Source organism: Luteibacter sp. HAY1-4A (assembly GCF_056755355.1).
This window is the reverse complement of record NZ_JBNDHZ010000014.1, coordinates 1-56657: the sequence shown is the minus strand read 5'-3', so window position 1 is coordinate 56657 and position 56657 is coordinate 1. Positions and strand designations below refer to the sequence as shown.

Genomic DNA, 56657 nt, shown 5'->3' with positions numbered 1-56657 from the left:
ATGATCGTCAAATCCGCGAGTGGAAATCCGGGCGACTCGGTCCCGGCCGAGCGTAAGGCGCTGGGTTCCTGCCTTCGCAGGAACCACGTGCAGGTGGAGTGACGATAAGGCGCTGGGTTCCTGCGAAGGCAGGAACCCAGCGACCCGCGCTCTCACAACCGGCACGCAGGATGCCGGTCCGGAACCACCGGCTCCGCACGCAGTGCCGGCCGGTCGTACGGGACATAGCTGGCCCAATACCAGGGGAAGCAGGTCTTCCCCAGGATGTCGTCGAGCAGGTACGCGAAGATCGACTCGCCGTTCGAGCTGTTGCTCATCATCAGGACGCAGGTCTTCGAACGCTCCAGGCACACGAAGAGGTTGTTGGTGCCGTCGTCGTGGCCCTCCTTGAAGAACGCTGGGCCACGCGGTGATTCGAACGTCCCCACGCCCATGGCGTAACCCAGCGAAATCGAATCGTTGTCCTTGGAATCCGCGAGCCCGATGGTGGGGAACTGCCGCACGGAGCGGATGCGCACCACCGGTTTCAGCCACGTGGCGTACGTGGCCGCCTTGAGGCCGTCGCCGCGGGACATCGCCGCCAGCAGGCGTGCGTAGTCGGAAATCGTGGTGTCCATGGACCCGGCGGCACGCACGGATTCGCGGCGCTTATGGCCCAGTGGCTTGCCGGCTTCGTCGTAGCCGATGGCGACGTTGTCCGCGAAATCGTCGCGCCACGTCATGCCGCTTCGCTTCATGCCGTAGCGATCGAACAGGCGTTCCTTCATCAACTCGCCCACATCGATGCCCTTGCCGTTCTCGAGCACGAACTGCAGCAGGTTGATGCCTTCACCCGAGTAGCCGAAGCGCGTGCCGGGATCGAAGTAGAACATCAGCTTGCCGTCCGGATCGTAGTCCTTGCCGGGATGCCAGAAGCGGAAGTTGGGGAAGCCCGTGCGATGGCTGAGCAGGATGGCCGGGGTGAGCTTGCGCCAGCGTTCGTCGCCTGCCAGGTCGGCGTACTTCGGGTACTCGGGCAGCGGCTTCGGCAGGTCCTTCGCGATGCTTGCGTCCAGGTCGAGCTTTCCCTGTTCGACCAGCGACATCGTGGCGTAGGCGAAAGCTGCCTTGGTGAGGGACGCGGCATACATCACCGTGTCGGTGGTGAGTGGCAATCCTTTTTCCACGTCGCGCTGGCCATAGGCCTTCACCGATACGACCTTGCCGTCTTCGACGATGGCCACCGCGAAGCCCGGCACCTTCGCTTCCTTCATGAGGAACGCGATCCGTGCGTCCAGCGCTTTGCCGCGGAGCGGCACGGCCTCGGCGGCCAGGGCAGATACGACGGGAACGGAAACAGCCAGGAGCGAACCCAACAGCAGCGAACGTAGCATCGCGCATCCTCCCTCAAGGAGACGGCCCCCGAAGGAGCCGTCCGTTGTTGTCGAAGATCAGGTGTCGTCGCGCCAGCGGCGGAACCAGATGGCGCCGGCGATCATCGCCACCCCGGCCGCCGCGCCGATCCAGAGCGAGGGGCTGGCCAGGGCGCTGTAGTGGTACGACAGGCCCATGCTGTTGATCAGCGCCGCCGGATCGTCGTGGCCCACGCCGCTCAGCGAGGAGGCGTTGGACACCCAGCCACCCGGCATCAGGCTACCCAGCAGGCGTCCCACCACGTTCTTCCAGAACCACTCGGTCGACAGGCCGGCGGCGCCCATGAGGCCGAACCAGGACACGATCACACCGGCGCCGACGGGCAGGGCGATGGCCCAGAGGAACGGCTTGCTGCGGGCCCAGGAGGAGCAGAGCAGCAGCCAGCCGATGGTCGGCAGCGCCCAGATGGCGTACAGCGGGATCAGCAGGATCATGTTCAGCACGACGCGCAGCGGATGGGCGGCGACCAGCAAACCCCAGAGTCCGACGCCGTGCATGGAAGCGACCAGGGCGAACAGGATGCTCATCGCCAGGCCCACGATCACGCCGATCACCACGGCGATGGCCGGGGCCAGCACGATGGCGCTGGCAACCTTCGAGAGCACCGTCGAGGTGTCCGACAGCGGCAGCGACTTCCAGAACAGCACGCTGCGGTCGCGGCGGTCGTCGTAAAGGGCGCCGAGGCAGTAGAAGAAGACGACGATGGCCGTGACGCAGAGCACGATGCCGGCGATGGCGTAGAGCGAGATGTCCATCACCGCGCCGGCGTTGTTCATGTCGGTGGCGCTCATGTTGCCGTGCATGTCCATGGCGCCGTACCGGAACATGCCCCAGTTGTTGCGCCGTCCGAAGACTTCGCCGAGGACGATGCCCATGATGTTCAGCGCGAGGAAGACGATGCCGGTAACCACGGGCGCCCAGAAGAAGCCGCCCTTGTGTTCCCAGAATTCGCGCTTGACCAGCCAGTAGAAGGTTTTCATGCGTAGGTGCCCTTCATGGTGGCGACGAAGAGGTCGCTGATCGACGGCCGCCTTACTTCGCCGAGGCGTTCGAGTTGCGGCCGGCTCACGTTGTCGAACAGGAAGATGCTCTTGCCGAAGACCTGGCGCTCGTCCAGGGGCTTCAGTTCACGCGCGGCCGCGGTCATGTCCGAACCGACCAGTACTTCGGCGAAGCGCTCGCCCAGGCTGTCCATGTCGGTGTCCAGCACGATCTTCCCGTCGCGGATGAACATCAGGTCGGTGAGGATGTGTTCGATCTCCTCGACCTGGTGGGTGGTGACGAGGATGGTTTTTTCCTCGTCGAAGTAGTCCTCCAGCAGGCTCTGGTAGAACTGCTTGCGGTACAGAATGTCCAGGCCGAGGGTCGGCTCGTCCAGGATCAGCAGCCTGGCGTCGATGGACATCACCAGCGCCAGGTGCAGCTGCACGATCATGCCCTTGGACAGCTGCTTCACCTTCTGGCCGCGCTGGAGCTTGGTGCGAGCCAGGAAGGCGTCGCACTTGGCGCGGTCGAAACGGGGATGGGTGTTGGCCACAAAATCGACCGCGTCGCCCACTTTCAGCCAGCGCGGCAGCACGGCCACGTCGGCGATGAAGCACACCTGTTCCATCAGCTTGTCGCGCTGCTTGCGCGGGTCCAGTCCGAGGACGTTGAGCTGGCCGTCGAACGTGGTGAGGCCCAGGATGGCCTTCAGTGCCGTGGTCTTGCCGGCGCCGTTGGGGCCGATGAGGCCGACTATGCGGCCGGATTCGATCTGGAACGAGGCCGAATCCAGCGCAAGCGACGTCTTGTAGCGCTTGCTCAGGCCGGTGGCGGTAACGACCGCTGTCATGACGGGTCCTCCGTGGAGCCATTGGCTTCACGCATCAGGGTTTTGAGATCGAGGCCCATGCGCTGCAGGCGGGCAAACAGCGCCGGCCATTCCTCGCGCAGGAAGCGCTCCCTTTCACTCTTCAGCAGCGCTTCGCGCGCACCATCGATTACGAACATGCCAAGACCCCTCCGTTTCTCAACCAGTTGTTCGTCGACCAGCTCCTGATACGCCTTCGAAACGGTCAGCGGATTGATCTGGAAATCCCCCGCGACCTGGCGTACCGACGGCAGCGGATCGCCTTCATTCAAGGCGCCGTCCAGGATCATGGCCACCACGCGTTCGCGGAGCTGGCGGTAGATCGGGACGCTGTCGTTCCAGGTGATGGACATGTATGTCATTCCTTCGCCGTCTGGCGCAGTGCGTTACCGAACGAATAGTAGGGCATGGCCAGCTGCGCACGGATCAGCGCAGCGGCCCGTTCTTCCGCGTTGCGCTTGAGCGCATCCGCGGCCGAATCGAAAGTGGCCTCGCCCAGGAGGGCCGCCTCGCGCACGTCGGCGGCGGTGGGGCGGACATTGAGCGAGGGAAGGTCGACGACACGGGTGCCGTTGACGAAGTGGGGTGCGGCCAGCATTGCCGCGGCGCGGTCATCGAAGGAGCGCAGGGCGAACACGGCGGTGCCGGCGATCAGGACGGATGCGGTCAGGGCGATCAGATTCGGCGCTTTCATGGGACGACTCCGATGACGTGCTGCGTAATGCCAGGGTTAGAGGGAGGCGACGTTCGGGCCGGCGTCGGCGTAGACGACGATCGGGGCCAGGTTGGTCACTTTCGTGCCGTTGATCTCGGCGAGCGGGGCGGCGGTGGTCGAGGTGCTGCTGAACACGCCGAGCGTGAAGGCGGCAATGGCGACGGAGGCGGCGAGGGCGATGTAGTTCGGGCTTTTCATGGTGTCTACTCCTGTGGTGCTGTGGGTGACCGGTGTTGTAGTGAACTATAACACCAGATTTTCAGTCGTCAACCGGAATTTCGTGAAATTCCATATGACTTATGGCCTATGCCGTGCCGGGGGTGTGGTGGTGAGGTGCGTCGGCGGGGCACCTGTTCTGATGCGGGTTTGCCGGGAAAGGTTTAGGCGAGCACCCGCAAACGAAAACGGCCGGCCCCCAAAGGAGCCGGCCGTCGGGCCGATTGCCGTTGCGACTGGTTTTACAGTTCCGTGCGGAACTCCACGCCGATGATGCGCGGGTCGTTCACGAATGCCGTGCGGTTGTTGAAGTCGATACCGCCCGTGATGACCTTCTTGTTCGTGATGTTCCGGCCGTACAGCGCAACCTCACGCTTGCCGAAGTCCCAGTTGTAGCCGATGCGGATGCCGCCCTCGAGGAACGGCTTGCTGCGGAACTCTTCCGAGTCGTACAGGAAGAAGTTCACCTCGCTGCGATAGTTCCAGTCGGTGTAGACGAAGAACTCGCCGCTTTCGCCGTAGGGGATGCCGTAGCGCGCGGTCCAGGTGCCGATCCACTTCGGCGCATTGGGCAGTACGTTGCCGTCGATGAGCGCGTTGCCGCTGGCATTGAGCGGGTCGATCACCGTGCAACCGCCGCCGCACGGAGCGACGGCCAGGTTGCGGTCCTTAAGCTCGGTATGGTTGTAGCTGCCGCCGGCCGTCATGTAGAAGTTCGGCGTGAGGTAAGCCTCGAGATCGAACTCGGCGCCGTAACCTTCCGTCTTCTTCGCGTTGATCAGCTGCGTGACATTGGTCGCGCCGCCCACGGCGGTGAGCTGCTGGTTGTGCATGTTGTATTTGTACACGTCGGCGTTGAAGCGCAGCTTGTTGTCGTCCGACGTGGACTTGTAGCCGATCTCGTACGAGGTGATCGTCTCGGGCTTCGCCGTGGAAATGCTGTTGGCGAAGTTGATGCGACCCTGCACGCTGGGCGCGCGGAAGCCGTTGGCGATGCGTGCGTACACGTTGGAGTTCTTCGACAGCTGCCACGTGCCGGTCAGGTCGCCGCTCCAGCGGGCATCGGTCGGATCCGAGGTGAGCGGGCCGACGGGTCCCGTGAAGCCGAGGAAACGCTCGGCCTTGAAGTCGCGCTTGTCGTGCGACCAGCGGGCGCCGGCGCGTACGTCGAAGTCGTCGGTGAAGTTGTAGTCGGCCGAACCGAACACCGCCCATGCCTTCGTGCGCTGGCTCTGGTCTACCCAGCCGTTGAGGACGTGGTTGTTGAGCGTGTCGTACGAGAAGTTGGTGATCGCGATGTCTTCGTCGAAGTAATACGTACCCACCTGCCACTTCAGGCGCTCGGCACTGTCGTTGGACAGGCGGAATTCCTGCGTGATCTGGCGATCCTTCGGCAGCGCGTCCGCGGTTTCGGAATAGAACGGCGTCACGCGGTTGGTGTAGCTGGGCTTGGCCGGCGTGCCCGAGGCATCGTAACCGCCGTCCACGTCGCCGAGGCTGTACGTGGTGGCGCGCTCCAGGCCGGTGATGCTGGCGAAGTTGAGGTCGCCGAAGTGCCAGTTCAGGTGCAGGTTGCTGCCCCAGGTGAACAGGTGCTGCTTGTTGCGGCCGTCCTGCGAGACCGAATCGCGGTCGAAGCCCGGCACGAACTGGTCACCGCCGAGAGTGATGGAGTTCGCGCGGTTGACCATGGCGCTGCCGTCGAGCCAGCGGCCGTGCACGTTGATCAGCGCGTCGAAGTCGTCAGACGCCTTGTACAGCGCCTGGAGGCGCACGGCGCGATCGTTGTAGCCGCCGAGGTCGTCCTTCTTTCCGGTGTAGTCGTTGTCGATCCAGCCGTCGCGGTGCTGGGCGAGGGCGGACACGCGACCCGACCAGCTGGAGCTCAGCTTGCCGCCGAGGGCGGCTTCGGCGTTGGCGGTGCCGTACGAGCCGTAGGACACGCGGGCGTAGCCTTCCGTCTCCTGCGTGGGCTTGCGCGATTCGAACTTGATCACGCCGGCCGGCGAGTTGCGGCCGAACAGCGTGCCCTGCGGGCCGCGCAGCACTTCCACCTGCTCCAGGTCGAAGAGCGGGAAGCCCTTGAGGATCGGGTTCTCCTGGACGATGTCGTCGTAGACCATCGACACCGGCTGCGACGCGTTGAGGTCGAAGTCGCTGTTGCCGAGGCCGCGGATGTAGAAGCGCGGGAACTCGCGGCCGTAGGACGTTTCGGCATAGACGCTCGGCGCGCGCGATGCGAGCTGCAGCACGCCGTCGCCAGCCTGTCCGAAGGACTCCAGCTTCTCCGCCGTGACCACGGTCATCGAGATGGGCACCTTCTGCAGGTCTTCGGTGCGCTTTTCGGCGGTCACGTTGATCGTCTGCAGGGTAGCCGTCCGGGGCGCTGCGTTGGACGGCTGCGCATCTTGTGGGGCGTCCTGGGCGATAGCCGTTCCTGCGGCGAGCGCGGAGGCGATGGACAAGGCAATGACGAGACGTCGCGGCGTGCGGCGCGGGCTTGCGAAGGACATGGGTTGTTTCCGCCTGGGATGCGTGGGTGGGAGAGGTGCCTCGCCAACTGCGGTGGAGCCAGTCCCCTGGCGAGGCGCGTCTGCTGCGAATTATCCACTGTGACGCGGTGATGACGAAAGGGTTGCTCCGGAACTGCCGCCGCATGGCCACCCGAAGCGGGCTGTCATGGAAGTGCAATGCCGCCGGGCTAGTTTCCTTTCCGCTCGGAGCGATGCGGCGACTTGACGTCCAATGACGACGTGATCGCCGACGTTTGAGCATTTTCTCAAAATATCGGGGCAAGCAACCCATGAAGAAAATCCCGTTGGCCGCAGCCTTCTGGGCCATGTGCGGTACCGCGGCAGCCGAAGGCGCACCGCAGGTCGCGGTGGAACTGTACGTCGACACGGCAACCCGCCAGATCTTTGCCGAGCCCGGCCCCGGCCGGCAGCGGCTAGGAAAGTTCGTGCCGGCGAGCGATGACGCCGCGCTCCAGGCGGCACCCGTGCCCGGGGCGGTCAGGCGCGATACCGCCGTGACCGTGGCTCCCACCGGGACGCCCGTCGTGGCGACGGCTGCGCCCACCTCTTCGAGCAAGGCGTGGTACGAGAAGATCGGCATCCGGGGTTATGTGCAGATGCGCTACAACCAGGAGCTGGGCGACGATGCCAAGGACCTGAAGTCGCCCGGCGACCGCTTCATCGGGCGCGAGCAGGGCTTCGGTATTCGCCGCGCCCGCGTGGTGATCAGCGGCGATGTGAGCGACACGATGTCGATCTACATCCAGCCGGACCTCGCCAGCACGCCGTCCGGTTCCAGCACGACGCACTTCGCGCAACTGCGCGATGCCTACGCGGACCTGTGGCTCAACAAGGAGAAAACCTGGCGCATCCGCGCGGGCCAGTCGAAGATTCCCTACGGCTGGGAAGACCTGCAGTCGAGCCAGAACCGTCTGGCGCCCGATCGTGCCGACGCGCTCAACTCGGGCGTGCGCGACGAACGCGACCTCGGCGTGATCGCCTACTGGTCGCCCACGGTGGCCAAGGAGCGTTTTGCCTACTTGCAGAAGTCGGGCCTGAAGGGCTCGGGCGACTATGGCGTGGTGGGCTTCGGTGTCTACAACGGGCAGGGGGCGAATCGGCCCGACCGCAACGACCAGCTGCACTCGGTGATCCACTTCTCGTATCCGTTCAAGTTCGCGAATGGTCAGTTCCTGGAAGTGGGTGCGGATGCCTATGCCGGCCGCTACAAGGTGTCTACCGCCTCCGCGACGATTGGCGGCGCCACCTTCACGCCCATGGTCGACGCGCCCGAAGCGGGCTCAACCGATCGCCGCGTCGCGGCCCATGTCGTCTACTATCCGCAGCCTTTCGGTTTCCAGGCCGAGTGGACGGTGGGCAAGGGCCCCGAACTCGACATCGCGCGCCGCACGATCCGCACGAAGTCGCTGCGGGGCGGCTACGCGCAGGTGATGTACAAGTTCGACGGCAGTTTCGGCTCGCTCATGCCTTACGCCAAGTGGCAGACCTATCGCGGCGCGGCCAAGTTCGACACCAACGCACCGCGCATGGACGTGGACGAGGTGGAAGCCGGCGTGGAATGGCAGCCGTCCAATGCCATCGAGCTTGCCGTGGCATGGGCGAACATGCGCCGCACGGATGTCAGTGCGGCGCCTTATCGTCGTATCGATGGGCAGTTGCTGCGCGTGCAGTTGCAGGTGAATTACTAGCGACCGGGCAATGTGGGAGCCGCTTCAGCGGCGATGGTCCTCGCGGCAAGCTTCCCCGTGCCGCGGGATCGCCGCTGAAGCGGCTCTCACACAAAGCAGTGGCTATTTCCCTTTCTTCGCTCCGTCGGCCAGCGATTTCTCCCGCACCGCTTTGAACTCGCTGCCGTCTTTCCATGCCGGCCACACGTCGCTGTTGGCGAGTTTGTCGCCCAGGCCGTAGAACGCCTTCACGTTCTGCATCACGCCGTCGAAGTTCCAGCGCATGTCGTAGACGTCGGTCGGCTGGTGGTAGCGGTTCTTGCCGTAGTCTTCTTCCGCCGCCATGCCGGCCGCCTTGCCGCCGTTCACCATGTCGATGCCGCCACCCGCGGCGAGCGCCGGCACGCCGGCCTTGGCGAAGTTGAAATGGTCGGAACGGAAGTAGTAGCCCTTCTCCGGTGCCGCATCGCCGCTGACGACGCGTCCATCCGCCTTCAGCACATCGGCCAGCATGTCCTCCAGGTCGTTCTGGCCATGGCCTTCCACGGCCATGTCGCGCGTCGCGCCACCGATGGGCAGGGCGTCCATGTTGATGTCGGCCACGGTCTTCGCGAGCGGGAAGGGCGGGTGCGCCACGTAGTACTTCGAACCGAGCAGGCCCGATTCTTCCATCGTCACGGCGGCGAAAACCACGGAGCGCTTCGGCTTCTCCTGGGCGAATTTGGCGGCGATCTCCAGGAGCGCCGCTATACCGGTACCGTTGTCGATGGCGCCGTTATAGATCTGATGGCCTTTCAGCGCGGGATCGTGCCCCAGGTGGTCCCAATGGGCGGTGTACACCACGGCCTCGTCGGGCTTCTCGCTGCCCTTGACCATACCGATCACGTTGTTGCTGAGCGAGTGGGTGATCGTGCTCTGCAGGTGGATGCTCGCCTTGGCATCGAGTGGAACGGGCTTGAATCCACGCACGTCGGCTTGCTTCGCCAGTTCGTCGAAGTTCTTGCCGGCCTTCGCGAAAAGCCGCACGGCCGCATCGCGGGTGAGCCAGCCGGCCACCGGCAAGCGCGGTGCGGGGTCTTCGCTTTCGGGAAGGTCGAGGCGGGGCGTGGTCCAGCCGCTGCGAACCACGTTCCAGCCATACCCGGCCGGTTCGGTCTGATGGACGATGAACGCGGCGGCGGCGCCTTTTCGCGCGGCCTCTTCGTACTTGTACGTCCAGCGGCCGTAGTAGGTCATCTCGCGGCCCTTGAACAGGTTCGCGTCGCTGCCGTTCCAGCCCGGGTCGTTCACGAGAATGACTAGCGTCTTGCCCTTGACATCGAGCCCTTCGAAGTCGTTCCACTGGGATTCCGGCGCATCCACGCCGTAACCGACGAACACGACGTCGGAATCGGTGAGGTCTACATCCGCCTTCGCCTGGAGCGTGCCGGCGACCATGTCGGTGCCGAATGCGAAGCGTTCGGTGCCGCCGCCTTCCGCCACGTCGAGGGTAAGGGAGTCCTGGCCGGTAAGGGCCGTGGACACCGAGGGGACCGTCTGGATCCACTCGCCCTTGTTGCCGGGTTCCAGCCCCGCGCGCTTGAACTGCTCGATGATGTAGTTGGTGGTCAGGCGTTCGCCGAGCGTGCCCGGCTTGCGGCCGTCGTATTCATCCGACGAGATGACGCGGAGATGTGCCGCGAAGTCCCCCGCCGTGATGTCAGGCGTGAAGTCATGGTGCTCGTTGACAACCGCCGGCATGGGCGGCGGTGGCGCCGTGGAGGGGCGAGCCGGCTGGGGCGTGGGAGTGGTGGCCGCGGTCTTGTCCTCGTCATGGGACTGACAGGCGGCGAGGGTCAGGACGGTGAGACAGGCGAGGGCGAGGCGTCGCATCGGCATAATTCCCTTCAACGGCTGGTAACGCGACGAGTGTATCGCCAGCCATCCGGAATGGGCCGGCCTCGGAAGCACGAAGTTCGCCAACGGGCGTGCCGGCCCCAGGTGCGCAGTGCGCTAAATCGGCAAATTCACAAAATGCTGGCATTTGATCCCATACACCGTTAGTTATAAGCCTCGCCGGGGAAGGTTCAGCGTGAAATGCCGGCGTAGGGGGAGGCATTCGAACGTCCTGCCAGGAAACCGCTCAGGGGTCATGGGCGGCGGCGGCACGTTCGGGGGGAGTGAGCACTGGGAGGTAATCGCATGAGCCGCCTTGCCGATACACAGGGAATGGAAGACTACGATCTCGTGAAGCTGGGCGCGGTGCTCGGCGTGTGCGAGGTCGACCTGCTGACGCTCAGTCCCGCGCGACCGCGTGCGGCGATCGCCACCCGGGTCCACGATGGAATCACTTATCTGTCCGCGCACATCGATTTCGATGTACGCGGCGCGCTCACGGTTCCCGAAGACGCCTGCATGCTCGTATACCTGCACGAGACCGGCGAACGCAGCTGGTGCCAGGGTATCGGCGTGGAGTCGGACATGGCCGTGACGCTGCTGCGCGGCACGCCCAGCGACTTCATGTTCGAGCGCGGCACCCGCTTCACGCTCGTGATAGCGCCTTACGCGCGTTTCCGCTCTCGCTTCCTGGCATCGGATCATGCCGATGTCGACATGGCCGCGCAGCGTCTGCGCCTGTTCGCCGTGCGTTCCGAACACCTGAAGCGCGCCTATCGTCAGATTGCCGCAAACACGCTCGAAGACGGCGACCACAGCATGGGTCCCATCGAAGACCTGCTGGACGAACACATTCGCGTCGCGCTGGCCTCGTCTTCCGAAGAGCGCCCGGTGGCGTCGCGCGGGCGGCGGGCACATTACCAGGTGGTGCGGCGCGCCGAACGCTTCATGCGGGCGAACCTGCGTCGGGACATCTATTCGCAGGAGCTTTGCCAGGCGGCCGGTGCCAGCGAGCGCGGGCTGCGCTACGCGTTCGACGATCTTCTCGGCATTCCGCCGAATCGCTACCTCGCCATGCTCCGCCTGTGCACGGCGCATCGCAGCCTCGTCACGGCGGAGGCTGGCAGGCGCTCGGTGAAGTCGGTGGCGCTCAGCTGCGGCATGTGGGACCTGTCGCGCTTTGCCGAGAAATATCGCAGCGTGTTCGGGGAACAGCCCCGGGAGACGTTGACCAGGCATGCACCGTCGGAGGACCTGGCGCCGGCCGACGAGTACTACGACTGGTGATGCACCCCATTTACGGTTGCCTTGGCTCGTCGGGAGAGGTATTGGTAGGGATTGCTGCGCCTTGTCCGACATGCCGAAACGACTCGACATAACGCTCATCGCCCCTTCCGGATACGCGGGGGATCGCACCGCATGCCGCAGGGGTATCGAGCGGCTCCAGGCGGCCGGGCACCGTGTGCAGGGCGCGGAGGTCGTCGAACGCGTATTCCTCCGCTTCGCCGGTGACGAGGCAGAGCGGGCCGCCGACCTCAATCGCCTGGCGGACACCGCGGCGCCCTTGCCGGACATGGTCATGGCCATCTGCGGGGGCTACGGCGCCATCGCATTGCTCGACCTGCTCGATTACGACGGCTTGGCCGCGCGCTTCCACGAGCAGCCCTGCGTGTTCGTGGGACACGGGGACTTCACGGCGATCCAGTGCGCCCTGTACGCACGAAGCGCCATCGGTTCACTGCACGGCCCGATGCTCCTGCAGGACTTCGGCGCCACCTACCTGCGCGAGAACACGTGGCGTCACTTCTGGCAGACGGCCACGTCGCCTCGCACCGAGGTGAGCTGGCTGTGCGCCGAAGACCAGCCCGACCTGCAAGCGGAAGGCACGCTGTGGGGCGGCAATCTTTCCACCCTGTGCAGTCTCGTTGGGACGCCTTACCTGCCTGTGGTCGACGGCGGCATGCTCTACGTGGAGGAAACGGGCGAGCAGGCGTGGCGCATCGAGCGCATGCTTTTCGAACTGAAGCTTGCGGGCGTGCTGGATCGGCAACGCGCAATTCTGGTGGGCGGCCTGTCCGGCCAACGCGTAAGCGAATACGACAACGGCTACGACACCGAGCATGCGTTGCAGCGCTTCGGCGATGCGTGCGGCTTACCCGTTCTGCGCGGGTTGGCCTTCGGGCACGGTCCGGATAAATGGACCTTGCCCTTCGGTGCCCGCGCAACGATCGACGTGCTGGACGGGACAGCCCACCTCGCGGCCTTGGGGTACCGACATGCGGGAGATACATCCGCCGTCGGCTGACGGGCCGTTCATCTGCCAGCCAGCTACCGCACCCAGATCCCGGTAGCCTTGCGCCGCATTCTCCTTCTGCGGTCCCCGCCATGATCGATCCCTTGCACACACCGCACGACCGTGCGGCGATTCCGCTTGCGCCTTCGCTCGACCAGGCGCTGGCCGACGCCCATATCGAGACCCGGCTTCCGCTGCTCGGCAAGCGGGTGCTGCGCATCGGCGTGCTTGCGATCGCACTGGGCCTCGTCGTTGGCTTCGTGGCGCGCCTGCTCACGATGCTGATCGGTCTGGTAACCAACCTGACCTTCCACCAGGTCTGGAGCACGGAGCTGACCTCGCCGGCGGGCCACCGCCTCGGTGCGTGGGTCATCGTCGTGCCGGCCATCGGCGGCATCGTGGTCGGAATGATGGCGCGCTGGGGCTCGCGGGCCATTCGTGGGCACGGCATTCCCGAGGCGATGGAGCAGGTCCTCACGAACGAGAGTCGCATCCCCGCGCGCATGACCTGGTTGAAGCCGCTGTCCTCCGCGATAGCGATCGGCACGGGCGGGCCCTTCGGTGCCGAGGGGCCGATCATCGCGACGGGCGGCGCACTCGGATCGTTCCTGGGCCAGCGCTTGCCGGTGAGCGAGCACGAGCGCAAGACCTTGCTGGCCGCGGGCGCCGCGGCCGGCATGGCGGCGATCTTCAGCGCGCCGGTGTCGGCGGTACTGCTCAGCATCGAATTGCTGCTTTTCGAACGCCGCGCCCGCTCGCTCCTTCCGGTCGCGCTCGCGGCGGTCACGGGAACGGGCGTGCGCTTCGCCCTGGAAGGCCCGGGGCCGGTCTTCCCCATGCCGGCCCTCGCCGCGGTGGCACCGCAGGCTCTCGTCGTCTATGCCGTGCTGGGCCTCCTGATGGGTGTGGCGGGTGTGCTCATCACGCGCCTCACCTATGGCATCGAGGATGCGTTCGAGAAGCTGCCCATCCACTGGATGTGGTGGCCGGCACTGGGCGGCCTGGTGGTGGGCGCGGTGGGCTATGTGATGCCGGCCACGCTCGGCGTGGGCTACGACAACATCACCAACGTCATTTCCGGCCGGCTCGGCCTCACCGCGATGGCCCTGCTGGCGCTGGCGAAGCTCGTCTCATGGTCGGTTGCCCTCGGCAGCGGCACGTCCGGCGGCACGCTCGCGCCTTTGTTCACCGTAGGCGGCGCATTCGGTGGTGTCTGCGGCGTGTTGCTTGCCATGTGGCCGCCCCTGCATGTCGACCCGCACATGGCCGCGCTGATCGGCATGGCGGCGTTGTTCGCCGGCGCGTCGCGCGCGCTCATGACGTCAGCGGTGTTCGTGTTCGAGACGACGATGCAGCCGCACGCGCTGTTGCCGCTGCTGGCAGCCTGCACCACCGCCTATATCGTGTCGGGGCTGATGATGCGCCACACGATCATGACCGAGAAGATCGCCCGTCGCGGCGTGCACGTGCCCACGGACTTCGTGGCCGAGCACGAACCGCATCGCCCCGGCTTGCCCGGGGCGTGAAGGGAGAACCGCCTCAGGTGAGGGCGGTGACCTGGGTGGCGCCGATGACGCCGATGAAGACGATCGAAAGCATCCAGAAGCGGGCCGGGTCGCGCCATACGCAGACGCCGAGGCAGACGATGCCCAGCACGCAGGACACGATGCCGGCAGCGGTGAGACCGAGGGCGATGAGCGACGGATCGCTGCCGCCGGAGGCGATCAGCATGGGACGGAAGATCGCGTACCAGGCCAGGACCAGGCAGGCTCCGCCGACGATGCCGAGCAGCCAGTTGGCGGGATGGTGCTTCGGCAACATGTTGATGCCGAGGAAGATCGAAAGTACGACGACAGCAAAAACGACGAGCAGCAACGCCATGCATTAACCCCTTTGTCGTGGCCTGCGGTCCCCACCGCGAAAGCCGTCTCCCGAGAATGGCTTATCGTGGCGCCCAGGTCATGCTGCGGCGCGCAAGCCGGGTTTCGTCGGCTTATATCCCGTTTCGTCGGAATCGCCGTCAGACGCGGCGATGCGCAGCGTATGCTCCACGGCGTTTCCAGGGTGGAGTACGCGAGATGGCAAGCCTCATGTTCCTAGGTCGTATCGTGGTGGCGTGGGTCGCGGCATGGTGCACGCTGCTCGTCGTATGGGCCGCCATCGGTTTCAACCGCGGCGAGTTGCCGTGGATCTTCACGCTGGCGTGGTTCATCGGACTACTCGTGGCACTGGGTCGCGGTGTCACCCATCTCTATCGCGTGCGTGTCATCGCCGGCCGAATCGATGGCGAGACCGTCTCAAACCGCCAGCGCCGGCGCGTGGAAGTGCCATACCCGGCCGAAGAGGCCTTCGCGATCGCGGAGGAAGTGGTCCGCGAACTCCCGAACATACAGGACGTGGCCAGCGCGCGTGGCGGCCTGCAGTTGCGCGGGATGATCCGGGTTCCCGCGAGCGACCAACTACGCCGCCGTGGCCGTTTCCAGCGACCGAACACGTTCGACCGACCGACCAAAGTCTCCGCGACCGTGACGCCGGGTGACGGCTCGAGCAGCGTCATGTTCGTGTGCGAGCCGGACAGCGGCGCATGGACCGACTGGTTCAATCCCGACGGTGGCAATTCGCTGGAATACGTCGAGACATTGGTACGCGCCACGACCCAGCGTTTGACCGAGCGGCGCAATCGTGAACGCGCCGACGCACGCCAGACGAAGATGGAGAAGGAGCTCACGGCGGCGCAGCTCGGCCTGTTGCAGGCGCAGGTGGAACCGCATTTCCTCTACAACACGCTGGCGAGCGCGCAGGAACTGGTGCGGACGGACCCTGTCCGCGCCGATCGCATGCTCGGTCACCTGATCGATTACCTGCGCCGCTCGCTGCCGCGTACGGACGGTTCGCTGTCGACGCTCGGCGAAGAGCTGGAGCGCTCCACGGCGTGGCTCGAGATCATGAAGCTGCGCATGGGCGACCGCCTCGCCGTGCACACCGACGTTCCGGAGACCGCGCTGAAGGTACCCATGCCGTCGATGATGCTGCAGACCCTCGTGGAAAACGCCATCAAGCACGGCCTCGAACCGAAGCCGGGTGGTGGTGGCATATGGATTCGCGCCGGCGTCGACGCGTCCGGCCTTTCGCTCACGGTGGCCGACGACGGGCTGGGCTTCCGCAGCGACGGCGCGGGTACCGGCATCGGCCTGAAGAACCTGCGCGAGCGCCTGCGCCTCATGTACGGCAGCACCGCCACGTTCTCCATCGGTAACAACTTTCCCCATGGTGTCGCCGCGACGATTACGTTACCGGCGGCGGGAGCGGTCGACCATGCATAACACGCCTTGCTGCATCGTGGCCGAAGACGAGAAACTTCTCGCCGCGGCCTTGCAACGCGAGCTCGCCACCGCCTGGCCGGAACTGGACGTGGTGGAAGTCGCCGAGGACGGCGGCAGCGCGCTCGATGCCATTGCCACGCACCGGCCGGACGTGGCCTTCCTCGACATCCGCATGCCCGGTCTCACCGGTCTGGAAGTGGCCGCCGCGGCGGCCGATGCCAGCCCGCGCACGCTGGTGGTCTTCATCACGGCGTACGACCAATACGCCATCGATGCGTTCGAGCGCGGCGCGGTCGACTACCTGCTCAAACCGGTGACGCCGGACCGCCTGGCGCAGACGGTGACGCGGCTGCGTAGCCGCCTTGCGGATGCGGAACGCCATGCGAATCGCACGGCGCAGGTTGCGCGGGACCTCGGCGATCGCATGGACGGCTCGCCCGACGAACCGCTGACCTGGATCACCGCGAGCACGGGCAGGGCGACCCGATTGATCCTCGTCGAAGACGTGATCTATTTCCGCGCGGACAACAAATACACGCTGGTGGCGACGGCCGAGGGCGACGCGTTGCTCACGCGGCCAATTCGCGAACTGCTGCGCCAGCTGGATCCGAAGTCGTTCCGGCAGATCCACCGCTCGACGATCGTCAACCTGCGCCAGGTGGCGTCGGTGGAGCGCGACGACAGCGGGAAGGGCTGCCTTCGCCTGCGCGGCCGTCCGGAGACCCTGGCCGTGAGCCAGCCATTCATGACCCTTTTCCGGGCCATGTGAGGGAGCCCAACTATGCGCATCTTCCTGGCCATCATCTACTGCTTCATGAACCTCGCCGGCTGCACGGACAGCCAGAACCGGACGCTCGTCACCACGACGAAGGAGAACGGCGTGACCACGCTCGACAGCCATGTCGAAGTACGCATGGGCCGCGCCCGTTTCGCCTGCGCGGCAAGCACGGGAGGGCAATGCCACTACACGGTGTTCGATGGCGAGAAAACGGTACGTGCATTCTCGCTAGCGGTATCGGAGGAACGCCTGGTCGATGGATTGCCGCCGGGGTTCACGCTGTGCGTCTCCGCGAGCGATGCAAGGATGGCGGCGAACAACTGCAAACCGACCTGACGCCGCACCTGTCGCACCCGGCACACAGATTACGGCGTTGCACTCGTGTGGTGGGTGCGCTTCATAGGGCCTTACAAGGTCGACGGGACCCTGTGGGAAGTGTGGGAAGCGCGCTAGCGCGCTTCCCACAGAAGAGCAGGGTCTTGGGGCGCGTCGCGAGGTTGTCTCGCCGCTATAGCGGCTCCTACAGATGTGCGGATCCAACAGGCGCGCCGACGCAAGTCTTCGCGGCCAGGGGACGGGTGCTGGCTTCCAAGCCACGTACAAGCGCCGCGGGCGAGGCCGCAAGGCGAGCCCATCCTACGAAGCGAACAGGTAACACACGTACGGCGGCGGAGCCGCATAGGGCATGAACCTGCCTCAGCGGGTTATCCGATTCGTTAGCGGCGACAGGACTTCGTACGCCCTCACGTTGCCCTGCTTTCGCAGGGGCAACGTGAGGGGGCGGGGTCGCACAGCCGAGAAGTTACCTCGGTACCACCGTGAACGTGATCTTCGACGGGTGCTCGGCGTCGTGGTGCACCGCGTTGTGCGCGATGACGCCCTTGCTCTCGTCGTAGTTGTTGCCACCCGTGTTGAGGTTGCGGTCGAAGCGCGGGAAGTTGCTGCTCGAGATGGCTACGCGCAGCTTGTGCCCCGGGAAGAAGAAATTGCTGGTGTCGATCGGCTGGAAGGTCACCTTGTACACCTCGCCGTCCTTCATCCACACCGGCGGCTTGTCGTAGCCCTCGCGATAGCGCATGCGTTGGATGTTCTCGGTGAGGTTCCAGGCAGTGCCGTCCGGACGCACATCCATCACCTTGAACGTGAAGTCGGTGTCCTTCGCGTCGGACGACACATAGAGTGTGACCGTGATCGGGCCGCTCACCTCGGTGCCTTCCTTGAAGGGTTCGGAGTCGTACACCAGGATGTCGTTGCGCGCGAGCTGCGTGTTCTGGTCGAACGAGCCGAACTTCACCGCGGTGCCCTGGCAGCAGCCACCGCCGCCGAGGGTGGTGACCGGGTTGCTCGGGTCGTAAATGAAGCTGTCGGGACGATCGGTACCGCCGGCGGCTTCTACGAGCTTGCCGTCGCCGTAGAGAGTATTGGCCTTGCCGCCGCTGGTGAAATAGAGGTCGCGGGTGGTGGCGCCTGCCGGCGGCCACGTCGGCGAATCGCGCCACTTGTTTTCGCCCATTACGTAGTACATGACCTTGGGCTGCTTATCCACGGCGGGGCTGTCGACGCCCTTGAGGAACTTGTCGAACCAGCCATACACCAGTCCTTCGTAGTCGAATCGTGCATCGCCCACGTCGAGGTCGCCGATCATGGTGTGCTCCGTGGCGCGGGTGTAAGCGCAATGGAGGACCGGCGCGATCACGGCGTACTGCTGGTCGGCGATCTTCTTCGGAGCCGTGGCCCGCACGTGGTTATAGGCCGCGAGGTTGGGCGACACCGAAACGTCGAACCAGCTCATGAACCACAGGCCGGGACGGTTGATCTTCATGTTGTCGTGCCACAGGCCGCCCTTGTACCAGGCCGCACTGTTCGGCGTGCGCGCGATCATGTTGCCGCCGGTAGGTACGTCCATGGCGTCGGCGAAGATCCCCTTGGGGCCGCCGACGGCTTTCATGATGTCTTTCTCCGGCAAGGTCCAGAAGGCCTTGTCCCAATCGGGCTCGGGCGGCTGGGAATCCAGGTCGAACATCTTCGACGCCTGGATGAGGTCCGCCTGCGACAGGTTCGACGGGAACATCGGACGCAGCTGGTTCTGTTCCTTGTAGAGCCAGTCGATGAAGAGCATCTGCACGGCGCCGCCGCGATACCAGTTGCCCTGCTCGTAGTAGGGCCCAACGCGGCCGACGCCGGCACCGAATCCCTGCACGTTGAAGGTGGCCAGGCCGGGTTCGTCCTGGGCCACGACCGCCATCTGCCATTCGGCGGTTGAGGAACACCCGGTGGTGCCGACCTTGCCGCTCGACCACGGTTGGGACGTGATCCAGCGCACCGCATCCACGCCGTCCGAGAGCGGTGCGCCGAGGATGTCGTAATTGCCTTCCGAGAAGTAATGGCCGCGTTCGTTCATCTCGACGAAGGCGTAACCGCGTTTCACCGCCTCCAGTTCGTGCGACATGTCGCGCGGCGCGCCGAGCTTCACGTCCCAGAAGTTGAAGTTGTAGGGCGTGCGCACGAAGATGGCCGGCACCTTGCCGCTGGTGTTCTTGGGTCGGTAGATGTCTGCCGCCATGCGCTTGCCGTCGCGCATCTTCACCATCACCTTGCGGTCGACCACCGCGACGTCTTCGAGTTGCTTCTCGATGTCCTTGCGCTTGGCGATCGTCGCCAGCTGCTCGCGCGTGAGGCTGGTCTGCTGTGCCGCGACCGGTGCGCCGGCGAGGGCCAGGCAGAAGGAGACGGCGCCGACCGACAGCGCGGTCCTGACGGGGTGGAGGGCAGGGCGCTTGGGCGACATCGGTCACACCTGTTTTCAGGGACGGTTCATCGAGTCTGGCAAAATGTCCCCGTCAGGTAAATGCATGACTTCCGGCACGGTGGCCGTGGTTCCTTCCAATAGACGTCCGTTGCCGCGCGGCTAAGATGCGGCCTATCGACTTTGGGGGAACGCATGGCTTCGACCGAGACTTTCAAGTTCATCCTCGTACTGCTCGTGGCGATCGTTGCGCTCGAACTGATCGCACACCGCCTGCGCTTGCCCTCCGCTGCGGCGCTGCTTGCCGGCGGCATCGGTATCGCCTTCCTGCCCGGCGTACCGGAAGTCTCCTTCGATCCCGAACTGGTGCTCACCGTCTTCCTGCCTCCGCTGCTGATGGATGGTGCCTTCTATACGGTGTGGTCCGATTTCCGCCGGTACCTTGGAGGAATCCTCTGGCTCGCGGTGGGTGCCGTGGTGTTCACGACATTCGCGGTAGGCGTCACCGTGCACTGGGTGCTGCCATCGCTGCCATGGGCTGCCTGCTTCGCACTGGGCGCGGTGGTGTCGCCGCCCGACGCGGTGGCGGCCAAGGCGGTGCTCGAAAAGGTACGGCTGCCGCGGCGATTGATGGTGCTGCTGGAAGGGGAGAGCCTGCTCAACGATGCCACCGGCCTCGTGCTGTTCCGGTTCGCCGTGGCCGCCGCGCTTACCGGTGCCTTCAGCATGCAGGGCGCCCTGCTCAGCTTCGTGGGGCTCAGTGCCGGCGGAATCGCCGTCGGTCTGGTTGTCGGCGGCCTGCTGGTGCTAGCGCTCCGCCGCATCGACCACGTGTTCCTTACCATCACCGCGGCCTGTCTCTCGCCCTGGGCGGCCTACATCGGTGGCGAAGCGGTGCACGTCTCGGGAGTCATCGCCGTGGTCACGTGCGGCATCATCTTCGGCTGGTACCAGCACGACGTGTTCACCGCCAACGTGCGCGTGCGCAGCACGGCTTTCTGGCAGGTGCTCATCTTCCTGCTCGAGGCGCTGGTGTTCATCCTCATCGGCTTCTCGCTGCGTGGCGTGATCGAGAGGCTGGGCGGCGTGGGGCAGGCGCTGCAGACCCTGGGTGTGCCGATCCTTGCGGTCCTGGGCGCCGTGATCCTTTCCCGCTTCGTCTGGATCTACGCCACGGACTACCTCCGTGTGCCCCTCGCGCGCATGGTGGGCCGCAAGCCGATGCCACCGGCGCCGAAGGCCTCGTTCCTGCTGAGCTGGGCGGGCATGCGCGGCGTGGTGACGCTGGCCATCGCGCTATCCCTGCCCGAGGCGATGCCCGGACGCGATCTGACATTGGCAGCCGCGTTCGCGGTCATCCTGGTGACCGTCGTGATCCAGGGCAGCACGGTGGGTGTCGTCATTCGCTGGCTGGGGCTGGAAGGCGAACGTCACGCGGATACGACTTACCTCAACGAGGGCCAGGCCTCGCTGCTTATCGACAACGCCCAACTGGCAGCGGTGAAGGCGCGTGCATACGACGAGCAGGGCAAGCTGATCCACCCCCGCCTGCTCGAGCAGTACACCCACCGGGTGTCCATCTCGGAACGCTACAGCAAGGCGCCGGAGGCGTTCTCCAGCGGGCGCGAGGCGCACTACGACGTGGTGCTCGCGGCGATCGCCGCGGGCCGTGCGGAATTGTTGCGCCTGCACCGCTCGGGACGCATCCACGACGAACTGCTGCACTACATCGAACGCGACCTCGACCTGCAGCAGATCGAGGCGGAGAACGATCGGAACAACCCGGGTATTTGATCGGCGAGCACAAAAAAGCGCCACCGTTCGGCACGGCGGCGAGGGGATATTGCAATGAGGATCCGTCCCTGGATCGATTTTTGTTTTATGGGATGAGACGGAAGCCGAAACCGGAGACGTAGCGGACGTTGCCGTCCGCTACATCTTTCCCTACGAGTGGATCAGAAGTCGTAGGTTGCGGTCAGACGGGCGTAACGCGGCGTCTGGTAGTACAGGCCCGCACCGTAGGTGTTGCTGACCGTGAAGCGGTCGTCCTCGTACGTGTAGTCGTTGAGGAGCGCCTTACGCTCGTTGGTGACGTTGAACACCTGGATGCCGAACGCCAGCTTGTGGTCGGCGAACGCCGGGCGATATTCCACCGCCACGTCGAGCTGCTTGAACCACGGCATGCGCTGTTCGCCCGGAGCGTACAGCTTGCCGGCGCACGAGTGGTACGAGGAGCCGTAGCCGATCGGATCGTCGTCGTTCGGCCCGAAGTAGCCCAGGCAGGACTGCGGAGCGCCCGAGGTCAGGCGCAGCGAGCCGGAGAACATCCATTCCGGGGTCAGCTGGTACGAACCGTAAGCCTTGAACTGGTGCTTGCGGTCGTTGGCCAGCAGGCCGTTGCTGTGGACCATGAGGGCCGCGGCATCCCAATCCTGCGTCTTCGAGATATCGTTCTGGCCGATGTCCGACTTAACCTGGCCTTCCGTGTTGCCGTAGCTCTTCGAGAAGGTGTAGTCGACGCGACCGAACCACTTGCCGTCGAACGGATGCTCCAGGTACAGGTCGAGGGCGTAGTACTTGCGCTTCGCACCCGAGGTGAAGCCCCAGTCGGCCTTGGTCATGGTGACCGAGGTACGGCCGTTGCCGTCGGCGTTGGCGAGGCTGAAGTCGTTCGAACGGCCGGGGTTGAAGATCACGCAACCCGGAATCGTGACGGTGTCGGGATCGACGCCGGAGGCAGCCAGCTTGTCGGCCATGCGTCCCGTGTCGCAGACGTCGTCGATCGCCGCCTGCAGCTTGCGCACGGTGATCTTGGCACCCGTGACCCAGTCGGGGCCCAGGGTCTTGTCGAAGCCGAGGATGGCTTCGTCCTGGTACTGCGACTTGAGGTCGGTGGCCGTGATCGACTTCGGATCGTTCGGCTGGCCATACTCGCCGTTCGACGACACCGGGCCTGGGCCGAGCGGGCTAAGGCCGGTGGGCTCGCCGTTCGGATCGATGCCCGTATAGGTGAAGTATTCGTCCGTGAACGTGGAGGCGGAAGCACCGCGGATCGCCACGCTGTTGGGCAGGGCGAGGTAGTAGCGGCCGAGGTTGCCGTAGATCTTCAGCGACGAATCGCCGAACACGTCCCACGAGGCGCCGATGCGCGGTGCCCACTGGTCGCCGCTGTCGACATAGCTGCGGCCCTGGTCGTTGTAGTTCGTGAACTTGTCGTTGCGGATACCGACGGTGAGCAGGACCTTGTCGGTCACCTGCCACTTGTCTTCGAGGTAGTACGCCTTCTGATCCACGGACATGCTGGTCGTGGTCATGAAGATCCTTCGACGTGCGTAGTAGCCTTCTCCGCCGGCGGGACCGACGCCGAGCCTGGGCGAGATATCTACCGTCGGATCGTTCTGTTTAGCGTAGGCCCAGTAGTAGCCGGGGCCGGTAGTCGTGACACCTTCGTCATGGCCGGTGAAGCGCATGTTGTCGATACCGCCGGTCAGGCGGTGGTCGCCCACCTGCCACTCGAGGTCTGCGCGCAGGCCACGCGTCTTGCTGTTCGCACCCGGGGCGATCTTCTGCGTGGTGGCCGTGGAGTTCGCCAGCGAACCGGCGCCAGGGATCGCCGGATCCTGGAGGTCGGGACGGCTGATGAAGGGCAGGCCGAGGTCGCCCGGATTGCGCTGCACGTCGGTGGTCTTGCTCTTGCCGTACGTGGCCGAGAACGTCAGGTCGTCGGTGATGTAGCTGGTGTACTTCAGGATGCCGTAGGTCGAAGACGTCTTCGTGCTATCCGGGTACTGTCCGTCGAAGCCGGTGTGCTTGCGAGTGTCGTAATCGAACGAGTTGTACTTGCCGCTGCGCTCATCGGAGGAATTGATGCCGGTGAGTTCGAGGATGTTGCTGTCGTTGATGTTCCAGTCCAGCTTGGCGTAGTACTTCGGCAGATCCCACTTGTAGTGGTTCGTGGCGTTCGGTGCCGTGGTGAAGTAGTTGGTGCTGGTGCCTTCCGTCTTCTCGGTTTCCGCGGCGACGAACAGGAACAGCTTGTCCTTGATCAGCGGGCCGCCGGCGTAGGCGCTGACGGTGCGCGTCCACTGATTGTCGCCATCACGGTTGCGATACAGCGCTCCGGCCAGCTCGGGCGATGTGTACCCATAACCCGCGGGCAGTGTCTGGCTGGGGAAATACTGGTTACCCAGCTCCGAACGCGCGAACTTCGGCTCCCACAGCACCTGTGCGCCGAAATGCCATTCGTTCGTACCGCGCTTGCCGACCTGGCTGATCACGCCGCCGTCGGAGCGGCCGTACATGGCGCTGTAGCCGCCCGTGTAGATTTCCTGCTGGTCGATAGCGCCATAGGGCAGGCCGACACCGCCAAGGTTGCGCAGCGGATCGGACGTGTTATAACCGTTGATGTAGTACGCGTTTTCCGAAACGCCGGAACCGCCGAACGACACCGTGCGGCCGAAGTAGCCGGCGCCGGGGTTGACGCCCGGGGCAAGCAGTGCGATCGCTTCCGCGTTACGGCCGAGCGGCAGGCGTGCGAGCTGCTGCGCCGTGACCACCGTGCGCGAATCGACCGACGAGACGTCGATCGGAGGAAGGGAGTTCGCGGTGACCGTCACCGACTCCAGCGACTGCGCGCTGGTTGCGGGGGCACCCGTGAACGAGACTTCGGAACCCTGGTTGACGGTCAGGCCGACGTTCTCGCGCTTGTCGACGATCTGGCCGTTCTGCATGACATTGACGGTGTAGCTGCCCAGCGGCAGGTTGCCGATGCGGTAGCGGCCGTCTTCACCGACGGGCACCTGACGGGTGATACCGGTGGAACCGGTGACCTGGATGGTGCTGCCCGGTGCGGCCTGGCCGAAGATCGAACCTGTGGTGGCCTGCGCCAGCACGGCGCCCGTGCCGCCCAGACCAGCCGCAAGGGCGAACGCCAGCGCGGAGCGACGCAGGATATGCGTCTGACGGTTATTGCGTGAATTCATTTACGGCTCCCCAGAGTTGGCCCTTTCGGGCCAGGAAACGTCGGTAAAAGGACCGACGATCTCACGCGGAAAAGCATCGTCATCGCATTGGGTCGAACTCTCCCCCGAGAGTGCGACGACGACGATGACCCACGTGCAACCGCACATCATTTTGTTGCGGTGAGGGCACCATAGAGCCAAGGTTTTGGACGCGTCAAGTGTTACGTAATCATTTAATCCACATTCGCAACAAGTTACATGGTGAAAGTCGGTATTAGCCGGTTATGTGACTCATATTCCTAGGATTCCTAGGACTAATTCCTAGGCTTTTTTGGCCCGGTCACCTGCGTATTTTTTCTCGACCTCGCGCTTGCGGACGAGGCGGGGGTGCCGTCGCGGATTCTTGCGATCCCTGTGCTTTGGAGCGCCATTGGAACCAATCGCGCCGCTCCGTGGCGGCGCCCTTGGCAACTCCTGGACGCCTTGTTCACTGGCCCGGCATGCACGCTTCCGGCTGGTTCGGAAGGAGGTTCGACATGAGTGACGACAAGACCAACCGGGGTCCGGCCGACCGCGCCCGCATCAACGTCAACGAAGACTATGAGGTCCGCTACTGGACCAAGGAGTTGGGAGTGTCCGAAGACGCCCTGCGCGAAGCGGTCAAGCGCGTCGGTGTCATGAGCGACGATGTGCGGAGGGAGCTCGGGCGGAGGAAGAGATGACAGGGCGCGTGTTTGGACGTCTAAACGATGTCTGAATGTGGCCTCTTGAAATCCTTTCGGCACTACCTAGATTACTGCTTGCCGGTCGCTTCGGGGCCGGCCCACCGCCCGCTTTTCGGGGCGGCCTGGAGAACTCATCCCGTATTGCTTCCAAAGAGGATATGGCCATGCGAACTCTTCTCGACTATACCCCCCTCCATCGTTCCAGCATCGGCTTCGACCGCGTGTTCGACCTGCTGGAAACCGCCGCGCGCAACCAGGCGTCCGATAACTACCCGCCTTTCGACTCGATCAAGCTGGACGAGGATCGTTACCGGGTGACCATGGCGGTCGCGGGCTTCCGCGAAAGCGACCTGACCATCACGACGCAGGGCAACCTGCTGCTGGTAAGCGGTGAGCGCAAGGGCGAAGCGGAAGGCGAGTACCTGCACCGCGGCATCGCCACGCGGCCCTTCCAACGCCGCTTCGAACTCGCGGAACACGTGCACGTCACCGGCGCCCGGCTAGCTGACGGGCTGCTGTCGATCGACATGAAGCGCGAAGTACCGGAAGCCATGAAGCCACGCCAGATCCGCATCGACGCGGGCGAGGGCACGGACACGTCGGTCCGCCAGTTGATGGACCAGGCCGCCGCGTAACAGGGACAGGCCCGGACGCCTTCGCGGCGTCCGGGTCATGCGGTCAATCCGTTTTCCTGGGCGTCATGCCGATCGTGGCCAGCCATGATGCAGCGAGGTCCGGCCAGTGCGTGATGGGCTCGACGGTCGGCCTGAGTCCGAAGGCGTGGCCCCCATGCGCGTAGAGGTGCATCTCCGCGGGGACGCCCGCCTTCGTCAGGGCGGTGAAATACACCAGCGCCTGGTTGACGCCGTCGACGTGGTCGTCTTCGGCTTGCAGCACGAAAGTCGGTGGCGTGTCCTTCGACACGGGGAGGTTCGGATTCAGCGTATGAAAGTCGGTCGTGAGGTGGCCGGGATAGATCGCCAGGGCGAAGTCCGGACGGGCGCTTTCCTTGTCCACCGCGTCGATCGGCGCGTAGATGCGCTTGCGGAAATTCGTGCTCGCTTCGGCGACCAGGAACCCGCCCGCGGAGAAGCCCAGCACGCCCACCTTATGCGGATCGATCTTCCACTCGGCCGCATGGGCGCGAACGAGGCGCAGCGCGCGCTGCGTATCCGCGAGCGAGGGAAGCGACAGCGCGAGGTTATGGGGCCTGCAATCGCATCGCCAGTCGAATGGCGGGCTGGGCACCCGGTACTTCAGCAGGACGCAGGCGACGCCGCGCGGGGCGAGCCAGTCGCAGACCTCCGTGCCCTCCAGGTCCATCGCCAGGCCTTCGAAGCCGCCTCCGGGAATGACGATGACCGCCGCTCGGGTCGGGTGTGTGGTGGGCGCATAGAGCGTGATCGTCGGCTCGGCCACGTTGTCGACCCACAGCACCGTCTTTCCGCCGATGAGGCCCGTGCCCGTCTTCATTTCTTCGGGTCCGGGCACGGTGTTGGCGTGGGGTGGCGTCCCCGGCCACAGGGACACCTGCGTCCGCCCTCCATCGGGTTGCCACCTGGCCGGGGATTCAGCGGACGCGGTGCTCCATGCGAGCGCGAGACTGACGGCAAAGACGATCGGCTTCACGGTGTTCCCCTGGTGCGAATGGACGCGCCATTCTTTTCCTTGGAGCGGGGCATCGAAGTGCGCGGATCATGCCGTTCTGCGGGCGAGTCGTGGCCTCAGGCGGCGAAACCGCCATCGATCATGAGGCTCGCGCCCGTGATGTAAGCCGCTTCCGGGCCGGCGAGGTAGGCCACGAAGCTCGCGACTTCTTCCGGATGGCCATACCGACCGGTCGCCAGCATCGGAATCAACCCCGCCGCCATCGGGCCACTCGCGGGATTCATGTCGGTGTCGACCGGGCCGGGCTGCACCACGTTGACCGTGATGCCCTTGGGGCCGAGATCGCGCGCGAGGCCCTGGGTCAGCCCCTGCAACGCCGACTTGCTCATCGCATACACCGCGCCGCCGGCGAACGGCATGCGCTCGGCATTGGTGCTGCCGATGTGGATGATGCGGCCGCCTTGGCCCATGACCCGTGCCGCGGCCCGGCTCGCTATCACGGCGGCGCGAACGTTCACGGCGATCGTGCGGTCGATATCCTCCGTGGTGAAGTCCTCGATGGGCGCGACGGCGAGCACACCGGCATTGTTCACGAGGATGTCGAAACCGCCGAAACGATCCCGGGTCTGCGCGACCGCGGCTTCGATGGCCGCGTCGTTCGCGCTGTCCGCCTGGATGGCGATGGCACGGCCGCCGGCTTTTTCGATCTCGTCGACCACGGCCTGGGCTGCCGCGGCACCCTGGACGTAGGTAAGCGCGACGGATGCGCCGCCAGCCGCCAGCCGTCGCGCCACGGCCGCGCCGATCCCGCGGGAGCCGCCAAGGACGAGGGCACTCTTGCCCTGTATGGAATTCAGGTTGTTCATCGTGGGTCTCCGGTCAGTGGGAAGTTCAGTGCACTACCAATCTAGACGCCGACAGCCACAACCGGTAGTCGCGGAACGGTAGTTTCATTCCATCCATAAGGTTTAGAATCGCGGCGTGGACACCCTCAATGGCATCGCCTGTTTCATCCGCAGTGCGGAGTTGGGCAGCTTCGCTTCGGCCGCACGGGTGCTTGGCCTTACGCCCGCCGCCGTGGGCAAGAACGTGGCGCGGTTGGAGGCGGAGCTGGGGGTTCGGCTGTTGCAGCGGACGACGCGGCGCCTTGCCCTCACCGAAGCGGGCGAGGCATTCCGCCAGGAAGTGCAAGGCAGCCTGAGCCAGCTCAACCATGCGATGGCCAACGCCCGCGCCCGCACCACAGGTCCTGCCGGTGAATTGCGAGCGGCGCTGCCGAATGCCTTCGGCCGCGAATACATCGTGCCGATGCTCGAAACATTCTTGAAGTCGTTCCCAGCCATCTGTGCGGACTGGCGTTTCGACAACCGACCGGTCGACCTCATCGCCGATGGCTTCGACGTGGCGATCGGTGGCGGCTTCGACCTCCGGCCCGGCGTCGTCGCCCGTGCCCTGGCACCTGCCCATCGCATCCTCGTCGCTTCGCATGGGTACCTCGACCATGGGCCCGCCATCGCCACGCCCGGCGACCTGGCTGGCAGGAACGGCATCCTCATTCGCTCGCCGCAAACGGGCCGCGTGAGGGATTGGGTCCTGACCAACCGCTATGGTGCGGAGGCGGCCATCGAGGTGGATAGGCGAATCCTGTTCGACGACCCCGACGCCGCGTGCCATGCCGCGGCCTTGGGCATGGGTATCGCCCTGGTGGCGGTGCAGTCGGCGTTGCCCTGGTTCGAACGCGCACGGCTGAGGCGCGTGTTGCCCGACTGGTGGGTGGAAGGCGGCAATCTGTCGCTGTATTACCCGGCGCAAGCCCTGCTGCCGCAGAAGACCCGGGTGTTCATCGATCACATCGTGGACAGCTTCCGTGCGCAGGATCTTGCGCGGCGCTTCAACGCCCTGCATCCCGCCGTGCTCTGACCTGGGGAGCATCTACAGGGCAGCGACCACCGTCGCCCGCAGCGCGGGCGTACACGTCATCGCGAAGGCTCCCCATGGCGACGCGAGACAGTGGACGCGACGCTGCAGCGATGCGACACGACGGCGGCTACTCCCTTATCGAATCCCTCACCGCGCTCGCGGTCTTCGCGGTGGGCGCCGCGTGCCATGCCACGTGGACCATGCAATCGATGGCGACCCATGCGCGCGCATCGCGCCTCGTCGCCGCCACCACGATCGCGGTCAGCCTGGAAGCCCGCATGCGCGTGAACGTGCAGGGGGTACTCGCCGGACACTACGAAAGCGATGCGCTGCGCCTGTCTTGCAAAGCCGGATGCGACGCCCGTGAGATTGCGGCGGCCGACCTGTGGCTGTTCCATAAGGCGATCGGGCGCCACCTCGGCGGTGCCGCGTCGTCGCGCGTGTCTTGCCGGAACGGAAGCGCATGCACGATTTCGATCTTCTGGCTCGATCGGCCGATCCTCGACTGGTCGTTTCATCCGTGAGGGCGCGCGGATTTACCCTGGTCGAACTGGTGGTCGGTGGTGCCGTCGCGAGCATCGTGGGTGCGATCGCCCTGGCGGTGCTTTGCCGCGTCGGGTTGGGAGCGGCCCGATGGCGCATCGAGGTGCGCCGCGAAGACACGGCGTGGCTAGCCCTCGCCGTCATCGCGCGCGATCTTCGCGCGGCTCGGGAATGGCGTGGCTGCCGTGATTCCTGGACATGCCCGAGGGCCGCGCGTCGAGCCTCGAGCGCCCTCGTCGCGGGTGACGTGGCCTGGTTCGCGGACGGGGCGCTCCGGCGTTGCGAGCGAAAGGGCCCGAAACGCGAAAACACCTGGAACTGTGCCAGGTTTCTCGACGGCATCTCCACCGCGGCGTTCACGGTTGAGCTGCGCCAGGGAGGCGGCCGCGAAACGCGACGTGAGTTCACGGAAAGAGACGGCAACACAGCCGATGCGATCGACGTCACATTATGGACCCACGACAGCAAATCCTATTCACGCACGACGGAACGCCTCCCACGTGCGGACTGAGCGCGGCGCCATCCTCGTCGTGGTACTCGCCGTCCTGACGATGATGACGATCCTTGGCGCGGCCATGTCGCGATCCGCCACGGCGCGCATGCTGGCGGCACGCGATTTCCTGCGAGTGGAGACCGAAGCGCGCGAGCGGCGCGACGCACAAGCAGCGCGACGTACGGGTGGCGACGCAGGCGGCGGCCATGCGACCATCGGAAGTGGCGCGACAGACGCGTCGTTGCATTGAAAGGGGTGCCATGGATCGCAGACGATTCCTACAGGGCGCGACGATCGCCTCGGGTGTGGCGATGACCGCGACCGGCTTGGCCAAGAGCGTCGCGAAGACGCCCGCCGGCGGTTCGGGCGGCACCATCCCGCGCGTATGTTCCACCTGGGACTTCGGCGTTGCCGCGAACCAGGCGGCGTGGAAGGTGCTGTCGTCCGGCGGTCGTGCGCTGGACGCCGTCGAGCAGGGCGCGCGTGTGCCCGAGGCCGACCTGCGCAACCACAGCGTGGGCCGCGCGGGCTATCCCGATCGCGACGGCAGGGTCACGCTCGACGCCAGCATCATGGACGAGTACGGCAATTGCGGCGCGGTGGCGGCGATCGAGCACATCGCTCATCCCATCTCCGTGGCGCGTCGTGTCATGGAGCGCACGCCGCACGTGCTGCTGGTGGGCGACGGCGCACTCCAGTTCGCGCTTGAGCAAGGTTTCCCCCGCGAGGAACTGCTTACGCCCGAATCGGAAAAGGCGTGGCACGAATGGCTGAAGACGGCGAAATACAAGCCGGTGGCCAACAGCGAAGTGAAAAGCTACAACGCGGGCCCGGGCGGCACGCCGGGCGACGCCAGCAACCACGACACCATCGGCATGCTCGCCATCGACGCCAAGGGCAACCTTTCCGGTGCGTGCACCACCAGCGGCATGGCGTGGAAGCTGCACGGGCGCGTGGGCGACAGCCCGATCATCGGCGCGGGCCTCTATGTGGACAACGAAGTAGGCGGCGCCACGTCGACGGGTGTCGGCGAGGAAGTCATCCGCAACGTCGGCAGCTTCCTGGTGGTGGAACTGATGCGGCAGGGACGTTCGCCGGAGGATGCGTGCCGCGAGGCTGTCGAACGCATCCTTAGCCGCAAGCCGAACGCGAAGGATCTCCAGGTGGGCTTCCTCGCGATGGACAAGAGGGGCAACGTGGGGGCCTGGGCCATCCAGAAGGGTTTCTCGTACGCCGTGTGCGATGCGAAGAAACAGGACACCTTGATTCCCGGCAAGAGCACCTACTGACCATGGCGTTGCTCGAAATCGCGGCCAATTCGGTGGCATCCGCGTTCGCGGCGCAAGAGGGCGGCGCGGGCCGCGTGGAACTCTGCGCCTGCCTGGAAGAGGGCGGGGTCACGCCCTCGCACGGCACGATCGCACTGGCTCGCGAGGGCCTTTCGATCCCGCTGTACGTGTTGATCCGCCCGCGCGCGGGCGACTTCCTCTATGAGAACGCCGAAATCGAGGCGATGCTCGACGACATCGCGCATTGCCGCGAGCTTGGCTGCGACGGCGTGGTAGTCGGGGCGCTCACGGCGGAAGGCGAGGTGGACCGGGAAGCCTGCGGGCTGTTCCTGCGTGCGGCGGAGGGCATGGGTGTTACCTTCCATCGCGCCTTCGACCTGGTGCCGGACCGGCACGAGGCGCTCGAGGTCCTGATCGAACTCGGCTTCGAGCGTGTGCTCACTTCCGGTGGGATGCCCAGCGCCGTGTCAGGTGCGTCGGGTATCGCGCGGCTCGTTTCCCAGGCAGGCGGTCGCATCGTGGTGATGCCCGGGGCCGGCATCGAGCCCGGCAACGTCGTGGCCCTGCGCGAGGCGACGCGGGCCCGCGAGTTCCACGCGTCCGCGAAGCGCAGGCTGCCGTCGGCCATGCGCCGCGTTCCAGGCGACGCGCTCGGCATGGGCGCGGGCGAAACACGTACCGACCTCGAAACCGTCCGCGCACTGGCAACGGCCCTGGCCTGACCGGCAGGGAAAACCTGCCCTGTAGTTCTGTCATGGGCGGCCGCGTTGTCCTACGGGCAGCAACCCCGCGGGCGTGGCGGCCACGATGCGCCGGCCGGCTTCCGGCAGGACCTCATGCAATCCGGTGAGCGTGCCGAAGGCCGGCAACATGCCCACGTCGCGATCGAAGACGAAAGCAGGCAGGCGGTGCCGGCGCCAACCGTCGCGCACGGTCACGCCCGGATGCACGTGGCCGGCAAGGGTGTAGCCGCCTGCATGTGCCGTCGGATGGTGCGACAGGACGAAGGGCGGCGCGGCGACATGACCGGGACGTACATCGATGCCGAGCGAGGCCACGTCGAAATGCCTGTCGTGGTTGCCTGCGACGAGTTCCATCGCGACGCCCGCGTGCGACTCGCGCCACGTGCGAACCCTTTCCACCCAGGCGCTGCGTTCCGTCGCGGCACCGTGCACAAGGTCGCCCAGGACGACCAGACGCACAGGCGCGAACTCCGCGATGAGCGTGTCGAGGCGGACGAGATCGTCTTCGGTGTCGCCGCTCGGAACGGCGATACCCGCGCGCCGGAACACCGCGCCCTTGCCGAAATGCACGTCGGATACCAGCAGCGTGCGGCGCGCCGCCCAGTGGATCGCTCGCTGCGCATGCAACGTGAGGCGCTCGCCCGCCACTTCGATGTCGCGCGTCATCATGCGTCCGCTCCGGCTTCCAGTGTCGCCAACATGCGCTCGACGCGCGTCCTCCAGTCGTCGCCCGCGATGCCTCCCCGGAGCCGCTCCACCCAGAGGGGAAAGGCCAGGGGACTGAGCCGCTTCGTCTCGCGCCAGAGCAGCCGCGAACGCGACACCCGCAGCAGGCATGCGCGCAGCCGCGAATAGTCCAGTTGCTGGTCGAGTACTTCGCGCTCCGCCTGCCAGAGCAGCGGGTGCGCGGGGTCGTGCCGGCGCAGCACGTCGAAGAGCAGCCCGCTGGAGGCCTGCAACTGCCGGAGCGTCTTTCCGTGCGCCGGATACCCGTTGAATACCAGCCCGGCCACGCGGGCGATTTCGCGAAACTGCCTCCGCGCCAGTTCGGAAAGGTTGATGCTTGCGCGTATGTCCGCACGCAGGCCCCAGGGATGCAGCAACCGGCGCATCGTGGGCTCGTCGAGCGGCGGCATGCGCGCGGCGGTGAGCGTGAGCCCATAATCGTTCACGGCGTAGCCATAGTCGCCCGGCTGGATGCGTGCCATGCGATACGCCAGCACCGCGGCCAGTCCCTCGTGCGCAAGGCGTCCCGCGAAAGGGAACACGAACAGGTAATCGCCTTCGCGGGTGCGCGTGCGCTCGCAAAGCGTCTCGTCGATCCCAGGAATGGACGATTGTCGGCGTTGTACGTCGAGCAGCGGGCTGAGGGCGCGCATTTCCGCGGAAGCGGGGATGCTTCCCGCCAGCGCCTCGCGCAGTTCGTCCGACAGTTCCCCGGAGAGCGGCAGCCGTCCACCCATCCAGCGGGGTACACCGCCACGCCGGTTCGGTGCCGCGCGCACGTAGGCGGTCATGTCGCGCACCCGCACCAGTTCGAGGTTGCGCCCGGCGAAGAGGAAGCGGTCGCCCGGCCGCAGCCGCGAGACGAAGCTCTCTTCCACGGTGCCGAGCCTGGGGCCTTTCATGTACCGCACCTGCAGGCTTCCGTCGGACGTGATCGTGCCGATCGAGAGGCGGTGCATGCGCGCGATACGCCCGCTTTCAACGTGGTAGTGCCCGTCGGTCTCCACCAGCTTCTGGTACTCCGGATAACTGGCGAGTGCGGATCCCCCGGTGCGCAGATAAGCAAGCACGGCGTCGAAGCGCTCGCGCGGCAGGTTCGCGTAGGCGAGCGACGAGGTGATTTCGGCATAGGCATCGTCTGCGCTGAAGCCTCCCCCGAGGGCCATGGTGAGCAGGTGCTGCGCGAGCACGTCGAGGCATCCGCGCATGGGCCGGCGCGGTTCGAGGTGCCCCGCCTCGAGCGCGTGCCGGGCCGCGGCAATCTCCGCGAGTTCGAGCAAGTGCGTCGGCACGCAAAGGATGCGCGACGGCACGCCCGGCCTGTGTCCGCTGCGGCCGGCGCGTTGGAGAAGGCGCGCGATGCTCTTGGGACTGCCGACCTGGATCACGCGTTCCACGCTGGCGAAGTCCACGCCGAGGTCGAGGCTGGAGGTGGCGACCACGCAGCGCAGTGCGCCGACGCGCAAGCCTTCCTCGGCGGCGAAGCGCAGCTTCGGATCGATCGAGCCGTGATGCAATGCCAGCGTGGCCGGCGACTCCGGCCAGACCGACGACAACGCCTCGTGCCAGAGTTCGGCCTGCGAGCGCGTGTTGGCGAAGACCAGGCTGCTGCGGGCCTTCAGTACCGCATCCAGCACGCGCGGCAGCTGCGACAGGCCCAAGTGCCCGGCCCAGGGGAAGCGCTCGCCGCTCTCGGGCAACGCGCTCTCGACGATCGTCTTCTTTTTCGTGCGGGCGCCGATCAGCACGCCGTCGTTCGCGAGCGCGCGCAACGCTTCGTCGAGATTGCCGAGGGTGGCCGACAGGCCCCAGGTGCGGAGATCTGGCAGCCAGTGGCGCAGGCGCGTCAGCCCGAGTTGCAGCAACGTTCCCCGCTTGTTGCCGACGAGTTCGTGCCATTCGTCGACGACGATGCCGCGCAGGCCCGTGAAACGCTCCTTCGCGTCCGGATAGCTCAAGAGCAGGGCGAGGCTTTCCGGCGTGGTTACCAACAATTCGCACGCGCCACGCCGGAGACGGGCACGCTCGGCGCTGCCGCTGTCGCCGGTACGGCGTAGTACGCGCCAGGGAAGTTCCATCGCTTCCACCGCGGTGGCGAGGTGCTGCGCCGTATCCGTCGCCAACGAGCGAAGCGGCGTGATCCACAGGAGTTGCAGGCCCATGCGTGGCCGCAGCACGGCATCGATCAGCGGACCGCCCGCGGCGGCCAGCGTCTTTCCCGCTCCGGTAGGCGCATGGATAAGTCCGTTCCGGCCCTCATGCCACGCGCGCCACGCGGCACGCTGGAACGGTGCGGCCCGGCGTTCCTGCGCGGCGAACCACGCAAGGAGGCGCGCCTCAGCCCGACGCCAGGCGGCGGAGGTCGTCGAGCTTGTCGGCATCGTGAATGCCCAGGTCGTTGCGCCAGCGCAGGATGCGCGGAAAGCGCACCGCCACGCCGGCCTTGTGACGGCCCGAAGCCTGGATGGCCTCGAAGGCGAGTTCGAAGACGTGCGTGGGTTCCACCGAACGCACCGGCCCGAAGCGCTCGATGGTGTGCGCACGGATCCAGCGGTCGAGGCGCCCGATCTCCGCGTCGTCGAGCCCCGAATACGCCTTGGCCACGGGTACCAGCGCGTCGCCTTCCCAGACACCGAACGTGTAGTCGGTGAAGAGTCCGGAACGGCGCCCGTGGCCCGGCTGCGCATAGAGCAGCACGGCATCGATCGTGTACGGATCGACTTTCCACTTCCACCAGTCGCCGCGTTTGCGGCCCACCCGATAGGGCGATTCCAGCCGCTTCAGCATCAGGCCTTCGGTGCGCCGCTCGCGCGATTCGCCACGCACGGCGGCCAGCGCGTCCCACGCCGGCGCATCGACCGCGGGGGACAGCATCAAGGTGGGGGCATGTCCTTCCGCGAGGGCGCCCAGCATGGCACGGCGTTCGGCAAGCGGACGCTCGCGCAGGTCCTGGCCATCCAGCTCGAGGAGGTCGTACGTCATCAGGCGCACGGGTGTGTCCGCCAGCAGTTTCGGTCCGGGCTTGAGCTTGCCGATGCGCTTCTGCAAGGCAGCGAACGGCAGGGGGTGTTCTTCGTCGAGTGTCCAGGCGAGGATTTCGCCATCGAGGACACAGCCGTCCGGCAAATCGCGCGCGGCCAGTTCGATTTCCGGAAAGCGGCCGTCCAGCCGCTCCTCGCCGCGCGACCATAACAGCGCGCCGCCCGCGCGCCGCATCAGCTGCGCGCGTATCCCGTCCCACTTCCATTCGGCCAGCCAGTCGCCGACATTCCCCAGCGAGGCGACGTCCTGCTCGAGCGGCGAGGCGAGAAAGAACGGGTAAGGTCTTTCGCCCGCGTGCTCGTCCGCGCGCTCGGGACCCGCCAGGGCAAGGAACGTGTCGGCAGTGGGCTTCCAGGTGCCGCTCAGGCGATGTGCGATAAGGTCCGTCGGAAGGTTCGACCATTGCGCGAGGGCCTGCACGACCAGGCGATGCGAGACGCCCACGCGCAACGAGCCGGTGAGGAGTTTGTTGACGAGGAACACCTGCTCGCGGGGCAGCGGACGCCACCACTCGCGCAGCAGTTCGATGCGCTCCGCCGGTTCCAGCCTGCCGAGCGACGGTAACCGCGCCTCCATCCATACGTGCAGCGGCACGTCGTCGCCGTCGTCCTCCGTGCCTGGGAGCATCAGTGCGATGGTCTCGGCCAGATCACCGACGTGCTGGTAGCTGTCGTCGATCAGCCAGTCCGCATATCCGGTTTCCGCGGCGAGGGCCAGGCGCAGTTCCGTGGAGGTCGCGGTGCGCTTCAGCTTCCCGCCGCCCAGCACGTAGACCGCCCACGCCGCGTCCTCCGCCGGTGCGTCGGCGAAATACTTCGCCATCGCATCGCGCTTGGCGGATGTGGACGATGTGCGATCCAATGCTTCGAACAGGGCGGCGAAGCGGCGCATCAGTCACCTTCCTCGCTGCTGCGCGGGTCCGGCATGGCACCGCCGAGCGTGCGCAACGGGAAAGCCTCGTGGCCGGTGTCGCGCAGGTGCCGCACAAGCGCTTCGCCGTCGCCGTGCGTGACGTAGATGCGCTTCGCGCCGCAGTCGTCGACGCTGCGCAGCAGGCCTGGCCAGTCGGCGTGGTCGGACACGACGAAACCCCGGTCGTAGCCCCGGCGCCGCCGCGCGCCACGCACCTGCATCCATCCGGAGGCGAAACCGGTGGATGCCTTGCCGAAGCGGCGCATCCACGGGGAGCCTGCGGCAGAGGGAGGGGCCATGATCAGTTCACCGGCGAAATCCTTGCCGCGTGCCGACTCGTTGACCGCCACCGTCGGCAGCATGCGCACGCCCGCGTCGCGATAGACCTCGACGAGCCGCAGCATGGCGCCGTGCAGGTGCACCGTGCGGTCGGTACGCGCAGCCAGCTCCGCGAGCAGCCGCTGGGCCTTGCCCAATGCGTAACAGAACAGCACGGCCGGCACGGCGCGTTCGCGGCATTCGTCGACCCAAGCGAGGATCTCGTCCACCACCTTGCGCATCGGCGGCCAGCGATAGATGGGAAGGCCGAACGTGGATTCGGTGACGAACACGTCGCAGGGCACGGGTTCGAAAGGCGCGCAGGTCGGATCGGGATCGCGCTTGTAGTCGCCGGAGACCACCACGACCTTCCCGCGGCCTTCGATGCGTACCTGCGCCGCACCGAGGATGTGACCCGAAGGGTGGAACGACACGCTGGTTTCGCCTAACGCGAAGCGCTCGCTCCAGTCGTGCTCGTGGATGACGGAACCGGCGCCAAGGCGCTCGCGCATAAGGAGCCGACCAGCTGCGGCCACATGGTAGAGGCCGCTACCCGATCGCGCGTGATCGCCGTGCGCATGCGTGACCACGGCACGCGCCACGGGCTGCATGGGATCGATGAAGAAGTCGCCCGCGGGGCAGTACAAGCCCTCGGGGCGCGGTAGCAGCAGGTCGCCATCCATGCCGCGACGTTAGGTGGCGCCTAGTCAACGCGGCGAAAAGGCCCCGGGTCAGGCCACGAATTGCAGGCGGGCCAGTTCCGCGTAGAGGCCGCCCTCGGCCAGCAGGCTGTCATGCGTGCCCTGGGCCACGATGCGGCCGCCTTCCATCACCACGATGCGGTCGGCACGTTGCACGGTGGCGAGGCGATGGGCGATGACGAGGGTGGTGCGGCCTTTTTCCAGCCGTTCCAGGGCGTGCTGGATGGCGGCCTCCGACTGCGCGTCCAGCGCCGAGGTGGCCTCGTCTAGAAGAAGCAGCGGCGCATCGCGCAGGATGGCCCGGGCGATGGCCACGCGCTGCTTCTGTCCGCCGGACAGGCGCACGCCGCGCTCGCCGAGCGCGGCCTCGTAGCCGTCCGGCAGGGCCGAGATGAACCCGTCCGCCTCGGCGAGCCGGGCGGCCTCGCGTACTTCCTCGTCGCTGGCGTCGGCGCGGCCGAAGCGGATGTTGTCCGCCGCCGTGCCGCCAAAGATCACGGTTTCCTGCGGCACGAGTGCGATGGCCCCGCGCAGTTCGGGAAGCGCGAGGGCGCGCAGGTCGACACCGTCGAGGCGGATGGCGCCGGAAACGGGATCGTGGAAGCGCAGCAGCAGGCTGAAGACAGTGCTCTTGCCCGCGCCGGACGGACCGACCAGGGCGACGGTTTCACCCGGTGCGATCTCGAGATCGAAGGCGGACAGGGCGGCAACGTCGGGGCGCGAGGGATAGCGGAACTCGACCTGCTCGAAGCGCAGCGCACCGGTCATGGGGCGCGGAAGCGGCTCGGGCGCATCGGGCGTGCGGATCGTGGCCCGCTCGGCGAACAGTTCCCCAATGCGCTCCATGGCGCCGGCCGCACGCAGGACGTCGCCCCACATCTCCGAGAGCCCCGCCACGGAACCCGCCGCGAAAATCGCGTAGAGCACGAACTGGCTGAGCACGCCCGGCGCAAGGTCGCCGGCGATGACGTCGCGGGCGCCGGCCCAGAGCACCAGCGTGATGGCGCCGAAGATCAGCACGATGACGGCAGCGGTGAGCAGGGACCGCATGCCGATGCGGCGGCGTGCCGTGGCCAGCGCGAGGGCGATGGCCGAAGCATAGCGGCGGCTTTCGATGGGCTCACGCGCGTACGCCTTCACCGCCTGTGCGGCGTTCAGCGTTTCGTTCGCGACCGCGGCGGCGTCGGCGATGCGATCCTGGCTATGGCGCGACAGCTTCTGCACGCGCCGGCCGAACACGAGGATGGGCAACATCACGGCGGGGATCACCAGCGCGGTGAGGCCGGCGAGGCGCGGGCTGGTCCAGGCCATGGCGGCCGCGGCGCCGATCAGCATCACGGCGCTGCGCAGCGCGACGGAGATGCCCGAGCCGACCAGTGTCTGTACCACCTCGGTGTCGGTGCCCAGGCGTGACGTGAGTTCGCCGACACGGGTGCTTTCATAGAAGCCGACGTCGAGCTGGATCACGTGGTCGTAGAGCGCGGTGCGCAGGGAGGCGAGCGAGCGCTCGCCGAGCAGCGCGATGCAGTAATAGCGGGCGGCGGTGGCGATCGCCAGCACCAGGGCCACGCCGAACAGGGCCAGGAAGGTGCCATTGATGGCCGCAAGGCTGGACGCGAGGAAGCCGTGGTCGATGATGTGCCTGACGGCGACGGGCAGCACCAGCGATGCGCTCGACGAGATACCTAGGAACACGAGCCACCCGATGGCGAGGCCCTTGTGCGGCTTAAGGAATGGCCAGAGATTGCGCAGCGCGCCGATCTTGCGCGATTTTTCCCTGCGTTGCTCGCTCATGCTCACTCGGTGTTTTCCAGGCAATTCGGGAACGAATGGGGCCGGGCAGTACGGTATTCAACGGTTCAGTCGATGCGGCGGGGATGCGCGCGTCCGCGGGTGAGGTCGACGACCCGGGCTACGATGGCGTCCAGGCGGTCCAGCGGTGCGGACACGATCAGCTCGGCGCCGTCGGCCGTGAACTCCTCGCGATCCACTATCGCCTCCATCTCCCGCAAGCGCGCCGTCACGAGGGCCAGCTCGCCGAACTCGCAGCGAAGCAGCAGGTGGCCGATGGGAACGATGGGAGTCCTCGGTGCGAGACGCAGGCATTCGGCGGCGCTGCCGCCGTACGCACGGGCGAGACCGCCGGCACCCAGCTTGATGCCGCCGTACCAGCGCGTGACCAGCACCGCCACACGGTCGCAGCCCTGACCGTCGATCGCCGCGAGGATGGGACGGCCTGCCGTGCCGCCGGGCTCGCCGTCGTCGTTGAAGCGGTAGGCATCGCCGATGCGGTAGGCCCAGCAGTTGTGCGTCGCCGCCGGATCGCCGCTGGCCTCCAGCCACGCAAGCGCCGCGGCCGGCGTATCCACCGGTGCGGCCTGTGCGAGGAATCGGCTTTTCCTGATGTCCTGCTCATGCCGCCACGGGGCGGCCAGCGTGTCCAGCGGCGTGCTCAAGGTTCCAGGTCGCGCAGGTCTTGGGGAATGTCGTAGCGCGGATAGCGGGCGCGCAGTTCGTGCAGGCGCCGCAGCGCTTCCGCGTGCTCGCCGCGGCCCAGCAGACGGCGGATCTCGCCGACGCGATCGTCGGGGGACAGATCGGGTGTGGGAGCCGAACGCAAGGCCTGCGGCGCAGCGGCGGTTCGCAGTTTCTTGCTGGCGCGCTCGATGGGCTTTGCCGGTGCGTATGCCTCCGTGCGTGCCACGTCGGCATCCGCGACGCCGGGCGCGAGCAACGGCGCTTGCACTGGCGCGGGCGCGGGCACGGCGGGGGGTGCCGAGGGTGCGGCCGCCGGCTCTGGTGACGGTGCAGGCATCCTCTCCTGGATAGCTACCGGCACGTCTTTGGACTCCGGCCTGCTGTCGCGCAACTCCCAGCCCACGCCGACCGCCAGCACCAGCACGGCGGCGGAGGCGAGCGCGACCGGCCAGCGCGGGCGGCGACGCGGCGGGATGGCCCGCATGGCCTGCGCGAGCACGGCGGCGTCCAGCGTCGCACCGGGCTCGTCCTTGGGCAGGCGCGCGTAAAGTGCCGCGAGCTCGCGCTCCTCGGGCAGATCGTCGTGGCCTGGCGGTGGCGTGCTGGGATTCATGTCATTCGGCCACGAGTTCTCGGATGCGCGCCATGGCGTAACGCAGGCGCGATTTTGCGGTTTCCTTGCCTACGCCGGTCACGGCGGCGATGTCCTCAAGGGAAAGTTCGTTCTCCATGCGCAGCACGAAAGCGGTGCGCTGCTCGTCGGGAAGCGACTCGATGGCGCGCTGCATGCGGCGGCGCACCTCGAAGTCCGACAACGCATGTTCCGGTTGTTCCCGTTCGGGCGCGGCCTGTGCCGCGAACACGGCCTCGGTTTCCGCGGCACCGGCCTGCGGCCGCTGCCGGCGGAACGAGTCGATGGCCAGGTTGTGCGCGATCTGCAGCAACCATGTGCCGAACTTCGCATCCGCGCGATAGCGCTCCCTTGCGGCGATCACGCGGCTCCAGGTTTCCTGGAACAACTCGTCCGCCGTCGTACGGTCCTTCACCATCTTCATCAGGAAACGGTAAAGCGGCCCCTTGTGCCGGGCATACAGCTCGGCGAAGGCGGCCGCGTTCCCGCCTGCCCAGGCGAGCATCAAACCGCCATCGTCGGCCAGGGGAGCGTCCATGGCCGGGGAGGTTACGGCATCGGAGGCTTCGGCGTCTGCATGGCATCGGCCATGTCCGCCAGCTTGACCAGGCCGGCGCGATAGCCGCCTTCGTCCTTGCCTAGCGCACCGCGCGCGAGCGCAGCCACTTTGTCGTAACCGAATCCGTCCGCGTACTTGCCGCCGCGCAGGTTCTCGGCGAAGGCGGCAACGGCTGCCGCGAAGCGCAGGCGCTCGCTGGCTTCCGGTGTCGCCTCGGCATTGATGGTCCGCTCGATCAACCGGCTCGCGCCGCCTTCCGGCGCTTTGTAGCGCAGCCGCAGGAAGGCAAGCTCACGCGTGCCGTTCGTCTCGGGCGTGTTGCCGTAACGCAGCGGATCGATGCGTGCGCCGCCGGCGCCTTTCAGCGTGATCTCGTACAGCGCCGTGACGTTCGCGCCCGCGCCGACGTCACCCGCGTCCACCGAGTCGTTGTTGAAATCCTCGCGGGCCAGCACGCGTTTTTCGTAACCGATCAGGCGATATTCGGCGACCACGGCGGGATTGAACTCCACCTGCACTTTCACGTCCTTCGCGATCGTCATGAGGGTGGCGGACATTTCGTCCACAAGCACGCGGCGGCCTTCGTCGAGGCTGTCGATGTAGTGGTGGCTGCCGTTGCCCGCGTCGGCCAGCTCCACCGCCATCGCGTCGTTGTAATTGCCTTCGCCGAAGCCGAGCGTGGTGAGGGCGACGCCGCTCCTGCGCTTTTCGGCGATGAAATCCTTCAGCGCGTCGATGCCTATGGTGCCGACGTTGAAGTCGCCATCGGTCGCGAGGATCACCCGGTTCACACCTCCTTTGATGAACCCTTTGGCCGCCTGTGCGTAAGCGAGGTCGATGCCGGCGGCGCCGTTCGTCGATCCACCCGCGCCGAGCGCATCGATGGCCGCGACGATTTTCGCGTGCTGGTCGCCAGGCGTGGACGGCAGCGCCACGCACGTGGAACCGGCATAGGTGACCAGGGAAATGCGATCCTGCGCCCGGAGTTTCGGCACGATCTGCCTGAGCGACGCCTTCAGCAGCGGCAGCTTGTCCGTCTCGTTCATCGATCCCGAGACATCGACGAGGAAGACAAGATTGGCGGCGGGGATGTCATGGGCAGGCACGTCGTATCCCTGCACACCCACGAGCAGCAGGCGGCGTTGCGCATTCCAGGGCGCGGGCGCCAGTTCCGTGGTGACGCTGAAGGGCGGCTCCCTGGTTGCCGGTGGTGCGTACCCGTAGTCGAAGTAGTTGATGAATTCTTCCGTTCGCACGGCATCCGCGGGAGGCAGGCGGCCTTCCTGAAGCATCCTGCGTACGTTCGTGTACGAACCGGTGTCGACGTCCAGTCCGAAGGTGGATACCGGCTCGCTGGCAGCCAGCCGGACCGGATTGGCGTCGCGGTGCGCGTAGTTTTCGCGGTCGACGGGAGGGGCCATCGCGGCATCCGCGATCCCCACGAAGGTTTTGGCCTGCGGAACGGGAGCGCCGCCGGGTGCGAGCAAGGGTGTCGCGACGGCTTCGATTATCCGCGCGGGCGCGGCTGTCGGCATCGGCGCCGGCATCGCGCGGCCGGTCATCGGACGGACCCCGATCTGCCCGGGCGGGCAGTCGGCGGTATCCACGGGAACAGGCATGGGCATGGGCTCGCGGGCATCGGCACCAGCGGCAGCGAGCGCTCCCGCGGTGGTGGCCACGACGGCGAAGAAGAGGGTTAGGGCGGAACGGAGCGCATTCATCGTGCACGACCTCGTGGGGGACATGACGGTGAAACGCAGGAAAAGGCGAAAAGGGGTTAACCGGTATAGCGCGAACCATCCATGCGTATGGCGTTCGCACGGACGTCGTCCTGGCTGGCCACCCGGTTGCGGCCTGCCTGCTTCGCACGGTAGAGCGCGCGATCGGCCGCGTTGAGCAGATCGAGCGGGCCGCTTTCCGAACTCGCGTTGGCGGCCGCCACGCCGATGCTGACGGTCACGACGCCGAACGAGCTGAGCGGATGCACGATGGACAGCGACTGGACCTCCTTGCGCAGGCCTTCTGCGAGCGCGAGTGCGTCAGGCAGGGTGGTGCCGGGCGCCACGACGGCGAATTCCTCGCCGCCGAAACGGGCGATGAAGTCGCCGGCACGCAGTCCCCGCCGCAGCAGTGCCGAGGCAAGCGTGCGCAGGCATTCGTCGCCCGCGAGATGGCCGTAGCGGTCGTTGAATTCCTTGAAGTGGTCGACGTCGAGCATGAGCAGGGCAATCGGTTCCTGCTGCCCTGGCCGGTGCCATTCGCGCAGCAGGCGCTCGTCGAGCGCGCGCCGGTTGGCCAGGCCGGTGAGGCTGTCGACGAAGACGAGCCCTTGCAGTTCGTCGCGGCTGCGAACGAGGCGGAATTCCTCCTCGACCAGGTCCACCTGGGCCAGTGTGCCGCGCAGCCCGATGCCGATGACCGCCGCGATGGCGCCGCAGATACCGAGGAGCGGGTACCCGGGAATCACCATCAGCCCGAAGCCAAGCACACTCATGGCGAGGAACGTGGGACTGGCGCTCTGGACAAAGCGCACCAGGTACACCGGGGCATGCCAGTAGCGCTGCGGCATGCGCGTGGCGGCGGCGAGGAAGAGCGCGAGGAAGGGGAGGTCGAGCAGCACGTCCCACGGCGACGTGCCGAATTCGGGATGGCCGGCCAGTGCGACATGGTGGTTGTAGAAGTAACCGGAGATCGCGTAAGTGACGAAGAAGGCGGAGACGCCGCGGAAGTAGAAGTGGTCGTCCGGCCGGTCGGTGGCCACGTAGCGCAGGAGGGCAGCCACGGCGAGACACGAGTTCTCGAAGTCGAGCATGTATGCGACGTCCACCGCCGCCTGCGTGCCGACCGCACCCTCCAGGGACACGATGGAGAACGTGCGGATGTAGAAAAGCACGCCGAGCAGCGTCGCCAGGACCAGGTCGATGGCCATCGCCGTTTTCTTCCGCGCCGCCACGGGCGCGGACGAGACGGATACGAGGACCGGCAGCACGTACAGGATGTAGAAGAACATGCTGTCGCCGGGGGCCGGGTTCGAGTTTTCCAGCACGTAGTTCTGTCGGGCGGAAAGCGACATGCCCACCGTCCACAGGGCCAGGCTGGCTAACAGTAGCCACCACCGGCGGTCCCTGGGCGGGCCTTCCCGATGCCAGGCGACCAGCACGCTGGCCATGGCCAGGGCGGCCACGGAGAAGAAGAACGTATAGGAGATGGCCATGCCTGCGGCAGGCAAGAGCACGAGCGCCGCCGCGTGGGCCGCGATGATGGTTGCCGCGATGATCGGATATTTCATGGCGAGCCTCCCGCCACCTGCAACACAATAGTCATATCGGCCGGGCGGACGGGAAATTTAGAGCCATGGAGCGATGTTACGGGCGGATCTGCCGCCCAGGTGTTAAGTCGTTCCCAGGAAACCATGGTGCAGCGTGTCAAAGCGATTGAGTGATCCAAGAACGTATCTTTGCGAATGGGTAACGTCACCTGTTCCCGTTTGTCGGCTTGGATTCACCGGCGCCGGATCGCAGGATGTGCGATCCAGCCGCGTGGGCTTCGAGCTCGCCCGGGACTGACCGTTCCAGCCAGGGAGCTCCTCATGCAAGCCCTCGTCGACACATCCATGGCGCCCGGCGCCGCCTGTGCCAATGCCAGCCTCCTCTCGCTCGCCGAACGGTACGACGCCGTGCGGGCACGTACCGAGGCACTCGTGGCATCGCTCGGACCGGAAGACATGGTCGTGCAGTCGATGCCCGATGCCAGTCCGGCCAAGTGGCATCTGGCCCACACCACGTGGTTCTTCGAGACCTTCCTGCTGGGGCCGAACCTCCCCGGCTACGAAGTTTTCGACGCCGACTTCGGCTACCTGTTCAACTCCTACTACGAAGCGGTCGGACCGCGCCATCCGCGGCCGCTGCGCGGCCTGCTCACGCGTCCGGCCATCCCGCACGTGCTGGCCTACCGCCATCATGTGGACCGGCATATGCGCACGTTCTTCGGGAGCGAGCTTTCGCCGGAACTGGAAGCGCTCATGCGCCTCGGATTCGCGCACGAGGAACAGCACCAGGAACTGCTGGTGATGGACGTGCAGCACTTGTTCGCGCAATCGCCGTTGAAACCGGCCTTCGATCCGGCGTGGAAGGCGCCCGAGGCTGGCCCCTCCGGACGCTTCCGTTCCGTAACGGGTGGCCCTGTCCGCGTCGGGGCGCGGGACGAAGCGTTCGCCTTCGACAATGAGGGCCCCGCGCACACGGTCTGGCTGGAACCGTTCGAAATCGCCGACCGGCTGGTCACCAACGGGCAGTGGCTCGCCTTCATGGCGCTGGGCGGATATCGCCGGGCAGACCTGTGGCTGTCGGACGGCTGGGCACAGTGCCAGGCCGAAGGCTGGGAGGCGCCGCTCTACTGGCAGCACGACGGCCAGGCCTGGTCGCACATGACGCCGGGTGGCTGGCGGCCCGTGGACCCCGACGCGCCGGTGACCCATGTCAGCTACTACGAGGCCGAGGCATTCGCGCGCTGGGCGGGGGCGCGCCTGCCCACGGAGGCCGAATGGGAGCACGCCGTGCGCACCCGCGCGGACCTGGACCAGGTCGACGATGTGGCCTGGCAATGGACCTCCAGCGCCTATGCGCCGTATCCGGGATTTCGTGCGGCGGACGACGCCGTGGGCGAATACAACGGTAAGTTCATGAGCGGGCAGATGGTGCTGCGTGGTGGCGCCAGCGTTACGCCGCCGGGCCATTCGCGCGTCTCGTACCGCAACTTCTACCGGCATGGGCAGCGCTGGATGTTCAGCGGCGTCCGTCTCGCCCGCGATCCCGGAAGCTCACCCGATCGGGAGCGCCTGACCTTCCTGCGCGACACGCTGGCCGGGCTCTCGTCGTCGCCCAAGGCGTTCTCCCCGAAGTATTTCTACGACGGCAAGGGCTCGGAGTTGTTCGAAGCCATCTGCGTGACGCCCGAGTACTATCCGACCCGCACGGAGACGGCACTTCTTCGCGACATCGCACCGGTGCTCGCCGAGTCGATACCGAAAGACGCAGTGCTGCTGGAACTGGGCAGTGGTGCGAGCGACAAGACCCGCGTGCTGCTCGACGCGGCACCCTGGATCTCCGCCTATGTGCCGGTGGACATCAGCGCCGACGCGCTCGACGGTGCCGTGGCAAGATTGCGCGAGGCGTACCCGGCGCTGGCCGTACAGCCGGTGGTGGGCGATTTCACGCAGGGCATCGAGGTACCGCACGCCGTCGCCGGCCGCCCGCTGGTCGCATTCTTCCCTGGTTCCACCATCGGCAATTTCACGCCGGACGAAGCGGTGGCGTTGTTGCGTTCGGTGCGCCAACGGCTCGGTGCCGATGCACACTTCATCGTCGGCGCCGACCAGGTGAAAGACCTCGACGTGCTGCTGGCCGCCTATGACGATGCGGCAGGCGTGACCGCGGCGTTCAACCGCAATGTGCTGGTCCGCATCAACCGGGAACTCGGTGGCGACTTCGATCCGGAATCGTTCGAGCATCGCGCGCTTTGGAACCCGGCTTTCGAACGCATCGAGATGCATCTCGTGAGTCGCGAGGCACAAAGCGTCACGGTGGCCGGGCAGGCGTTCGCGTTCGCGGCCGGCGAATCCATCCACACCGAGAACTCGCACAAGTTCACGCCGGCCTCCCTTGCGCGCCTGGCGGCGGCTGGCGGATGGGGGGTCGAGCGCTCTTGGATCTCGCCGGACCCGGCTTTCGGTGTGTTCGTGCTGAAGGCGGTGTGAGCAGTCAGGTCGCATCGTCGACGGTCATGAAGCCGTCCGCCGAAACGCTCACGACGGCACGACGGTGCGCCTGAACCCTCATGGCATCCTCCGTGGATGCCCCGATGGCCGCAGCGGTCTGCGCGACACCGACCGGCTTGTTTCCGCGGCGTTTCTGCTTGCCGGCGAAACGCGCGTGGTTGTATTTGGACCAGGCGGAGAACACCGCGGCACAGACGATGGCCACGATCAGGATGGCATTGATATCGCCGCCGTTGTCGACGAGGTCGAACACGCGCAATTGCACCCACGCGCTGCGTATCCCGAAAGCCCACGCCGCCAGCGTCAGCAGCGGCAGCCAGAGGAAGGCCCAGAAGAGCCATGCGAAAACGGTGAGGGTGGCGAACGCGGCCCGCTGTGCGTGCGACTGGCGCTCGGGCCGCTGGATGATGATGGCTTCGGCTTTCATCGCAGTCCCCGGTCCGGGCTGACCCAGATGGCGCGCGTGCCGCGACGCTTCATGAGCGCCTTGGGAAACGCCACCACGGACGTCGCCGTGTTGAGGATCCAGTACACCAGCGGGTACCAGATCATCCAGTAGTAGTTGCGGCCGATGCGTGTTTCATACCGGCGGTCGATCAGCAGGCTGATGAGGAACTGCGACAGGCAGATGGCCCCGAGGACCACCCCGTGCCATTGCGGCAGAAGTGTCTCGACGTACAGCGCGGGTGGCAGGGGCATGAACCGCCCGAGCACCCAGAGCAGGATGATCGCCGCCATCGTGTAGGACCACATCAGGCTCGTGATGTACTCGATCGCCACCGGCCACATGCGCCGCTGGCGCCACTTGAGCAGGCGCCGGGTGTATCGCAGCAATACTTCGGAGCCACCCTGGGCCCAACGCAGGCGCTGTTTCCAGAGGCCGCGGAAGGTTTCGGGCATGAGGATCCAGCAAAGCGCGTTGGGTTCGTAGCGGATTTCCCAATGGCGCATCTGCAGCCGCCAGCTGACGTCGATGTCCTCGGTCACCATGTCGGTGTTCCAGTAGCCGACGTCGTGGAGCGCACTCTTGCGGAAACAGGCGATCACGCCGGAAACGGTGAAGATCCGTCCATAAATGCGCTGGGCACGCTTGATCAGGCCGATGATCGACGAGAACTCGCCGACCTGCACTTTCCCCAGGAGGGTCGAGCGATTGCGAATACGCGGGTTGCCCGTGACCGCCGCGACGCGCGGACTGTCGAGCATGTGCATCATCATCCAGTGCGTGGCGTAGTCGTCGAGTAGCGCGTCGCCGTCCACGCACACGAGGAAGTCGGCGCGCGAAGCGAGCGCGGCCGCGCGAAGGCCCATGGCCTTGCCCTGGTTGCTCGACATGTGGATGACGCGCAGTGCCGGGTACTGGGCCATCAGCTGGTCGAGCTGCGCGCCTGTATCGTCGGTGGAGCCGTCGTTGATCGCGATGATCTCGAAGTTCGGATACTGCTGCGATGCGAGATGGGCGATGGTTTCGCGGACCTGTTCCCCCTCGTTGTGGCAAGGCACCACGAGGCTGACCATCGGGTACTCCGGCAGCGGCTTGGGCCGCACGCGCGGTGGTTCCCTGCGCTCCCAGCGCAGGAAGTAGATGACGCCGCCACTCATCCAGAAAAGCGACATCACCAGCGGGTAATAGAAAGCGAATTCGAGCAATGCCCGGAGGATGCCGCCATTCATCGCGTCGGCTCCGCATAGGGGTAGTCGGAGGAGGAAATGGCCGGACGGATGACTTCGAGCGACGGCCGGTCGTTGAGGAAGTCGTCGGGGTAGTAGCCGATATGACGCGCACCCAAGGCCTGCACGGCGCGCATCCGGGCAGCGATGTCGCGCGCGCGGATCGGTCGGTGCGAACGCCAGTCCTGCGTGGCGAACTCGAACAGGGTCTTGTCCATCGCGCCGGGCGTTGTCTTCACGGCGGTCACGAGCCTGCGATACCAGTCCAGCCGGTCGGATTGTCCATCGAGCTGCGGCATGGCCATCACCGCGGTCATGTCATAGGCGCGATTGAAGGCGGGGAGGCTCTGTGCGAACCACGCTTCGGCACCGGGCTCGGTGATCGGCCGGGTGTAGATGTTGCGCGCGGTGCGCAGCTGCGGACGCCACAGCTTCATGCGGGCCGTCAGTTCCTGCGTGAAGTCGATGAGCGCCTGGGTATTCTGGGCCGGCGTGTTCCTGGCCCATGGACCGAGGTTGTCCGTATCGCGCAGGTAGGCGTCGTCGGAAAACAGCACGCCGGCCTCCGCGGCATGCATCGCGAGATCTTCGTAGACGTCGCCGATGAGTGCGCGCACCTTCGGGTCGTACGGCGCGAGGCGATAGTGGTCTCCGCCGGGCTTCGGCTCGCCGGCGAGCGTGGGCAGCGACTGGCCGGGGAAGCGGAACGCCAGTACCGGCATCCATGCAAAGACGCGAACGCCGCCACGTGTGCGCAACTGCCACGAGACCCGCGAGAACAGGTCGGCACGCACGGGCAGGTGGCGGTTGGGGAAATACACCGCATCGGCGACGCCGTCGCCGTCCGGATCGGAGTATGCCTGCAGCCAGACGTCGGTCGGATTCATGCGCTTGATCCGATCCAGCAGCTTGGAAAGGTTGCGGTCCTGCTGTGCCGGATCGGGGTCGTAAACGTAATCGAGGTCGACCTGGACCACGCGCGCGGGGTCGATCCGGGCTTGGTGACGAATAAGCCAGCCGAGGCGATTGGCGGTGACGTTGTCGCTTACCAGCAAGCGCGGCACGGTCCGCCCCGGTTCCAGGCCGGGATTGTCGTCGCCGAGACTGAACGTGACGGTCATGCCCACGTCCGCGGCCACGTCGCGGCCGATCCGGGTGTACTCGCCGTAGGGCCAGGCGAGCGCGCGGGGACGCACGCCGATGTGCTGCTCGATTTCCCGGGCACTATGGTCGAGGTCGTTGCGGAGGCGCGCGCGGTATTCGTCGACGGTTTCGTACCGATGCCCGGCTTCGTCGTAGCTCAGGGATGCTGCCGTCGGCAACAGGTTGCCCTGGGGATTCGCATCATGTCCCTCGTGCATGGCCCACGAATGCGAGGCGAATTCCACCAGCCCGGAGGTGTGCATTTCCGCCACCTGGTCCCAGGTGAGGAAGCAGGAGCGATCGCATTCGCTGCCGTTGTACGGCATGTGCTTGCCGTCGGGCATGTCCATCCACGAACCGACCAGCGCCTGCACGGCGGGATAGCCGTAGGCGCGCAACAACGGATAAACCCGCGTGTAGAAGCTCTTGAGCCCGTCGTCGAAGGTGAGCAGCACGGCATCCTGCGGCAGGGGCGGGCCGCCGTGGGTTGCCTGCACGACCTGTTCGAGGCTCACGACGTGGTAGCCGTTCGCCTTGAGCCAATCGAAGTGGGAAATCAGGTGGTCTGTGCTTATGGCGTCCGGATCGCGGTCGGCGTTCAGGCCGACGTCGTCGCGCACGTCGTGGTAGGCGAGCACGATCAGGGCCGGCCGCACGGCGGCGACCGGCTGCGCGAACGCGGGAAGCGCGAGCCCGAACAGGGCAAGCAGGATCAACAGCGGGCGCATGGCTCTCATTCTCCCCAGTGCAGCGTCAGGTCGAGAACGACGCGATGCTCGCGCCGTCCGTCGTAAGGCTGGTTGTGCCAGCCGATGCCCCAGCCGACGTTGAAGCCGGGGCCCGTCTGGATCACTTGTCCGTAGCGGACGCTGGCCATCCAATCGGTGGCGTAGCCGCGTTCCGCGTACTGGCCCAGCGCGACGTCGATGCGCTGGGTGACGCTGCGGTCGTAGAACTGACCCAGCAGGTTTTGCAGGCGCCCGGTGAGGGCGTAGCTGCGATCGCGGCGGGGATTGAAATAGGGGCGGTCGGATTGCGTGTTCGTCGAGCCGCCGATTTCCACGCCACCGTCGAGCGAAAGGTTCGGCGCGGTGTGGAGGCGCTGGACGATCGCCGCCAGCCACCCGGTGCGCCGGTTGCCGTCGCTGAAGAGGTCGCGCGAAAGGCCGACGCGTGCCTGGGTCAGTTCGCTTGCGCGCCAGGTCACCGCGGTATCGAACGTCTTCGCGGAGATGCCGTAGTACTGCGCGCGCAGCGGCGTATCGTCGCCCGCCGTGCTGTAGTCGACAGCCCAGGACCAGTGATCGGACAGGGACCAGTTGAAGCCACCTTCGATCGCCGTCTTGCCGACATACCGATCCGTCGAGGGCAGGGCCTGCACATAGGCTTCGAAACCGTAGGCATAGCCACGGACGCCGACGCCGGCCCGGCTGCGGCGCACGTCGCCTTCCGGCAGGTCGGCGGTGGAATAGCGTCCGAGCGCGACGATGCGCCAGTGGTTGTCGATCAGCGGGCTGGCGATCGTGGCCTGGGTCGTGGCGTCGCGGTCGCCGAAGTCGGGGCTGGAGCCTTTGCCATGCTCGCTGTCGATGTCGAACTGCCAGCCGCGTTCGCGCTGCCACGATTCCCGCGCGCGATCGACCCGCTGGTTACGGCCGGCAAGCGCATGGGCCGTGTCCAGGTCGACGTCGACGGCGGCGTAATCGTTGAGCACCCGTGCCGTGTTGGTCTTGCCGATATATGCGCCTGCTTCGCGCGGGTCGAGGGTGAGGGCGATGTCGAAATCGTCCCGTGCGCGCCGCGGCCACCCGCGGGCCAATTCCACCATGCCGAGTTCGCTGCGCAACTGCGCATTCGCGGGCGCTTCGCGATTCATCGGCTCCAGCCGCGCATAGGCATCGGCGTGCATCTCGACGTAGTCGCGCACGGCGGCGGCATTCAGGTCGGCATCGAGTTTGCGCTGGTTCTGGATGGCCACGGCGCTGCCGCGCGCGCGCAGCCACTGCGGTTCCTTCGCGGCAAGCTCGTCGATGGTCTGGAACGCCTTTCGCGTCTGCCCGGATTCGAGGTAGGCGTACATGAGGCCGATGCGCGGTTCGCTTTCCGTGCGGTCGTAGGGGCCGGGGTCCTTCGCGATGCTGTCTTCGTAGAGCGTCACCGCCTCGGCGGGACGGCGTTTCACCAGCAACGCGTCCGCGGCGGTCCGCTCGACGTACGGGGGCAGCGTCAACCCTTGCGCGCGGAACGCGTCGTAGCGGGCAACGGCATCGTCCACGTGGCCGGCACGCGCCAGGGCGACAAGCAGGTCGAAGCCGGCGCGCTGGCGCAGATCGGCGGGCAGTGACGGATCGTCGGCAACGCGGCGGGCGTCCTCCACGGACTTGTCGGCTTCCACGTAGGGGTGGAACGGGTCCGCCGGCTCACCATCGGCCCAGCGGATTTCCTTGGCGACACGATCCGCCCGCAGGCGATACATTTCGGCCACCGACGGGGAGGGCTGCAGCGAGGCCGCCAATTCCCCGGCGCGCGTGCTGGCGCCCAATTCCGTCAACAAAGTGACGTTCAGCGCCTGCGCCTCCCGGTCGTCAGGCCACCGGGCAAGTACGGCCTGGCAATGTGCGAGCGCGTCCACGCGCTGGCCCTCGTCGCGTTCGTGACGCGCCTTGGCCATCAGGGCATCGCGCTCCGCGGCAGGCGCGGCCCCCACCGCGATGGGGCCGTGAAGCACCAGCGCCAGGGCGAGGCACAGGCGTGCCCCAGGCACCCGCGCAGCGCGCGGATGTGTCGTCGAATTCAGTCTCATCCTGCCAACCAGCGTCCTGTCGGCCGTCCGGGGAAGCTCCGGCGGCGGTGAAGAAAAGGTGCCGCGACATCCCGATGTTGGCGACCCAGCCCACCATTGTCGCCGCAAACAACGTGCCAATGGCACCCATTCCGGCAGCGGATGACGCTTCCATCGGGCCTATGCCGAAAGTTATACGCCGTCGTTCCGGCAGAGAATGCTCAGTGGTTCACCGAAGCCTGCAGGGCCGCCGCCAGTCCGGCATCGCCGCTGAGGACGTCCTTCCACGCCAGCGAAACGCCGTTGCGCTTGCCCTTGGCGACGAGTTTCAGGCCTTCAGGATCGATGGTGAGCGTGTACGCCTGGCCGTCCACGTTCAGTTCGCGCTTGATCGGTTTGTCGAGAGGGGTCATGGGGAGGGTTCCAGGATGGAGGCAGGGGCAAGCATGCCCGGGAGGGTGTGGCTGCGTGGTGTAGTGGTCTGGTCCAAAAAGGGAATTAAGGGTAATATGGCCCTTAAGCCCTCTACAGGATCGTCCCATGGCCCTGACCCTCAAGCTCGACGCTCTTGAGAACCTTCCGCAGACTTCGGCTTCCGACGTAAAGAAGCTGGGCTGGCGCGGCGTGATGCGTACCATCGGCCGGAAGGGGAAGGTAGTGGTGACCAACCACAGCGAGCCGGAAGCGGTGATTCTTTCGGCCGAAGAGTACGGCCTTATCCTGCGTGCCCTGAGCGATGCGGACGCGCAACAGGAATCGGCCCTGGAGGTACTTCGCCGCCGTTTCGACGAGCGTCTCGCCTCGCTGCAGGCGGAAGACGCGAGCGCCCGCCTGCGCGCCCTGATGCAGGGCCCGACCACCCTGGGCGGTAAGGTCAAGGCCGGGGAGACCCATTGAAGGGACGACCGGTCCTCTATGTCCTGGCGGGCGTCAACGGCGCGGGCAAGAGTTCTGTCGGCGGTCATCGCCTGCGTCAGGCGGGCATGGACTGGTTCAATCCCGATACGTTCGCGCGCGAACTCATGAGCGAGGTCGGCTGCGGCCAGGCCGACGCAAACATTGCGGCATGGCAGGAAGGCATGCGCCGTCTCGACGAGGCGATGGAGCACCGCACGGCTTATGCTTTCGAAACCACGTTAGGTGGTCGCACCGTGCCGTCGAAGATCGCCGAAGCAGCGCGTACGCACGACGTACTCATGTGGTTCTGCGGGCTCGCGTCGCCGGAGCAACATATTGCGCGGGTCAAGGCGCGGGTAGCGGCCGGAGGCCACGACATCCCCGAAGCGAAGATTCGCGAGCGCTATGGCTCGGCTCTCGAGAACCTGGTGGCGCTGATGCCGTCGATCGCGATGCTGCAGGTGTACGACAACAGCGTGGACGTCGCGCCCGGCGAGGCCATTCCCGATCCTCGCCTCGTCGCCGAGATGGCCGCCGGCGAATTGAAATGGCCCTTGGACGTCGCCGCACTGGAGCGAACGCCGGAATGGGCGAAGCCCGTGCTCGCCGCGGCGCTGTCGGCATAACCGCCAGGCGGTTCCGGCAAGAATCAAAAAAAAGGGCTCGGCCAGAGGCCGAACCCTTTTGAAAGATGGTGGAGCGGAGGAGGATCGAACTCCCGACCTTCGCATTGCGAACGCGACGCTCTCCCAGCTGAGCTACCGCCCCACGAAGCGCGAACTATATCAGCGATCCCGGCGACTGCCAACATCCGTCCGGGGCGTTCCCGGGCCCGGGAAGCCGATGGGTTTGCTGTCTCGGCCCATCGGGTTCCCGGAATATTGCCGCCGCTGAAACCCACGATAGCGACGGTTATCGGGTTGCACATGACCTGCGTCAATTCGGTGGATAACGAAGCCGTCTACGTTGTATGGGTAGACCACGCCGGATCGGTGGGTCGAATCATGGAGCAGGTATGGTGATCGAGATAGCGGTGCTCCGGGAGACCAGGCCCGGAGAGAAGCGCGTTGCCACGGTACCAGCGGTCGCTGCACGTCTTGCACGGCTGGGCGCATCGGTCACCTTGGAACGTAACGCGGGTAATAGCGCGACATTCCTGGATCAGTCCTTCGAGGGCGTGGCGTTCGCGGACACGGCGCCGGCGCTGGTGGCAAATGCCGACATCGTGCTGGCCGTACAGCCGCCTTCGGTCGACGTGATCGCCGCCATGAAGCCAGGGGCGGTGCTGGTCTCGTTCCTTTACGGCGCCGAGAACCCGTCCCTTGTCGCTGCCTTGCGCGACCGCAAGATCACGGCCTTCGCGATGGAGCGCATCCCGCGCATCAGCCGGGCGCAGGCCATGGATGCCTTGTCGAGCCAGGCTGCGCTGGCAGGCTACTACGCGCCGCTTTTGGGAGCCGTGCATATGCCGCGCATCCTGCCGATGATGACGACCGCCGTGGGTTCGCTGCGCGCCGCCACCGTCCTGGTGATGGGATTGGGCGTCGCCGGTCTCTCGGCGCTGGCCACCGCGCATCGGCTGGGCGCCATCACCGAAGGCTACGACGTGCGGCCCGAGACGGCTGAACAGGCCCGATCGCTCGGCGCGAAGTTTGTCGATACCGGCGTGGACGCCCGCGGCGAAGGTGGCTACGCGCGCGAACTGACGGCGGAAGAACAGGCCAAAGTGCGCGAGGTCGTTTCGCGGCACATCGCCCAGGCCGACATGATCGTCACCACGGCGGCGGTGCCGGGTCGGCGCGCGCCGATCCTCATCACGGCGGAGCAGATCGCCGCCATGAAGCCGGGCGCGGTCATCGTCGACCTCGGTGCCGAAAGCGGAGGCAACTGCGAAGGCACGCGACCGGGAGAAACGGTCACGGTGGGCCCCGTGACGATCCTGGGGCCACTCAACGTCCCTTCGGCGCTCGCGCAGCATGCGAGTGAGCTCTACGCAAAGAATGTCCTCAACCTGGTCATGTCGTTCGTAAAGAGCGGAGCGATCGCCCTCGACTTCGACGATGAGGTGATTGCCGGGACCGTCCTCACCCACGCCGGAGAAATCCGCGATGCAGGAGTAAGAAAGACGATGGAGAACGCGGATACGGTCCTGGCGGAGACGGCGAAATGACCATGGACACCACGATGACCTGGCTTATCGCGCTCTACATTTTCATGCTGGCTGCCTTCACGGGCTATGAAGTGATCAGTCGGGTGCCTTCGATCCTTCATACGCCACTCATGTCCGGATCGAACTTCATCCACGGCATTGTCGTGGTCGGCGCGTTGCACGCGCTTCTCAACGCGACGACGCCTTTCGCCCAGGCCGTGGGCTTCGTCGGCGTCGCGCTCGGTGCCGCCAACGCAGGCGGCGGCTACGTGGTGACGGACCGCATGCTCGCGATGTTCAAGTCCAGCGGCAAAGGGAAGAACTGAACATGCTGATCCAGCACATCCTCGGCCTCAGCGGCCTGGTCGCCGCGTGCCTGTTCATCTTCGGTCTCAAACGCATGTCGTCACCGGTGACCGCGCTGTCGGGCATCGTCGTGGCGGGCATCGGTATGGTCGTCGCCGTGGCGGCCAGCTTCCTGGTGGTGTTCGACCTGCCTGCCGACGTCGCGCCGAACCGCGTCGTGAATGTAATGCTCGCCATCGTCGCGCTGTGCGTGGGTGGCGGCTGGGCGTTCGTGCGTGGGCGCAAGGTCGGCATGACCGCCATGCCGCAGATGGTGGCGCTCTATAACGGCATGGGCGGTGGCGCGGCCGCCGCTGTGGCGGCGGTCGAGCTGTCGGCTCGCGCCGAACCCACTGCGCTGGGCCTGGCGACGACCGCTGCCGGTGCACTGATCGGCGCCATCTCGCTGACCGGCTCGGTGATTGCCTGGGCCAAACTGGACGGCAAGATCCAGAACCCCTGGCGCTTCGCAGGGCAGCGCGTCGTCAACGGCGCGCTGTTCCTCGCCACCGCCCTCCTGGGCATCGCGCTCGTCGTGTCCTTCGACAGCCCTCATTTCGCGCTCCTGGCCATCCTGTTCTTCGCGGGTGCGCTGGCCTTCGGCGTCATGATGACGCTGCCCATCGGCGGCGCCGACATGCCGGTGGTGATCTCGCTGTACAACGCGTTCACTGGCCTGGCCGTGGGGCTCGAAGGCTTCGCGCTGCAGAACCCGGCGCTGATGATCGCGGGCATGGTGGTGGGCTCGGCGGGCACGCTGCTGACCCTTCTGATGGCGAAGGCGATGAACCGCTCGCTTGCCAACGTGCTGTTCTCGAACTTCGGCGATGGCG

51 protein-coding genes and 1 tRNA gene (1 of these 52 running past the window's edge) are annotated in these 56657 nt (G+C 66.2%); 23 read left to right on the top strand and 29 right to left on the bottom strand.

What is annotated here, in order from left to right:
- Positions 1–4, top strand: the end of a protein-coding gene (locus ACPYOD_RS06690) for a class II fumarate hydratase (RefSeq protein ID WP_481300953.1). The gene continues 1391 nt to the left of window position 1, outside the view; only the last 4 of its 1395 coding nucleotides appear in the window; its start codon lies beyond the left edge, outside the window; its stop codon occupies positions 2–4.
- A gap of 148 nt (positions 5–152) precedes the next feature.
- On the opposite strand, the gene ACPYOD_RS06685 is transcribed toward ACPYOD_RS06690, so the two are convergent.
- The 7 genes from ACPYOD_RS06685 to ACPYOD_RS06655 all read right to left on the bottom strand — a co-directional run bounded on the left by ACPYOD_RS06685 (position 153) and on the right by ACPYOD_RS06655 (position 6709).
- Entirely contained in the window at positions 153–1373 is a 1221-nt protein-coding gene (locus ACPYOD_RS06685; RefSeq protein WP_481300952.1) for a serine hydrolase domain-containing protein, read from the bottom strand.
- Between the two features lie 57 nt (positions 1374–1430).
- Complete coding sequence (locus ACPYOD_RS06680) at positions 1431–2393, bottom strand: hypothetical protein (RefSeq protein ID WP_481300951.1); 963 nt, start codon at positions 2391–2393, stop codon at positions 1431–1433.
- The gene (locus ACPYOD_RS06675; protein WP_481300950.1) at positions 2390–3247 is read right to left on the bottom strand and encodes an ABC transporter ATP-binding protein; all 858 of its coding nucleotides are present in this window, start codon (positions 3245–3247) and stop codon (positions 2390–2392) included. The genes ACPYOD_RS06680 and ACPYOD_RS06675 overlap by 4 nt, the downstream gene beginning before the upstream one ends.
- A complete protein-coding gene (locus tag ACPYOD_RS06670) occupies positions 3244–3618 on the bottom strand; it encodes a GntR family transcriptional regulator (protein WP_481300949.1) in 375 nt (124 codons plus the stop codon). Before ACPYOD_RS06670 ends, ACPYOD_RS06675 begins: the two co-directional genes overlap by 4 nt.
- 5 nt (positions 3619–3623) lie before the next feature.
- Positions 3624–3959 carry a hypothetical protein gene (locus ACPYOD_RS06665; protein ID WP_481300948.1) on the bottom strand — a complete coding sequence of 112 codons (336 nt, stop codon included), beginning with the start codon at positions 3957–3959 and terminating at the stop codon, positions 3624–3626.
- A gap of 36 nt (positions 3960–3995) precedes the next feature.
- Positions 3996–4178: a hypothetical protein gene (locus ACPYOD_RS06660; RefSeq protein ID WP_481300947.1), complete on the bottom strand. Its 183-nt coding sequence runs from the start codon at positions 4176–4178 to the stop codon at positions 3996–3998.
- Between the two features lie 260 nt (positions 4179–4438).
- Positions 4439–6709 carry a TonB-dependent receptor gene (locus ACPYOD_RS06655; protein ID WP_481300946.1) on the bottom strand — a complete coding sequence of 757 codons (2271 nt, stop codon included), beginning with the start codon at positions 6707–6709 and terminating at the stop codon, positions 4439–4441.
- Positions 6710–6999: 290 nt separating this feature from the next.
- Here ACPYOD_RS06655 and ACPYOD_RS06650 point away from each other — a divergent pair, with 290 nt between their 5' ends.
- Entirely contained in the window at positions 7000–8418 is a 1419-nt protein-coding gene (locus tag ACPYOD_RS06650) for a porin (RefSeq protein WP_481300945.1), read from the top strand.
- Positions 8419–8520: 102 nt separating this feature from the next.
- On the opposite strand, the gene ACPYOD_RS06645 is transcribed toward ACPYOD_RS06650, so the two are convergent.
- The gene (locus ACPYOD_RS06645; protein WP_481300944.1) at positions 8521–10269 is read right to left on the bottom strand and encodes a M28 family metallopeptidase; all 1749 of its coding nucleotides are present in this window, start codon (positions 10267–10269) and stop codon (positions 8521–8523) included.
- A 309-nt stretch (positions 10270–10578) separates the two neighbouring features.
- Here ACPYOD_RS06645 and ACPYOD_RS06640 point away from each other — a divergent pair, with 309 nt between their 5' ends.
- The 3 genes from ACPYOD_RS06640 to ACPYOD_RS06630 all read left to right on the top strand — a co-directional run bounded on the left by ACPYOD_RS06640 (position 10579) and on the right by ACPYOD_RS06630 (position 14091).
- On the top strand, positions 10579–11559 hold the full coding sequence (locus ACPYOD_RS06640) for a helix-turn-helix domain-containing protein (protein WP_481300943.1): 981 nt from the start codon (positions 10579–10581) through the stop codon (positions 11557–11559).
- Positions 11560–11629: 70 nt separating this feature from the next.
- Complete coding sequence (locus tag ACPYOD_RS06635; protein WP_481300974.1) at positions 11630–12577, top strand: LD-carboxypeptidase; 948 nt, start codon at positions 11630–11632, stop codon at positions 12575–12577.
- A gap of 80 nt (positions 12578–12657) precedes the next feature.
- A complete protein-coding gene (locus tag ACPYOD_RS06630; protein WP_481300942.1) occupies positions 12658–14091 on the top strand; it encodes a chloride channel protein in 1434 nt (477 codons plus the stop codon).
- 13 nt (positions 14092–14104) lie between these two features.
- Here ACPYOD_RS06630 and ACPYOD_RS06625 read toward each other — a convergent pair whose 3' ends face one another.
- The gene (locus ACPYOD_RS06625) at positions 14105–14446 is read right to left on the bottom strand and encodes a hypothetical protein (protein WP_481300941.1); all 342 of its coding nucleotides are present in this window, start codon (positions 14444–14446) and stop codon (positions 14105–14107) included.
- A 209-nt stretch (positions 14447–14655) separates the two neighbouring features.
- On the opposite strand from ACPYOD_RS06625, the gene ACPYOD_RS06620 reads away from it, so the two are divergent.
- Genes ACPYOD_RS06620 through ACPYOD_RS06610 form a run of 3 tightly spaced genes read left to right on the top strand, consistent with a single transcriptional unit; the run spans position 14656 to position 17002 of the window.
- On the top strand, positions 14656–15888 hold the full coding sequence (locus ACPYOD_RS06620; protein WP_481300940.1) for a sensor histidine kinase: 1233 nt from the start codon (positions 14656–14658) through the stop codon (positions 15886–15888).
- A complete protein-coding gene (locus ACPYOD_RS06615) occupies positions 15881–16657 on the top strand; it encodes a LytR/AlgR family response regulator transcription factor (protein WP_481300939.1) in 777 nt (258 codons plus the stop codon). Before ACPYOD_RS06620 ends, ACPYOD_RS06615 begins: the two co-directional genes overlap by 8 nt.
- Before the next feature lie 12 nt (positions 16658–16669).
- A complete protein-coding gene (locus ACPYOD_RS06610; protein ID WP_481300938.1) occupies positions 16670–17002 on the top strand; it encodes a hypothetical protein in 333 nt (110 codons plus the stop codon).
- A gap of 466 nt (positions 17003–17468) precedes the next feature.
- On the opposite strand, the gene ACPYOD_RS06605 is transcribed toward ACPYOD_RS06610, so the two are convergent.
- Entirely contained in the window at positions 17469–19454 is a 1986-nt protein-coding gene (locus tag ACPYOD_RS06605; protein WP_481300937.1) for a CocE/NonD family hydrolase, read from the bottom strand.
- 153 nt (positions 19455–19607) lie between these two features.
- On the opposite strand from ACPYOD_RS06605, the gene ACPYOD_RS06600 reads away from it, so the two are divergent.
- The gene (locus ACPYOD_RS06600; RefSeq protein WP_481300936.1) at positions 19608–21206 is read left to right on the top strand and encodes a Na+/H+ antiporter; all 1599 of its coding nucleotides are present in this window, start codon (positions 19608–19610) and stop codon (positions 21204–21206) included.
- Between the two features lie 161 nt (positions 21207–21367).
- Here the strand turns inward: ACPYOD_RS06600 and ACPYOD_RS06595 are convergent, their stop codons facing one another.
- A complete protein-coding gene (locus ACPYOD_RS06595; RefSeq protein ID WP_481300935.1) occupies positions 21368–24394 on the bottom strand; it encodes a TonB-dependent receptor in 3027 nt (1008 codons plus the stop codon).
- A 515-nt stretch (positions 24395–24909) separates the two neighbouring features.
- Between ACPYOD_RS06595 and ACPYOD_RS06590 the strand changes: the two genes are divergently transcribed.
- The gene (locus ACPYOD_RS06590) at positions 24910–25095 is read left to right on the top strand and encodes a DUF3606 domain-containing protein (RefSeq protein WP_481300934.1); all 186 of its coding nucleotides are present in this window, start codon (positions 24910–24912) and stop codon (positions 25093–25095) included.
- A gap of 167 nt (positions 25096–25262) precedes the next feature.
- Positions 25263–25733, top strand: coding sequence for an Hsp20 family protein (locus ACPYOD_RS06585; protein WP_481300933.1), 471 nt, complete (start codon positions 25263–25265; stop codon positions 25731–25733).
- 43 nt (positions 25734–25776) lie between these two features.
- Here ACPYOD_RS06585 and ACPYOD_RS06580 read toward each other — a convergent pair whose 3' ends face one another.
- On the bottom strand, positions 25777–26571 hold the full coding sequence (locus ACPYOD_RS06580) for an alpha/beta hydrolase (RefSeq protein ID WP_481300932.1): 795 nt from the start codon (positions 26569–26571) through the stop codon (positions 25777–25779).
- 251 nt (positions 26572–26822) lie between these two features.
- Positions 26823–27572, bottom strand: a complete 750-nt coding sequence (locus ACPYOD_RS06575; protein ID WP_481300931.1) for a 3-oxoacyl-ACP reductase family protein — start codon at positions 27570–27572, stop codon at positions 26823–26825.
- A gap of 115 nt (positions 27573–27687) precedes the next feature.
- Here ACPYOD_RS06575 and ACPYOD_RS06570 point away from each other — a divergent pair, with 115 nt between their 5' ends.
- The 6 genes from ACPYOD_RS06570 (at position 27688) to ACPYOD_RS06545 (ending at position 31673) form a co-directional block, all read left to right on the top strand.
- Positions 27688–28626 carry a LysR family transcriptional regulator gene (locus tag ACPYOD_RS06570; protein WP_481300930.1) on the top strand — a complete coding sequence of 313 codons (939 nt, stop codon included), beginning with the start codon at positions 27688–27690 and terminating at the stop codon, positions 28624–28626.
- Positions 28627–28700: 74 nt separating this feature from the next.
- Positions 28701–29150 carry a type IV pilus modification PilV family protein gene (locus ACPYOD_RS06565; protein WP_481300929.1) on the top strand — a complete coding sequence of 150 codons (450 nt, stop codon included), beginning with the start codon at positions 28701–28703 and terminating at the stop codon, positions 29148–29150.
- On the top strand, positions 29090–29680 hold the full coding sequence (locus tag ACPYOD_RS06560) for a PulJ/GspJ family protein (RefSeq protein WP_481300928.1): 591 nt from the start codon (positions 29090–29092) through the stop codon (positions 29678–29680). The genes ACPYOD_RS06565 and ACPYOD_RS06560 overlap by 61 nt, the downstream gene beginning before the upstream one ends.
- Positions 29670–29912, top strand: coding sequence for a hypothetical protein (locus ACPYOD_RS06555; RefSeq protein WP_481300927.1), 243 nt, complete (start codon positions 29670–29672; stop codon positions 29910–29912). Before ACPYOD_RS06560 ends, ACPYOD_RS06555 begins: the two co-directional genes overlap by 11 nt.
- Before the next feature lie 10 nt (positions 29913–29922).
- Complete coding sequence (locus tag ACPYOD_RS06550) at positions 29923–30951, top strand: glycosylasparaginase (protein ID WP_481300926.1); 1029 nt, start codon at positions 29923–29925, stop codon at positions 30949–30951.
- A gap of 2 nt (positions 30952–30953) precedes the next feature.
- Positions 30954–31673 carry a copper homeostasis protein CutC gene (locus tag ACPYOD_RS06545; RefSeq protein ID WP_481300925.1) on the top strand — a complete coding sequence of 240 codons (720 nt, stop codon included), beginning with the start codon at positions 30954–30956 and terminating at the stop codon, positions 31671–31673.
- Between the two features lie 30 nt (positions 31674–31703).
- On the opposite strand, the gene pdeM is transcribed toward ACPYOD_RS06545, so the two are convergent.
- From pdeM to ACPYOD_RS06495, 10 genes are all read right to left on the bottom strand, one after another.
- Positions 31704–32363, bottom strand: a complete 660-nt coding sequence (gene pdeM / locus ACPYOD_RS06540) for a ligase-associated DNA damage response endonuclease PdeM (RefSeq protein ID WP_481300924.1) — start codon at positions 32361–32363, stop codon at positions 31704–31706.
- Positions 32360–34801, bottom strand: coding sequence for a ligase-associated DNA damage response DEXH box helicase (locus ACPYOD_RS06535; RefSeq protein ID WP_481300923.1), 2442 nt, complete (start codon positions 34799–34801; stop codon positions 32360–32362). Before ACPYOD_RS06535 ends, pdeM begins: the two co-directional genes overlap by 4 nt.
- Positions 34758–36353, bottom strand: a complete 1596-nt coding sequence (locus ACPYOD_RS06530) for an ATP-dependent DNA ligase (protein ID WP_481300922.1) — start codon at positions 36351–36353, stop codon at positions 34758–34760. Before ACPYOD_RS06530 ends, ACPYOD_RS06535 begins: the two co-directional genes overlap by 44 nt.
- Positions 36353–37375, bottom strand: a complete 1023-nt coding sequence (locus ACPYOD_RS06525; protein ID WP_481300921.1) for a ligase-associated DNA damage response exonuclease — start codon at positions 37373–37375, stop codon at positions 36353–36355. The genes ACPYOD_RS06530 and ACPYOD_RS06525 overlap by 1 nt, the downstream gene beginning before the upstream one ends.
- Positions 37376–37423: 48 nt before the next feature.
- Complete coding sequence (locus ACPYOD_RS06520) at positions 37424–39187, bottom strand: ABC transporter transmembrane domain-containing protein (RefSeq protein WP_481300920.1); 1764 nt, start codon at positions 39185–39187, stop codon at positions 37424–37426.
- 65 nt (positions 39188–39252) lie between these two features.
- Entirely contained in the window at positions 39253–39849 is a 597-nt protein-coding gene (locus tag ACPYOD_RS06515; RefSeq protein ID WP_481300919.1) for an IMPACT family protein, read from the bottom strand.
- Positions 39846–40484, bottom strand: a complete 639-nt coding sequence (locus ACPYOD_RS06510) for a hypothetical protein (RefSeq protein ID WP_481300918.1) — start codon at positions 40482–40484, stop codon at positions 39846–39848. The genes ACPYOD_RS06515 and ACPYOD_RS06510 overlap by 4 nt, the downstream gene beginning before the upstream one ends.
- Position 40485: 1 nt before the next feature.
- Positions 40486–41040 carry an RNA polymerase sigma factor gene (locus tag ACPYOD_RS06505; protein ID WP_481300917.1) on the bottom strand — a complete coding sequence of 185 codons (555 nt, stop codon included), beginning with the start codon at positions 41038–41040 and terminating at the stop codon, positions 40486–40488.
- A gap of 11 nt (positions 41041–41051) precedes the next feature.
- Positions 41052–42782: a vWA domain-containing protein gene (locus tag ACPYOD_RS06500; protein ID WP_481300916.1), complete on the bottom strand. Its 1731-nt coding sequence runs from the start codon at positions 42780–42782 to the stop codon at positions 41052–41054.
- Between the two features lie 56 nt (positions 42783–42838).
- Complete coding sequence (locus tag ACPYOD_RS06495; RefSeq protein WP_481300915.1) at positions 42839–44350, bottom strand: GGDEF domain-containing protein; 1512 nt, start codon at positions 44348–44350, stop codon at positions 42839–42841.
- 300 nt (positions 44351–44650) lie between these two features.
- On the opposite strand from ACPYOD_RS06495, the gene egtB reads away from it, so the two are divergent.
- On the top strand, positions 44651–46816 hold the full coding sequence (gene egtB / locus ACPYOD_RS06490; protein WP_481300914.1) for an ergothioneine biosynthesis protein EgtB: 2166 nt from the start codon (positions 44651–44653) through the stop codon (positions 46814–46816).
- 4 nt (positions 46817–46820) lie between these two features.
- On the opposite strand, the gene pgaD is transcribed toward egtB, so the two are convergent.
- The 5 genes from pgaD to ACPYOD_RS06465 form a co-directional block, all read right to left on the bottom strand.
- Complete coding sequence (pgaD, locus tag ACPYOD_RS06485) at positions 46821–47264, bottom strand: poly-beta-1,6-N-acetyl-D-glucosamine biosynthesis protein PgaD (protein ID WP_481300913.1); 444 nt, start codon at positions 47262–47264, stop codon at positions 46821–46823.
- The gene (pgaC, locus tag ACPYOD_RS06480; protein WP_481300912.1) at positions 47261–48511 is read right to left on the bottom strand and encodes a poly-beta-1,6-N-acetyl-D-glucosamine synthase; all 1251 of its coding nucleotides are present in this window, start codon (positions 48509–48511) and stop codon (positions 47261–47263) included. Before pgaC ends, pgaD begins: the two co-directional genes overlap by 4 nt.
- Complete coding sequence (gene pgaB, locus ACPYOD_RS06475; RefSeq protein WP_481300911.1) at positions 48508–50379, bottom strand: poly-beta-1,6-N-acetyl-D-glucosamine N-deacetylase PgaB; 1872 nt, start codon at positions 50377–50379, stop codon at positions 48508–48510. The genes pgaC and pgaB overlap by 4 nt, the downstream gene beginning before the upstream one ends.
- Positions 50380–50384: 5 nt before the next feature.
- Positions 50385–52454 (bottom strand): poly-beta-1,6 N-acetyl-D-glucosamine export porin PgaA, encoded by a 2070-nt coding sequence (gene pgaA, locus ACPYOD_RS06470; protein WP_481300910.1) that lies wholly within the window; start codon positions 52452–52454, stop codon positions 50385–50387.
- Positions 52455–52654: 200 nt separating this feature from the next.
- Positions 52655–52846, bottom strand: a complete 192-nt coding sequence (locus tag ACPYOD_RS06465; RefSeq protein WP_481300909.1) for a hypothetical protein — start codon at positions 52844–52846, stop codon at positions 52655–52657.
- Positions 52847–52973: 127 nt separating this feature from the next.
- Here ACPYOD_RS06465 and ACPYOD_RS06460 point away from each other — a divergent pair, with 127 nt between their 5' ends.
- Positions 52974–53330, top strand: coding sequence for a type II toxin-antitoxin system prevent-host-death family antitoxin (locus tag ACPYOD_RS06460; protein ID WP_481300908.1), 357 nt, complete (start codon positions 52974–52976; stop codon positions 53328–53330).
- Positions 53327–53956, top strand: coding sequence for an ATPase (locus ACPYOD_RS06455; protein WP_481300907.1), 630 nt, complete (start codon positions 53327–53329; stop codon positions 53954–53956). Before ACPYOD_RS06460 ends, ACPYOD_RS06455 begins: the two co-directional genes overlap by 4 nt.
- A gap of 66 nt (positions 53957–54022) precedes the next feature.
- Here ACPYOD_RS06455 and ACPYOD_RS06450 read toward each other — a convergent pair.
- Positions 54023–54098: transfer RNA gene (locus ACPYOD_RS06450), tRNA-Ala, on the bottom strand.
- A gap of 247 nt (positions 54099–54345) precedes the next feature.
- Between ACPYOD_RS06450 and ACPYOD_RS06445 the strand changes: the two genes are divergently transcribed.
- The 3 genes from ACPYOD_RS06445 to ACPYOD_RS06435 all read left to right on the top strand — a co-directional run.
- A complete protein-coding gene (locus tag ACPYOD_RS06445) occupies positions 54346–55500 on the top strand; it encodes an NAD(P) transhydrogenase subunit alpha (protein ID WP_481300906.1) in 1155 nt (384 codons plus the stop codon).
- Complete coding sequence (locus ACPYOD_RS06440; protein WP_448101078.1) at positions 55497–55805, top strand: NAD(P) transhydrogenase subunit alpha part 2; 309 nt, start codon at positions 55497–55499, stop codon at positions 55803–55805. Before ACPYOD_RS06445 ends, ACPYOD_RS06440 begins: the two co-directional genes overlap by 4 nt.
- Before the next feature lie 2 nt (positions 55806–55807).
- On the top strand, positions 55808–56657 hold an 850-nt coding region (locus ACPYOD_RS06435), incomplete at its 3' end, for an NAD(P)(+) transhydrogenase (Re/Si-specific) subunit beta (RefSeq protein WP_481300905.1).

Coding starts and splice junctions, on each gene's coding strand:
- ACPYOD_RS06615 (WP_481300939.1), top strand. CDS start 15,881: ATGCATAACACGCCTTGCTGCATCGTGGCCGAAGACGAGAAACTTCTC.
- ACPYOD_RS06585 (WP_481300933.1), top strand. CDS start 25,263: ATGCGAACTCTTCTCGACTATACCCCCCTCCATCGTTCCAGCATCGGC.
- ACPYOD_RS06550 (WP_481300926.1), top strand. CDS start 29,923: ATGGATCGCAGACGATTCCTACAGGGCGCGACGATCGCCTCGGGTGTG.
- ACPYOD_RS06600 (WP_481300936.1), top strand. CDS start 19,608: ATGGCTTCGACCGAGACTTTCAAGTTCATCCTCGTACTGCTCGTGGCG.
- ACPYOD_RS06465 (WP_481300909.1), bottom strand. CDS start 52,846: ATGACCCCTCTCGACAAACCGATCAAGCGCGAACTGAACGTGGACGGC.
- ACPYOD_RS06660 (WP_481300947.1), bottom strand. CDS start 4,178: ATGAAAAGCCCGAACTACATCGCCCTCGCCGCCTCCGTCGCCATTGCC.
- ACPYOD_RS06680 (WP_481300951.1), bottom strand. CDS start 2,393: ATGAAAACCTTCTACTGGCTGGTCAAGCGCGAATTCTGGGAACACAAG.
- ACPYOD_RS06520 (WP_481300920.1), bottom strand. CDS start 39,187: ATGAGCGAGCAACGCAGGGAAAAATCGCGCAAGATCGGCGCGCTGCGC.
- ACPYOD_RS06610 (WP_481300938.1), top strand. CDS start 16,670: ATGCGCATCTTCCTGGCCATCATCTACTGCTTCATGAACCTCGCCGGC.
- pgaA (WP_481300910.1), bottom strand. CDS start 52,454: ATGAGACTGAATTCGACGACACATCCGCGCGCTGCGCGGGTGCCTGGG.
- ACPYOD_RS06590 (WP_481300934.1), top strand. CDS start 24,910: ATGAGTGACGACAAGACCAACCGGGGTCCGGCCGACCGCGCCCGCATC.
- ACPYOD_RS06560 (WP_481300928.1), top strand. CDS start 29,090: ATGCACGATTTCGATCTTCTGGCTCGATCGGCCGATCCTCGACTGGTC.
- ACPYOD_RS06445 (WP_481300906.1), top strand. CDS start 54,346: ATGGTGATCGAGATAGCGGTGCTCCGGGAGACCAGGCCCGGAGAGAAG.
- pgaC (WP_481300912.1), bottom strand. CDS start 48,511: ATGAATGGCGGCATCCTCCGGGCATTGCTCGAATTCGCTTTCTATTAC.
- pgaB (WP_481300911.1), bottom strand. CDS start 50,379: ATGCGCCCGCTGTTGATCCTGCTTGCCCTGTTCGGGCTCGCGCTTCCC.
- egtB (WP_481300914.1), top strand. CDS start 44,651: ATGCAAGCCCTCGTCGACACATCCATGGCGCCCGGCGCCGCCTGTGCC.
- ACPYOD_RS06605 (WP_481300937.1), bottom strand. CDS start 19,454: ATGTCGCCCAAGCGCCCTGCCCTCCACCCCGTCAGGACCGCGCTGTCG.
- ACPYOD_RS06505 (WP_481300917.1), bottom strand. CDS start 41,040: ATGGACGCTCCCCTGGCCGACGATGGCGGTTTGATGCTCGCCTGGGCA.
- ACPYOD_RS06625 (WP_481300941.1), bottom strand. CDS start 14,446: ATGGCGTTGCTGCTCGTCGTTTTTGCTGTCGTCGTACTTTCGATCTTC.
- ACPYOD_RS06670 (WP_481300949.1), bottom strand. CDS start 3,618: ATGTCCATCACCTGGAACGACAGCGTCCCGATCTACCGCCAGCTCCGC.
- ACPYOD_RS06530 (WP_481300922.1), bottom strand. CDS start 36,353: ATGCGCCGCTTCGCCGCCCTGTTCGAAGCATTGGATCGCACATCGTCC.
- ACPYOD_RS06495 (WP_481300915.1), bottom strand. CDS start 44,350: ATGAAATATCCGATCATCGCGGCAACCATCATCGCGGCCCACGCGGCG.
- ACPYOD_RS06620 (WP_481300940.1), top strand. CDS start 14,656: ATGTTCCTAGGTCGTATCGTGGTGGCGTGGGTCGCGGCATGGTGCACG.
- ACPYOD_RS06575 (WP_481300931.1), bottom strand. CDS start 27,572: ATGAACAACCTGAATTCCATACAGGGCAAGAGTGCCCTCGTCCTTGGC.
- ACPYOD_RS06500 (WP_481300916.1), bottom strand. CDS start 42,782: ATGAATGCGCTCCGTTCCGCCCTAACCCTCTTCTTCGCCGTCGTGGCC.
- ACPYOD_RS06650 (WP_481300945.1), top strand. CDS start 7,000: ATGAAGAAAATCCCGTTGGCCGCAGCCTTCTGGGCCATGTGCGGTACC.
- ACPYOD_RS06635 (WP_481300974.1), top strand. CDS start 11,630: ATGCCGAAACGACTCGACATAACGCTCATCGCCCCTTCCGGATACGCG.
- ACPYOD_RS06645 (WP_481300944.1), bottom strand. CDS start 10,269: ATGCGACGCCTCGCCCTCGCCTGTCTCACCGTCCTGACCCTCGCCGCC.
- ACPYOD_RS06545 (WP_481300925.1), top strand. CDS start 30,954: ATGGCGTTGCTCGAAATCGCGGCCAATTCGGTGGCATCCGCGTTCGCG.
- ACPYOD_RS06640 (WP_481300943.1), top strand. CDS start 10,579: ATGAGCCGCCTTGCCGATACACAGGGAATGGAAGACTACGATCTCGTG.
- ACPYOD_RS06580 (WP_481300932.1), bottom strand. CDS start 26,571: ATGAAGACGGGCACGGGCCTCATCGGCGGAAAGACGGTGCTGTGGGTC.
- ACPYOD_RS06595 (WP_481300935.1), bottom strand. CDS start 24,394: ATGAATTCACGCAATAACCGTCAGACGCATATCCTGCGTCGCTCCGCG.
- ACPYOD_RS06460 (WP_481300908.1), top strand. CDS start 52,974: ATGGCCCTGACCCTCAAGCTCGACGCTCTTGAGAACCTTCCGCAGACT.
- ACPYOD_RS06685 (WP_481300952.1), bottom strand. CDS start 1,373: ATGCTACGTTCGCTGCTGTTGGGTTCGCTCCTGGCTGTTTCCGTTCCC.
- pdeM (WP_481300924.1), bottom strand. CDS start 32,363: ATGATGACGCGCGACATCGAAGTGGCGGGCGAGCGCCTCACGTTGCAT.
- ACPYOD_RS06525 (WP_481300921.1), bottom strand. CDS start 37,375: ATGGATGGCGACCTGCTGCTACCGCGCCCCGAGGGCTTGTACTGCCCC.
- ACPYOD_RS06440 (WP_448101078.1), top strand. CDS start 55,497: ATGACCATGGACACCACGATGACCTGGCTTATCGCGCTCTACATTTTC.
- ACPYOD_RS06535 (WP_481300923.1), bottom strand. CDS start 34,801: ATGCCGACAAGCTCGACGACCTCCGCCGCCTGGCGTCGGGCTGAGGCG.
- ACPYOD_RS06630 (WP_481300942.1), top strand. CDS start 12,658: ATGATCGATCCCTTGCACACACCGCACGACCGTGCGGCGATTCCGCTT.
- ACPYOD_RS06675 (WP_481300950.1), bottom strand. CDS start 3,247: ATGACAGCGGTCGTTACCGCCACCGGCCTGAGCAAGCGCTACAAGACG.
- ACPYOD_RS06565 (WP_481300929.1), top strand. CDS start 28,701: ATGGCGACGCGAGACAGTGGACGCGACGCTGCAGCGATGCGACACGAC.
- ACPYOD_RS06655 (WP_481300946.1), bottom strand. CDS start 6,709: ATGTCCTTCGCAAGCCCGCGCCGCACGCCGCGACGTCTCGTCATTGCC.
- pgaD (WP_481300913.1), bottom strand. CDS start 47,264: ATGAAAGCCGAAGCCATCATCATCCAGCGGCCCGAGCGCCAGTCGCAC.
- ACPYOD_RS06665 (WP_481300948.1), bottom strand. CDS start 3,959: ATGAAAGCGCCGAATCTGATCGCCCTGACCGCATCCGTCCTGATCGCC.
- ACPYOD_RS06510 (WP_481300918.1), bottom strand. CDS start 40,484: ATGAATCCCAGCACGCCACCGCCAGGCCACGACGATCTGCCCGAGGAG.